This window comes from Natrinema sp. CBA1119 (assembly GCF_002572525.1).
GTDB lineage: Archaea > Halobacteriota > Halobacteria > Halobacteriales > Natrialbaceae > Natrinema.
The window spans coordinates 2,087,781-2,145,289 of record NZ_PDBS01000001.1 but is presented as its reverse complement, the minus strand read 5'-3'; the positions used below and the strand labels follow the sequence as shown (position 1 = coordinate 2,145,289).

The window sequence follows — 57,509 nt, the reverse complement described above, 5'->3', positions numbered from 1 at the left end:
CCAGCGCGTCGGCCTCGAGAAACATGGCCGCGTCGCGCTCGACGGGGATGATCGTATGGTGGGGCTCGCCGACAATGGGGACGAAGTAGTCGACGATGAGGTTGCTCCAGTACCAGACGGCGGCGACGGCGACGGCCCACACCGGAAAGTCGCTGATCCGGTAGAGGACGAAGGCCTGCACGACCATCGCGAGGTGACTCCAGAAGAGGAACTGGTACATCACCGGAGAGAGATACGCGTAGGAATCCGCGAACGCGAGCAGCGTGTAGGGCGTCCACAGCCCCAGCACGATATTGCCGAAGAAGGCCAGCGCGGTGAGCCACGGCTGTTCGCGACCCAGCTTCCAGCAGGCGATCGCCAGCGCGATGAACAGCGTCGCGAGCGGACTGTCCGGAACCCACGGCCACAGCACGGCTGCGGTCCCGGCGAACTGCCCCGAGTAGTACCAGAAGCCGAAGGCCGTCCCCGCGAGGTTGATCGCCACGACGAGCCACGCAAATTGCAATCCGAGGTCCTCGAGCGTGCGCGGAACGGGCGCAAGATACGCCGGAAGGGACATATCGTCGTCGCGCTCGCGATCCGACAATCGGCCGCTCGAGGTCGACGCAGTCATTGTCCGGCGCGACGGACGGAGTCCGCAAAACAGTAGCGGTCCTCGTCGCCGACGGCCGCGATCCGTACTACTACGACCGATCCCGTCGTACCGTCAGCCATGACTACCGGCGACGGACGGACGCGACGACGGCTTTCGACCGGCCACGTGATTGAACTCCCGCTCGAGCTATCGTTCGCGATGGGCGGCATGACGGTCCCTGCGCGTCGCAGTCGACTCGAGGCGGTTCTCCCGGAGGGACTTTCGTCGCTCGCGATGGCACCCGGCGTCGGCTGCGTCGCGCTCGTCGGGATCCAGTACCACCGGGTCGGTGGCGGAGATCGAGACGAGACGGGGCTCGAGCCCTACGACGAATTCGCCGTCATCATCCCAGCGGTCCACGGGAGCCGAGCGGACCTCCCCCTCGCACAGCTTGCGGACGGCGAAATCGGCGGCTACGTGCACTGGCTCCCGGTTACAACCGACCCCTCGGTCGCGCTCGGCCGCGAGTGCTGGGGGTATCCGAAGGAACGGGCCGACATCACGGTGACCGACGGCCCGGACGGGATTCGAGCCGTCGTCGACGGCGGCCGCTACGACGAGCGCGAGACCGTTCGACTCGAGGTCGCCCGACCCCGACGCAGTCCTCGAGCGCGCGACTGGACGATGGCCAGTTTCACGCGGAAAGACGGCGATCTCCTGCGGACGACGGCCCGGATCGAGGGCGAGGTGGCGATCGGGATCGGGCCGTCGGTCGGCACGCGCCTCGAGGTCGCGGGGGCGCTGGCGCGGGAACTCGGACTGTGGCGACGGCCGATCACCCGACTGTACGGCTCGGACGTCCGAGCGCGTCTGTTCGAGGGAGAACGGGTCCCCGAGTGACGCGCTCGACCGGGAGTCGTCCCGAACCGGTTGGACCGGCATCCGGCGATCGACTTCGGTCCAGCAGCCGATCCGGTCCCAACGAACACGCGTAAGTGCGGTGACTCCGAAGCGGGTAGTATGGCCGAGGAAACCGATCTCGAGGAACTTAGACGCGGCACCGATCTCGTCAAGCGCGGCTTCGCCCGGATGCAAAAGGGTGGCGTCATCATGGACGTCGTCGACCCCGAACAGGCCCGCATCGCCGAGGAGGCCGGCGCCGTCGCGGTGATGGCCCTGGAAGCAGTCCCCGCGGATATCCGCAAGCGCGGCGGCGTCGCGCGGATGGCGGATCCCGGTGACGTCGAGGAGATCGTCAACTCGGTCTCGATTCCCGTCATGGGGAAGGCCCGTATCGGCCACACGAAGGAGGCCCAGATCCTCGAGACCGTCGGCGTGGACATGATCGACGAGAGCGAGGTGCTCACCCCGGCGGACGACGCCTACCACATCGACAAGCGCGACTTTACCGCGCCGTTCGTCTGCGGCGCGCGCGACCTCGGCGAGGCACTGCGCCGGATCGACGAGGGCGCGGCGATGATCCGAACGAAAGGCGAGGCCGGCACCGGCGACGTCAATCAGGCCGTCCACCACCAGCGGACGATCAAGGGCGCGATCCGCAAACTCGAGGGCATGAGCCACGAGGAACGGGAAGCGTTCGCCCGCGAGATCGAAGCGCCGGCGGAGCTGGTCCACGAGACCGCCGAGATGGGGCGACTTCCGGTCGTCAACTTCGCGGCTGGCGGGATCGCGACCCCCGCGGACGCGGCGCTCATGATGCACCACGAGTGCGACGGTATCTTCGTGGGCAGCGGCATCTTCGGCGCGGAGAACCCGCCCGAGATGGCAGACGCGATCGTTCAGGCGACGAACAACTGGGACGAGCCCGAGACGCTCGCCGAGATCTCGAAGCACCTCGGCAAGGGGATGAAAGGGGATGCGAACGTCGATCTCCCCGAGGAAGAGAAAATGCAGGGCCGGGGCGTCTAACGAGCACAATGAGAGTCGAGTAGTGGATAACGGTCGTCTCTACGACTGACGCTCTATTTTACGGTGTGGTCGCGACTATCGGAACCGTCTACGCTCTATACGCGGGGTTCGTCACCGCCAGAAAAACGAGGTACGTCACCAGCGAACCGACCGGAAACGAGAGGACGATCGACGGGGCGACTCGAGCACCCACAACAACTCCTGCGAGCGCGACGACGAGCGTCACGCCCTGAACGACGGGACGCTCCCAGTATCGGCGGACGGCGTCGGGATCTCGAGCGGCGATTCCCTCGAACGCGAGCGTGGCAATGGCCCCGGCTACGAGGAACGGTACCGAAAACACCGCGTCGACCAGTAGGTGTGCGACGGCAGTCACGAAAAGAACGACGAGCGTCAGCATGGCGTCGGCTCGAGCACCCATCTACGAGTCGTCCCGGTACAGCGTCGCCCCCTCGCTGATCGCGGTCTGATAGGCCCGACTCTCGACGCCGGCCGCGTCGAAGGCGTCGACCATCGCCGACGCGATCGCCCGCTGATCCCGGCGGTGACAGACCGCCAGAATCCCGGGGCCGGCACCGCTGACCGTCACGCCGGTCGCGCCCGCCTCGAGGGCGGCCTCGCGAACGGCCTCATAGCCCGTGATGAGCTTGGTCCGTTCGGGCGTGACGATATCGTCGTTCATCCCTCGGCCGACGAGTTCGGGGTCGTCTCGCGTCATGCCGACGGTCAGCGTCGCCGCATTGCCGACCGTGGTGACGACCTCGTCCATGGTTGCCGACTCGGGGACGACGCCGCGCGCGTCTCGCGTCGAGACGGATATTTCGGGGAGACAGGCGACGACGGGGACGGACGCGTCGACCTGCGTGACGCCGTCGTCGGTGACGACGGTGAAGCCGCCGAGGAGAGAGGGCGCGACGTTGTCCGCGTGCGCCTCGCCGGAGACGACGGCTTCGCCCTTGGCGGCGACGCTGACGAGGTCCTCGCGGGTGCGACCGCGGTCGTAGAGGGCGTTGAGCGCGACGGCGGCGGCAGCCGCGCTCGCGGCCGACGAGCCTAACCCCGAGGAGGGGCGGACACCTTTGTCGATCCGAATGCGGGCCGGAGCGTCCAGGGCCTCGGCGACCGCACCGACGGTGTTCTTGGCCGGATCTTCAGGGATGTACTTGCTGCCGGCTCCGGTAACCGTAATCGTCGTCTCCGGGGCGCGTTCGACCCGAACGATGTCGGCGGGCGTTCCGAGAGCGAGGCCGAAGACGTCGAAGCCACTCCCGAGGTTCGCACTCGTCGCTGGTGCCCGCACGGTAAGCATGCCGATTCCTTCCGAGACGGCAGTCAAAAAGGTAGCGAACGAGACCGACGCCGATTACTCGTCGTCTTCGTCGCTCGCCGTGCCGAACGTGAACACGTCGTCGCTTTCGGTCGACTCGTCATCGTCGTCCGCGGTCTCGGCCGCGTCGTCGTCGGCCGGCGATCCGTCGGCAGTCGTCGATTCGTCTGGTTCGGTGTCACCGTCGTCCCCGGCGGTCGATCCCTGCTCGAGGTCGGTAGCCGAGTCGCCCGCCGGTTCGAATCCGGCGCTCGCGTCGACATCGTCATCTCCGGACTCTGCCGTCGTGTCGCGCTCGTCCTCGAGTGGCGTACTCGCGTCACTATCGGCCGCAAGGGGATCTGGGGCCTCCGTCTCCTCTGCGAGCGGATCGGCCGTCTCCGTGGCATCTGCAAGTGGATCCGCCGTCTCCTCCGCGAGCGGATCGGGCGAATCGGGCGAGCCATCGGTCGCGTCCGACGCGGCGATGTCGGTCGCACCGTCGTCACGCTCTCCGATCCCGAGGATCTCTTCCGCACCGATCTCGCCGGCATCGCCGTCGCGTTGCCCGTCCGCGGCTGACTCGTCGTCGGCCGCCTGCTCAGGCTCGGTACCCGCTGGCTCGACCGGGTCGTCGTCCGGATCGCTCTCGAGTGCGTCCGTGGCCAACTGGTCTCCATCGGTTGGCTCGGCGGCCGAATCGGTCGGATCGGCGTCTGAATCGGTCGGCTCGGACTCGAGCGTCTCGTCCGCGCCGTCGTCGAACGTGAGGAGGTCGTCCGAGTCGGGGTCGGGGTCGCTCGGATCGTCGGCCGTATCGAACGTGATCCCTCGGTTGTCGTCGTCCGGTTCGTCGGTCGCTTCGCTGTCGACCTCGAACGTCGAGTCGGTCGCCGCCAGCTCCGCGTCGGTCTCGACCATCGACTCGAGGTCCACGTCGTCGCGGTCGACCCCGGTGTCGAATCGGTCGAGCGCTTCGGAGAGCTGTGCGGCCTGCTGGGAGAGGTTCGAAGCGGACTGCGTGACCTCGGTCAGTGCGGTGGTCTGCTCTTCGGCGGCGGCGGCGACGTTTTCGGCTTCAGAGGTAGTCTCCTCCGAGATCGTCGCGGCGTCGTCGACCATCGCGACGACCTCCTGGGTCGAGGCGGCCTGCTCTTCGGTCGCCGCGGAAATCTCCTGGACCCCCACGTTGGTCTGCTGTGCGAGGTCTGCGATCTCCTCGAGCGCGTGAACGGCCTCCTCGACCTGTTCACTTGCGTCCTCGATGTCGTCGCTCGTGCCTTCGACCTCAACGGCGGACTGCTCGGTTCGCTCTCGAATCGCCTCGAGCCGATCTTCTGCCTCGTCGGCCGCCTCGGCGACGTCCTCGGAGAGCGCCTTGACCTCCTTTGCGACGACGGAGAACCCTTCGTCGTCGCTGCCGCCCGCGGATCGGGAGGCCTCGATGTTGGCGTTCAGCGCCAGCATGTTGGTCTGGCGTGCGATCTCCGAAATCGTGTTGATGAGTTCGTCGATCTGCTGGACTTCCTCCTCGAGTCGGCGGATTTCAGCGACGGCGCTGCCGGCTTCGCCCTCGATCTCGTCCATCGCGGTGATCGCCGCCTGTGCGGCTTCCTGTCCGTCTCGGCCGGTGTCGACGGTCCGTTCGGCGATGTCGGCCACTTCGTTCGAGGAGGCGGCGATCTCCTCGGTCGTCGTCGAGAGCCCGCTCATCTCCTGGTTGACCGACTGTAACGACTCGTTCTGACGATCCGCACCGTCCGAAATTTCCTGAATCGAGCCGGTGACCTGTTGGGACGCGGAGCGAACTTCCTCGCTCGAGGCGGTCACCTGCTCGGAGGCGGTCGCGACGTCGGTCGCGAACCGGTTGAGCTCGGCGACGGTCTGCTCGATCTCCTCGAGCATCTCGTTGAAGTCCGCGGCGATCTCGGCCATCGCCTCGTTCTCGCCGTCGGCCTCCATCCGGGCGGTCAGGTCGCCGTCTGCGGCTGCTTCCATCACGTCGCTGTATTCGGCGGCCTTCTCCTCGAGGTGACCGTTGATCTCCTGGACGCGCTCGCGTTCGCGTTCGGCCTCCTCGCGGGCGGCTTCGGCTTCTTCAATCTGCTCGCGCAACGCGACGCGCATCGAGTCGAAGCCGTCGTAGAGCCGGCCGATGTTGTCGATCCGCTTGGTCTCGAGGTCGACATCGAGATTACCCTCTTCCATCTGACCGGCCTTGTCGGTGAGTCGGTCGATCGAGACGGCGGTGTTCCGACCGAGGACCGCACCGACCATGCCGATCAGGAGGACGCCGAGGACCGTCGCAGAGAGACCGTACTGGTTGATCGAGGTGACGTACCCGAGCGCCTGGCTGGACGGTTCGTGGGTCACGACGACCCAGTCCGTCCCGAGCACGCGCGCGGAACTGGTGACATACTCGTTCTCGTCGAAGTCGTAGGCAGTAGTCTCGAGCGAGCCGAAGTCGAAGTCGGTGCCCGAGACCTGTCGCGTAGATGCGCCCTCGGTTCGCGCGTCGCTTAGAACGGCGCTGTCGCCGCCGTACGCGAGTCCGAGCGTTTCGTGGTTTTCACCGTACCCCTGATTGTCGAGCATAACCTCGTCGTCGCTATCGACGACCATCGTCGTGACGCCCTCGTCCTGTTGCAACTGGTTCGCGTACGCCTCGATGTTGGCCGTGTAGACGACCGAGCGGTTCTCGCGTTCAGCGGAGTGTTGCACGTAGGTGATGACGGCGGTCGTCTTGCCGAATTCTCCGGCGGCAGTGTAGGTGTCCGAGACCCACGGAACGCTTTCCGTCGCGCTCCCGTAGGCCTCGGTGGGAACGTTTTCGAACTGACTCACTGACGTGTCGCCGCTTCCGTCGGTACTCGCGTTCACCGAATCGCTGGTCGACGCGAGCACCGTGTCGTTGGCGGTATCGACGTAGGAAATCTCGAACGTGTCGGTATCGAGGTGTTCCTTCCAGTCGAGGAATCGATTTTCGATCGCCGCCGGATCGTCGCTGGCGACGACATCCGATCTGGTGATCGTTTCGATCGTATGTTCGTTCTGTTCGTTCCACATCTGCAGGCTCTGGGCCTCCTGACTGGCGGATGCCGCGTGATCAGTCTGGACACGATCTTCCACCTGGTTCGTGATCCCTGCGGTCGCACCGTATCCGATCAGGCCGACCGACAGCCCGAGAATGAGCAACGCGATCCCGAACTTGACCGCGTACCTGCGTCGGATAGCTTTCGGCACCAGCCGTCGAGCGAAATCCATGGATAGGACAGGCGTGAGTTCGTCAGTACATAAATTGTGATCCGCGGTTATCGGAGGTGATAATTGGTTCGAGGCGGGCAAACGTTCCCTCACCACTTCATTTCCGTAATGATCTCATGAATTCTGTAAATTACTGGCAGTATATTCAACGTGTTCCGCATAGGCCGTTGGTTCGGGTATTTTCCTCCGAAAGGAACTCACCGTTCGACAGGAAGGGTAAGTAGTATTGTAAATAGTAACTGATAGTCTTCGAAATTGTTAAGAAACAGAGGTCGAAACGACTGGTCAACATGGACGACTTTACCCGCAACGGTGGGTCGGCGGGGCCACCCACTACCCGACGCGGCGGTCTCGACCGCAGACGGGTGCTCAAAACGACGGCTGCCGGCGCAACGACGCTATCGTTTGCAGGGTGCCTCGGGACGGTAGGATCGATCACCGGTGGGAGCGGCAGTGAGGACCCCATCACGATCGGAACGCTGGCACCGAATCCGGATAGTAATTACATCGGTCGAGGAATGGCCCGCGGCGCGCAGGTCGCAGTTAACGAAATCAACGATGACGGAGGACTGCTCGGCCGCGATGTCGAACTGGCCGTCGGCGACACGAACTCGAGTCCGCTCGAGGCGCGCCGCCAGTATCAGCGGCTCATTCTTGAGGACGAAGCAGATTTCACTGTCGGTGTCTTCGATAGTCCGTCCCTCGAGACGGTCATCGAGGATATCGCCGAACAGCAGACGATCCACCTGACGAGTGGAGCGTCGACCCCTGCGGTCAGTCAGAAGGTCAACGAAAACTACGACCGGTACAAGTACCATTTCCGCGTCGGCCCGACCAACTCGTACGACCTCGGCAAAGACCTCGTCAACTTTCTGGACGACAACGCCGCAAACATCGGCTGGAATTCCATCGCTGTGCTGGTCGAAGATTACCCGTGGTCGCAGGGTCCCTGGGAGATCCTGCAGGACCGACTCGGCGGCGTCGGCGTCGAGGTTACGATGAAACGGCGCTATCCGCCGGCGTCTGACGACTTCTCGTCGCTCTACGACGAGGCCGAAGCGGCTGGCGCGGACGCGGCGTTTATCGGAACCGCACACACGGGGACGGACGCCCTACTCGACTGGGCGTATCCGAACCGTCCGGAGGTGCCGCCCGAGCCGCGACCGTTCGCGTTCGGCGGCATTCACGTTCCGATGCAGTTGCCCACCTACTACGAGCAGACCGACGGTCTCTGTCGCTACGGTGTCGCACAGATCAGTGCGACCGCAAATAGCGAGGCCGGCCCCCTGACACAGCAGTTCGTGAGTCGGTATCGGGACACGTACGACGCGACTCCCGTCTACACCGGGTACACGACGTACGAAGCGGTCAAGCTCTACAAGCACGTCATCGAACAGGCTGGAACGTTGGATACCGAGACGCTGATCGGAGCGCTCGAAGACGCCAGCTTCGGCGGCGCAACGGGGACGATCCAATTCTACGACAAGGATCACCAGTACGCCCACGACCTCGAGCCAACCGACGACGGTGCCATCTATATGCAGTGGCAGGAAAACGACGAGGGCGAAGGGGTGCAGGAGGTTATCTGGCCCGAGAACCACCAGACCGCGGAGTACCAGACGCCACACTGGCTATAGCGACTCGTCTCTCCGTTAAATCTCGTTTCTCGAGAATCACAGCGACAGTGGGAGCGATCTCACTCGTCGTCAATCGTTTGTGTTTGCCTCGTGGGCGTTATCGGTCGCTACGAACAGACCGCTACCGACCAGCAGCGCACCGGCGAACAGGCCGCCGACACCCGCGAACGCGGCGATCATTACGAAAAACGCTGTCCGATAGAACCCGCCGAGGACGAACCCGCCGAGGGCGTGGCCCGCCATCGTAATTGCCGCGATCGACCGATCGTTCGCGTTCAGCGCCATCAATCGCTGCTCGAACCGGCGTACTCGCACACGTAGCGCCGTGGGAACCGGCGGCAGTCAGCCGTCCGCAGGGACCCTAGACGATGAACTCCCGTTCGAGATCCGCCGGCAGGATCACGTCGATCTCGCCGGCGGACTCGTACTCGTGGATCGTCTCGATCGTCGCCTCGAAGTCGGCAAGCGACTCGCCCTCGAGCCGATGGAAAAACAGCGAGGTGATCCCCGGCGTCGACGCCGTGCGTTCGATCGCGGTCCCCGCTTCCTCGGCGCTCGGTTCGCCGATCCGCGGCGCGAGTCGGGCGTTCGAGACGAATCCCTGGGCCGGCGGACCGCCGCCGAAGGCGAGGTCGTGGTGCTCGTCGACGATCTCGAGCGTCGTCGCGTCGTACGCGCCGAACGGGTAGGCGAAGTAATCGGCACCCTCGTCGAGACCGCGCTCGCGCAGCCACCGCTGTCCGCCGCGGATCTCGGCGGCCTGCTCGTCGGCGCTGAGCTCGGGCAGGTCCTCGTGACTGGTGGTGTGGTTGGCGATACACCAGCCGGCGTCGTGGAGTTCGGAAACCTGGGCGGTCGAGAGTCGAGGGGCCCCGCCGACTTCACCGTCGTCGACGTAGCCGGTCGTGACGAACGAGACCGCGGGGTAACCGTACTGCTCGAGGATCGGGAGCGCTTCCGTGTAGTCGGTAACGTGGGCGTCGTCGAACTGAATCATCACCTTCCCCCGCTCCGGCCGCGGGACGACGTGGAGATCGTCGAACCAGACCGTTTCCGTCGCACCCTCTCCCGTCCAGACGAGCAGGTGAACCGTCTCGACCGCGCCCGGATCGAACCCGTCGGAAACCTCCTTGACGCCGAAGTTGTACCGCTCGAGCGGGAGCCCTCCTTTGATCCCGCGCCGGAAGTCGGCCCAGTTTCCGTCGATGTCGACCAGCCGCAGCACTGGCACGACGAGGCCCGACGACGCGACGGCGACGCCGGGCGCGGCGGCCGACCAGTCGAACGGCGACGAGAACTCACGGGTGAGCCTGGAACTCGCCTCGGCCGCCGGAACGTCGAAGCGCCCGCTCTGGGAGCCGACGACGGCCCGGTCGGAAGCCGGCGAGAGGGTCCCGCCGACGGCCTCCCACGCGCCCAGGTCCTCGAAGTCGTCGACGGTTTCGGCCGACTTCGACCCGTCGCTCGAGCCGTCGTCCGCACTGTCGGCCTCGTCCGTCGTCGAACCGTTCCCCGCCCGCCTCTCTCGGTCGCTCGAGATCGTCTCTAACTGCGTGCACCCCGCCAGTGGAAGCGACGCGGCCGCCGCGAGATACGTTCGTCGCTGCATTGGCGATGAAACGGTACAGTTTCATTCATTGTTACTATTTCATTACCGTCATACTCAGCAGAGTAATCGATCCATGTGCCAATGGGAGGCACGTTGTGAGTGGCTCTATCTCTTATTTTCGTTCTCGAACAGAATGACCCCCTATAGTAGCCACTAAAACGATTTACTCGTCCGTCTTGGCGACCTCTGAAACATCGACATCGTTGGGCTCGTCCTGCCCGCCCACGACGAGTTCACCGTCGTCCGTCTCGACGTAGACATCGTCGGCGAAACCGCTCTCGGCGTGGGGGTGCTCGGGATCTTCGAGGCGCTCGGGCGTCGCGGGTGCTTCGGGAATGCCCTCGGGCGGGGCGAACTGGCCCAGCGGCTCGTCGATCGTCACGTCCCACCGGTCGAAGAACTCGCGGTAGCGGTCGTAGTGGGCCTCGAGTTCGTCCGCGGGGAACTCCATCATCTCCGTCCAGCCGTGATTGTAAAAGTCGAAGTTGGCCTGAATGTGCGTGATCTCGCGGGCCTCGGCCTCGGAGTAGCCCTCCTGGAGCGCCCGCAGGTAGGCGTCCATCGTCGCGTCGAAGAGCCCCTCGAGGTGAGCCCGCCGCTCCTCGGCGCGGTCGGGATCCGCTTTCCCGGTGAAGATCTTGGTGTGGAGTTTGACCAGCCCCGCGTTGGCGACCGAGCGAATCCCCGGCGTCTCGAGGGATTTCCGATAGGCGAAGTGTTTCGCGTTCTGGCGGAGTTTCATGCTGTCGCGTTCGGACGGGATGGTAAAGAACGGTTCGGACGACACTGTTCGAGACGACCGTCCGGCGGAGCGTCGCCGCTCGAGGTCGCCCGCGTTTCCCGATTCGGTCGCTCCGTGAGAGGGAGTTGTTCGTCAGAGATACCAGCAATCCTTGCTCTTCAAATATGGTGTCCGAATAGGGGCCGAGGAGTTATTCTGGTAGTGGAATTCGCCACAGAGTTTACGTCCGTTGGATACTCCCGGCCGGTCTGGCAAAATAGACGAGATAGAAACCCCCTTTAACCCGCATTACGAACGTTCGGGATATGACTCAGTACGTCATCATCGGTGACGGGATCTCGGGTAGTTCGGCCGCCGAGACCCTCCGGGAGGAAGACCCGGACGCGAAGATTACCGTCATCACCGATGAGGGGGAGCCGCTGTATAATCGGATTCTTATCAAAGAACACGCGAAAGGCAAACTCCCGGAAGCCCCCATCTCGATCCACGACGAGGAGTGGTACGCGGACCGCGACATCGAACTCTCGCTGAACACGTACGTGACGAGCGTCGACACGGACGCGAACGTCGTTCACACGCACGACAGCGGCGAGATCCCCTACGACAAACTGCTCGTCGCGACCGGCGGGACGCCGACGCAGTTGCCCGTCGAAAACAGCGATGCCGACGGCGTCCATCACTTCTGGACGTTTCAGGACGCCCGCGCCATCCGCGAGCACGCCGAACGGGCAGACAGGGGCGTCATCGTCGGTGCCGGCCTGCTCGGTATCGACTTCGCGGCCGTCTGCGGGGCGCAGGGAATCGATGCTGACTTCCTGATGCGCGGCGACCGCTGGTGGCGGTACGCGCTCTCGGCCGACGGGGCCGAAATCATGCACGAGGGCATGCGCGGGGTCGGCGTCGACCCCGTCTTCGATAGCGGCGTCGATCACTTCGAGACGGACGACGACGGTCACGTCACTGCCGCCGTCGATCCCAACGGTGACCGCTACGAGTGCGACTTCGTTGGGGCCGCCATCGGGCTGACCTTCAACACCGAGTTCCTCCGCGGAGCCGACCTCGAGGAGGACAACGGGATCGTCGTCGACGAGTACATGCAGACGTCCGTCGACGATATCTACGCGGCTGGCGACCTCACCCGCTTCTACGACGTCTTGCTGGGCGAGCAGGCCCAGAACGGCTCGTGGGGCTCGGCCAAGGAACAGGGGCGAGTCGCGGCGATCAATATGGCCGCCGACGAGGAGTCCGAGGAGTTTCAGTGGGTCTCCTCGTACTCCATCACACACTTCGACTTCCCGTTCCTCTCCTTCGGTCACCCGACGCTGGGCGACGAACACGCCGAACGACGCTATAGCGACACCGAGTGGCGACGCGTCGCGTTCAAGGACGGCAAGATCGTCGGCGGCGTCCTCATCGGCGACCTCTCGCCCCAGAGCAAGTTCAAACAGTTGATGCGCGAACAGCGCGTCGTCGCCGATCAGGCCGACGTGCTCATGGAACCATCCGTCGACCTCGACGACCTCGCGCCGACACAGGAACAGTAACCCGTCGTCTCGAGGCCTCGTTTTCGTCGTACTCCCGTATTCGTCGCAATCGCTGTTCCCAGTGGTCTCGTCGTTCTCGTGGGACCTACCGTCGAGTACTCGTGATCGATCGCTCGGCGAGCGAGGGAAACGGTTAAGTTCACGTTCGTCATTCGGTACCAATGCACATGGCTGCCAGTACACTCCAATCTCGTTCGCTGACACTCGAGCGCGTCGAGTCCGTCGAACGGAACACGACCGTTCGGCACGTCGACCAACTCGACTCGGAGACGCTGGCGGCGTTTTATGGGGCTGTCACGGGCGACCGGGCCGTCCCGATCACAGCGACGGATCTCGAACCGGGAGAGGTCATCGTCTTCACGGACTACTACCGCGTCAAACGCGTCTGAACAGTCTCCGCATCGCGCCGGGTCCACCGAGTGCGACGCTACACGTATCGAAGTCGTTTTCCCGCGTGCCAGCGTTCGGACACGCATGAACGGCGACAGCGACATGACCCTGGCCTTCGAACTCGAGGCGCTCAAAGAGGTCGCCTCGCCCGAGCGCGTGTTCGAAGACGCAAGAGGCTGGACCGAGTACATCGGCGTCGTCTCGGAGAAGCCAACCTACGTCGTGACGAACTTCACGCGGAAGAACCGCATCCGACAGGACTTCTTCTCCGGCCCCCGCGGGAAAGCGGAGAGCCTCGAGGGCGTCAAAGACCAGTTCGACACCGACCGCTACGTCTACGTCGGTGCCGACGAGGCGGACGAGCAGTTAGCAGACGAAGTCGGCTGGGAGTATCTCGCCGTCGAGGACGCCGCCGAGGCGGCCGACTGGGTGCTGGCGACCCACGCCGAGGACGAAGAGGACGACGCGGAGCAGGTCCGCGACGACTGGCCCTGAGTCCGCACGAGCGAGCGCTTCCCGCGGTTCAACCATCGATCCGACGTGATCCGTTTTCTCGAGCGAAGGTGACCGTCCGTCGACGAACTCCGTCGACGAACTCCGGCGACGGAGAGCGGTGACGTTCGAAATCATGCTCGACGACGAGACGCTTCGATCCGGAATAGACATTTCACAGACAGTTAGTCTCGAACCAGCTGACGGTTGATTATCTCGATATCGCTAGTGAGGGGGTGCTGACTCAAACATATTTGAGTAGTTCCACTGCCAATATATATTGAAAACGACAATACTTATCATAACTGCCGGGGATTACTTGTGCATGCGTCACATCCTACTGACACTGTACGAGACGACGATATCCCGGAGGATCAAGCATGGCGGCGATTGAACTCGAGGGGTTGACGAAGCGCTTCGGCGACGTCGTCGCCGTCGATGGTCTCGACCTCACCGTCGAAGAGGGCGAGATTTTCGGCTTTCTGGGGCCGAACGGCGCCGGCAAGTCGACGACGATTGACATTCTACTGGATTTCATCCGGCCGACCGGCGGGACCGCGACCGTGCTCGGCCACGACGCCCAGTCGGAGGGCCTGGCCGTCCGAAATCGGACCGGTGTGCTTCCGGACGCCTATCACGTCTACGATCGGCTCACCGGCCGTCAGCACGTCGAGTTCGCCATCGAGATGAAGGGCGTCGACGACGATCCCGAGGCGCTGCTCGAGCGGGTTCGGGTCGCCGACGCGGCCGACCGGAAAGCGGGCGGCTACTCGAAGGGGATGCGCCAGCGGCTGGTGCTGGCCATGGCGCTGGTCGGCGATCCCGATCTGCTCGTCCTCGACGAGCCCTCGACCGGCCTCGATCCGAACGGGGCCCGCGAGATGCGCGAGATCATCCGCGAGGAGAACGAGCGCGGGACGACCGTCTTCTTCTCGAGCCACATCATGGAACAGGTCGAGGCGGTCTGCGATCGCGTGGCGATCATCGATCAGGGCCGGCTCGTCGCCGTCGACACGATCGACGGGCTCCGTGACTCGACGGAAACCGGGGAGACGCTGTACGTCTACGTCTCGGACCTCGACGAGGGAGTTCTCGATCGCGTCCGGACGCTCGAGGGCGTCGGAACGGCGGCGATCGACGAGGGTCGCCTGCGGGTGACCGTCGACGGCGTCTCGAAGTTCGCCGTCCTGCACGCCATCGACGAGGTGGCCTCCGTCCAAGACTTCTCGGTCGTCGAATCGTCGCTCGAGGACCTGTTCGTCCGCTACACGAACGAGAGCCAGGAGGTAGAAGCGTGACCTGGTTTACCGTCGCGAAGAAGGACTTCCGCGACGCCGTCCAGTCGCGGGCACTGTGGGCGCTCGTGGCCGTCTTCGTGGTGTTCTCGCTCGCTTCGACGTACGCGTACGTCCAGGTTCCCGAAATGTTCGGTTCACCCGCCGGGGCCACGTTCGGGGGCTACTCTTCTTTACGCTCGGCATCACCGGGCTGTTCGTCCCGCTGGCGGCGATCGTCGTCTGCTACAAGTCCCTCGCCGGCGAGCGCGAACTCGGGAGCATCAAGTTACTGCTCTCCCTGCCGACCACTCGAGGCCAGGCCTTTGCCGGGAAGGTCGTCGGTCGAGCGGCCGTCCTCGTGTTCGGACTCGGCGTCGGGCTCGTCGTCGGCCTCGGCTTTGGCTCCGCGTTGCTCGGCGAACTCGAGGTCGTCGCGCTGGTGCTATTCGTCCTCGCCACGCTGTTCTTCGCCGCCGCCTACGCGTCGATCGTCGTCGGCATCTCGGCGACGACCGGCTCGACGTCGCGTGCGACGACGCTGGCACTCGGGTTCTTCCTCGTCTTCGAACTGCTGTGGGACGTGGTTCCGATGGGGATACTCTACGTCGTCGAGGGATTCTCGTTTCCGTCGACGATTCCGGACTGGGTGTTCCTCGTCTCGCAGTTCTCGCCGTCCTCGGCGTATCTCTCGACGATCGTCGCGCTGTTGCCCGACCTCGCGGCGTCGGTCGGCGCGGATCCGGCGCAGACGGGAGCTGGCGTCGAAGTGACGGCCGCCGACGCCGAGCCGTTCTACGCGAGCCCCGAAGTCGGTATCGTCGTCCTGTTCCTATGGTTCGTCGTGCCGTTCGCCGTCGGCTACTACCGGTTCAACGCGGCCGATCTCTAATCGATATTTTTCCCTTGTTCAGGACAGGGAAACCGGGTATCACTCCAGACTTGCCATCCGGCGTGCGGTGGCGCGCGCTGTGCCGCGGTGAATGCAAATGAACCGCGGTCCAAACCCGTGCGAGGGATGAGTGAGCGCCGGAAGGCGCGAGCGAATCGGCTGGGGAGGGTGTGGCCGTTCCCTGTTGCCACGATAGCAGGACGCTCTTTTCCTTTCACGTTTCCTCGAATGTCTCATTCGAACAGATATCTAGCGGAGCGACCGAACGGGCCAGGATCGAGACTCGAGCAATGGATGCAAATCACACGCTAATCAACAAGTCGCCACTGCCTGCCGTCTCGCACCGAACGCCCCCCAGCAATAGCCCGAGTCGTCGCCCTTATGCCCGACCCACACGAAGCGGCCCCAATGGCAGACGCCCCCGTTCCGAGTGCCGGTGACGACGGGCTCGAGCTTCCCTGCGGGGAAACCGTCGACCCCCACGAGATCGATCTGGGCATGCGCGAGTACAGCTGTCCCTGCGGCGATACCCATGCCGTCGTGACGGACGTCCATCCGCCCTCGCGCTTTGTCCCCGAGTCGCTCGTAGCCGTCCTCGAGGAGACGATCGACACCGACGACGAGTTCGAGTCGTTCGGGACGCCACACCTGCTGGGGATCGTCCTCGAGGAGTTCCCCGAGAAAGTGGCCGTCCACGACGCGAGCGACGACGGTGCCGTCGGCTACACGCTGTTGTGGCTGAGCGACTTCGACGCGCGGCGGCTCCACGAGGTCGTCGTCGAACTCATCGTCGAACTCATGGAACACGCCGTCAGTCACGCCGACGACGACGCCGCGATCACCGAGTTCGAGTCCCAGATGCTCGAGTTCGACGTGGGCGAGTTCGTCGACCAGTACCGGCGACAGCGCGAGTTCGAGAGCGAGCACGACCAGCCCCTCTAGTTACTCCGCGAGCGAACGGCCAGCCGAAGCCCGCCGGCCGCATCCGCCCCGACTGCGATCAACCAGCCGCGGGCCTCGACGACCTCGGTGAGTATCGCCAGCCCGAATTCGGTTCCCGCCGCGGCGATACTGTACCCCGACTCGAGGATCGACCCTCGCTCGGCGGGCCCGGGTCATCGTTCGCGATCACGGACGCGGGCGGCCTCGAGCATCACTTTCGCCGTCAGCTGAGGACGAGAGAGGTTCACACGCAGTCGGTAGAATCGGCCGCTGGTCTGGGGAATCGATGTGTCTCGGGACGAGTAGGGCAGCCTGGGTTCGAATTTCGAAAAGGCATTTCGAGATTCGTACTGTATCGTGGGGCTTATTACGATGTGCGAACTCCACTCCGACAAGACAAATGAGTACGGACACCGCCGCAGACGGCGAGACGGGGGACGGACGCACGATCCTGTTGATCGGGAGCGGCCCGATCCAGATCGGACAGGCCGCCGAGTTCGACTACTCCGGCGCACAGGCCTGCCGGGCGCTTCGAGAGGAAGGTGCCCGCGTCGTCCTCGTCAACTCGAATCCCGCGACGATCATGACGGATCCGGAGATGGCCGACGAGGTCTACATCGAGCCGATCACGACCGACGCCATCGCTGAGATCATCCGCAAGGAGCGACCCGACGGCGTCATCGCCGGCCTGGGCGGCCAGACCGGGCTGAACGTCACCGCCGAACTCGCAGAGGAGGGCGTCCTCGAAAAGTACGACGTCGAGATTATGGGCACGCCGCTCGACACGATCTACGCGACGGAGGACCGCGACCTCTTCCGCCAGCGCATGGAGAAGATCGGCCAGCCGGTTCCCGCCTCGACCACGATTTCGCTCGAGGAGGGCGAGGAAGTCACGGAACTGACCGAAGCGGACCTGAAAGAGCGCGTCCAGGCCGCCGTCGACGAGGTCGGCGGACTGCCGGTCATCGCCCGGACGACCTACACGCTCGGCGGCTCGGGCTCCGGCGTCGTCGGCGAGATGGACGAACTCCTCCGCCGTGTCCGCAAGGGACTGCGTCTCTCCCGGAACAGCGAGGTCCTCATCACCGAGTCGATCGCCGGCTGGGTCGAGTACGAGTACGAAGTGATGCGCGACGCCGACGACTCGTGTATCATCATCTGTAACATGGAGAATATTGACCCGATGGGGATCCACACGGGCGAGTCGACGGTCGTCACGCCCTCCCAGATCGTCCCCGACAAGGGGCACCAGGAGATGCGCACCGCCGCGCTCGACGTCATCCGCGAACTCGGTATCCAGGGTGGGTGTAACATCCAGTTCGCCTGGCGCGACGACGGCACCCCCGGCGGCGAATACAGAGTGGTGGAGGTCAACCCGCGCGTCTCGCGCTCCTCCGCACTCGCCTCCAAGGCGACTGGCTATCCGATCGCCCGCGTGACCGCAAAGGTCGCGCTGGGCAAGCGCCTTCACGAAATCACGAACGAGATTACGGGCGAGACCACCGCCGCTTTCGAACCCGCGATCGACTACGTGGTAACGAAGGTCCCTCGCTGGCCCATCGACAAGTTCGACGACGTCGACTTCGAGCTGACGACGGCGATGAAATCGACCGGCGAGGCGATGGCCATCGGCCGCACCTTCGAGGAGAGCCTGTTGAAGGCGTTGCGCTCTTCCGAGTACGAACCAGACGTCGACTGGGCCGAACTCAGCGACGCGGAACTCGAGGAGCAGTACCTCGAGCGCCCGTCGCCGGACCGTCCCTACGCGATGTTCGAGGCCTTCGAGCGCGGATATACCGTCGAGGAGGTTCAGGAGCTGACGGGCATTTTCGAGTGGTATACCGAGCGCTACAAACGCATCGCGGACTCGACGCTCGCCGCCCAGGAGGGCGACTTCACCGAGGCCGCGATCGCCGGCCACACCAACGCAACCATCGCCTCGGCCGCTGGCGCGGAGGTCGACACCGTCGAGACGGACGTCCCCGGCCGCACCTACAAGCAGGTCGACACCTGCGCGGGTGAGTTCGAAGCCGAGACACCGTACTACTACTCGGCGCGCAAGTCCGAGTTCGAGTCCGGTCCGCTGCTCGGCGACGCCGCGGCGGGCGAGCTCGAGGTCGACCGCGACATCGAGAGCGTGATCGTCGTCGGCGGCGGCCCGATCCGCATCGGGCAGGGCGTCGAGTTCGACTACTGTTCGGTCCACGCGGTCCGCGCGCTGCGCGAACTCGGCATCGACGCCTACGTCGTCAACAACAACCCCGAGACCGTCTCGACCGACTACGACACCTCCGACGGGCTGTTCTTCGAACCGATCACCGCCGAGGAGGTCGCCGACGTCGCAGAGGCGACCGGTGCCGATGGCGTGATGGTCCAGTTCGGCGGCCAGACGTCAGTCAACATCGGCGAACCCCTCGAGGACGAACTCGAGCGCCGCGGCCTCGACTGCGAGGTCATGGGAACCTCCGTCGAGGCGATGGACTTGGCAGAGGACCGCGACCGCTTCAACGCCCTGATGGACGAACTGGGCATCGCCCAGCCCGATGGCGGCACCGCCTTCTCGAAGGAGGAGGCGCTCGAACTCGCCCACGACATCGGCTACCCCGTCCTCGTCCGTCCCTCCTACGTGCTGGGCGGTCGCGCGATGGACGTCGTCTACAACGATGACGAACTCGAGACCTACATCGAGGAGGCCGTCCGCGTCAGCCCCGAAAAACCGATCCTGGTCGACGACTTCCTCCAGGACGCGATCGAACTCGACGTGGACGCGGTCTCCGACGGTCGCAACGTCGTCATCGGCGGCATCATGGAACACGTCGAGACCGCGGGCGTCCACTCGGGCGACTCCGCGTGTATGATCCCGCCGCGCTCGCTCGACGAGGAGACGCTCGAGCGCGTCCGCGAGGTCACCGAGGACATCGCCGAGGCGCTGAAGACCAAGGGCCTGCTGAACGTCCAGCTCGCGGTTCGCGACGGGGAGGTCTACGTCCTCGAGGCGAATCCGCGCTCCTCGCGTACCGTCCCGTTCGTCTCGAAGGCGACTGGCGTCCCGATCGCCAAACTCGCCGCGAAGGTCATGGCCGGCGAGACCCTCGCGAGTCTCGAGGTCGACGAACAGGTTCCCGATCACACCTCGATCAAGGAGGTCGTCCTGCCCTTCGACCGCCTGCCGGGCTCGGACCCACGCCTCGGCCCGGAAATGAAGTCCACGGGCGAGGTCATGGGGACCGCCAGCGAGTTCGGGACGGCCTACTGGAAGGCCCAGCAGGCCGCCGGCAACGCCGTCAGCGAGGGGACCGCCGTGGTTGACCTCGACGTCGACGGCTTCGAGAACCACTTCAACGTCGCGGAGTTCGACGACGTACCGGCGGCCATCCGCGAGAGCAAGGTCGACTTCGTCGTCAGCCGCGACCGCGACTCCCTCGAGATGGCCGTCGAGGAGGAGATTCCGTATCTGTCGACCGAAGCCAGTGCGAAAGCGTACGTCGAAGCGCTCGACAAGTTCGATGGGGAACTCGAGGTCGAATCGGTGTCCGACCGCCCGAAGCGCGCGGCCGACTGGGGCCACGCGGAGTAATACGATCCGTTGTACCGGTTTTCCGGAGCAACCGCGAACCGTCCTGTGGTTGCTCCGGAACTGACTGACAGCAGTCCGTATACGGTCGGCTCGAGTTCGGTGATCTCGCCGATCAGTCGTCGGTTTCTTCTATAAGTATTTTCACCATCGGACAACCGTCGTCCGTTCACGCGAGACGAAGACGTGGTAACGCCGGTGTCACGTAGTGATCTCGCCGTCCGCAAAGACACATATAGCGCTCTCTCGAAAATAACATGTAACTATGACTGGATCCACTCTCCTTCCGGATACGGCTCGGATCGGCCGTACCGCGTTGCTCGTCACTGATCTCGATGGGATGATCGATTTCTATCGAGACGTCGTCGGCCTCTCGGTTCTCACGCGGCGTGAGACGACGGCGACGCTCGGCGTCGGCGAAACACCGCTGCTCGTCTTGGATCGAGACGAGAGCGCATCGCCCAGGGACCACGACCAGGCGGGACTCTTCCACAACGCGTTCAAGGTCCCAACGCGGACCGCGCTCGGTGCCGCACTCGAGCGGATCCGCGAGCGCGGGCAGCTAGACGGCGCGTCCGACCACTACGTGAGCGAAGCGCTGTACTGCACCGATCCAGAGGACAACGGCATCGAAATCTATACCGACCAGCCGCGAGCGGAGTGGCCGCGTGCGAGCGACGGGACGATACGGATCGGAACGGCCCCGCTCGATCTCGAGGACGTCGCCGCCCAGTCGGACGGAAGCGCGGACGCTCCCGCCGGAACGACCGTCGGACACGTCCACCTGGAAGTGTGCTCGATCGACGCGACGCGGGAGTTCTACGTCGAGACGCTGGGATTGACCGTACAGACGGAGGCGCAATCGGCGCTGTTCCTCGCGGCCGGGGACTACCATCACCACCTCGGGACGAACGCGTGGAACGGCCGGTCGCAACCGGCGGGCGGTCGCGGACTCGCGTGGTTCGAGTTCGTCGTCCCGGACGACGAGACGCTCGCGACCGTTCGCCGCCGTCTCAACGACGCCAATGTCGCGGTCGGCAACCGAACCGACGGCCTCGAACTCACGGATCCGGACGGGATTTCGATCCGAATTCGGGCAGCATAGCGTCAAATAAAGAGATCGATCCAACAGGTCGCAATCCGAGACAGTGTGCTCACTCGAGCGCGTACCAGTCGAAGCGCTCTACTGCATAGTGATAGGCGACGACCGGCGCGAGCAGTCCCGCGATCAAGACGATCCAGGAACCGACGGTGATGGCGCGGGCGGAGATCGAAACGTCGGGAAGCGGCGTCCACGCGGAAACCGACGAGACGACGCCGGCGATCAGTTCGGGGGCCTCGAGATACAACACGACGGCGGAGACGGCGGGTAGCGCGATCGCGAGCGTGTAGACGACGAACGCCGTCTTGCTCGGCATCACCGCCTCGCGCTTGTTGGTGAGTTTGACGCTGCCAAAGCGGGGGAACGCCGAGCCGACCCCGGCGGCCAGCGCCGGCGTGACGACCGCGCCGACGACGGTACCGGCGGTCAGCGCGGCGGTGTGCTCGAGCGAGAGCGGGCTGACGATTCCGAATGCGAGCGACACGAGGAGGGCGAGCGGAACGGCGACGAGCGCACCGGCGAGCATGCGGCCGCGGATCGCCTGCCGGCCGGTGAGCGTCGACGTGACGACGGCGGGCAAGGCCGGTCCGAGGTCGCCAAGCGGGTTGAGCGTGAACAGGACGCCGGCCGCCCAGACCACGTACAGACAGAACATGACGGCCATGAACGAGGGGACCGTGCCGCTCTCGATGATCTGCTGGATGAAGCCGAGTGCGCCGAGCAGCGGGTAGCCGGCGTACGCCAATCGGATCGGTGCTCGCTTCGTCCGCCGAATCGCCGTCACCGCCACCGTGCGGACCGGTCGCGAGACGGTTCCCGGGAGGAGGCCGGCGAGTCGGTCGGACGACGTCTCTTCATCGATCTCCTCGTCGTTGGTGCGAGCCGGATCCGCAAACCAGTGGCGCTGTGCGGAGGGGACGCCGGCGACGAAAGCGACGCCGACGAGGACGGCAGATCCGGCGACCGCACCGGCGATGCCGACCGTCGACGGATCGATACCGGGGACCCCGACCAGCAGCAGGTGGCCGGGCCACCCGAGCGGGCTGGTCTGTAACGTCGTGAACAGCGACCACATAACCGTGTTCAGTCCGCCGGTCGCGATCGCGCCGAAGTAGACGACCCAGAACGCGGCAAAGAGGAGCGTTCGATACCGAGCGACCGGCTCGTAGACGGTAATCAGATGGCGCACCCAGATGCCGACGACGAATCCGACGGGGATGGCGGTGACCAGGAGGAGGGCGACCAGCAACGGCGCGACGAGTACCGGAAGTACCGTCCCCGCGCCGGACGCGAACGCGGCGGCGAAAAGCACCGCGAAGGGTAGCAGAACGCTCGCATAGAGTGCGGTTTCCGCGGCGACGATGCCGACGACGGTGTTCCGGACCGCCGTCGACAACAGGAGAAAGGCCGGTTCGTCGACGTCGGCGACGGTCGTCACGGTCCGCATGATCGACATCACCACCAGGAACACCCACAGGACCGCAACGCCGCCGGTCACGTACTCGGTCACCGTTACGGCGGTGTCCGCGGTGAGGGATGCGGCGGCAGCCTGCTCGCCCAGTTCCGGCAACAAGAATAGTCCGACGGCCGTCATCGGGCCGAGCACGACCAGCGCGACCACTGCTACCATGAGCAGTTTCGTCCGACTGCCGACGACCGCCCGGACGGTCCGTCGGAGCTCGGTTCCGGCGACGGTAGCGGACGCGTGAGCCATCAGGACCCACCTCGACTCGAGCGGTCGAAAGACGAAATGGCAGCGTGCATAGTCGAATCCGCGTCGTGCTGCCAGTAAACCCTTTGGATTTCTGTCATCCAATTCCGTCGGTCGGCTCGGTCGAGTCGTTGTCCCGCATCGGAGGCCATCGAGTCGGACGCTCTCGCGCCCGCCACAGCGGTCGTCGACGGCGATCGAACATGACATACCTTTAATTATACGCCGACGAAAGGACGCGTATGAGCCCTGTCGACGCCCTCGCCATCGAAACCGACGGACTGACGAAACGGTACGGCGAGACGACCGCCGTCTCCGACCTGACGATGGACGTCGAGCGGGGAACCGTCTACGGGTTTCTCGGTCCGAACGGCGCGGGGAAGACGACCACGATGCGGATACTGACGACGCTGACGAAACCGACAGCAGGGACGGCCCGCGTCGCCGGCCACTCGATCGGAGAGCGCGAGTCCGTTACCCCACACATCGGCTACCTCCCCGAGGACCCCCGGTCTACGACGAACTCACCGGTCGGGAACAACTCGAGTACGCCGCCGGCCTCCGCGATATGCCCGACGCGGAGGCGAGCGAGCGCATCGAGTCGCTACTCGAGCGCTTCGACCTGCTCGAGGACGCGAACAAGCGCATCGAGGACTACTCGAAGGGGATGCGCCAGAAGGTCGGCGTCATCCAGGCGGTGTTGCACGAACCCGAGGTCGCCTTCCTCGACGAACCGACCAGCGGACTCGATCCGCGCGCGGCCCGGACCATGCGGGACACGATCGCCGATCTCGCCGATCGAGAGATGACGATTTTCCTCTCGACGCACATCCTTCCCGTGGTCGACGAACTCGCCGACGAGATCGGCGTCCTCCACGACGGGAAACTCGTCGCCGAGGGCGATCCCGAGACGCTCAAGACCCGCGCCGAGACCGGCGACGCCCGAAGTCTCGAGGACGCGTTCCTCGAGATCACCCGCGACCCCGGCGAGGAGGGACTTCCGAGGGAGCAGGCTGCCGAGTGACGCACACCGACGAAACCGCACGAGATAGGTGTAGAGTAACGCAGCTTCGCTCTGTGCTGTTCGATTCCCGTACGTTTTAGTGAATGGGTATCGTACTGTCGTTTGGTGGTGAGAATCGATGACGCAGAGAGACATCGCTGGAATCGATTGGATCGCTCGATTCGCCGATCGCTTCTCGACGATCGACCGATACGATCTCCTGCTCGGCCTGATTCCGGCCGCGTTCGGCGTCGCCGGCCTCGCCGGGCGCATCCTCGATCTCCCCCTCGAGGCGACCCTGCTCTGCGGCGTCGCCGTCGCCTCGCTCGCCCTGTTCGACGGGCTGTTCGTCCGCCCGCCAAACGGGCTGCAGGGCGCGTGAGTCTCGTTCGTCGCGTCCGGATAGCTCGCGACCGAGCGGTCGGTAACTCTCGGGAGACAGCCCTGCCGCACCCGGACTTTCGATAGCGACGCGTATTTTCGTTCGACGAATTACGGGTCGAAGACCCCGCGCTCGAGCCCCTCCCGGACGGGCTCGTGCTCGGCGTCGGTCGGCGGCGGACTCGTGACGAGCAGCGCCTCGAGTCGGCCGTCCTCGTCCGCTCGGACGCCCCGGTCGACGTTCGCCTCGACGACGACTACGTCGTCGGGACCGACCGCGTGTTCCGTCTCGCCCTCGCGGACGACGCCGGTGCCGGATCGGACGCAGATCGTCACGTCGCTGCCGGGGGCGTGAACCGGAATGAACTGCCCCGGTTCGAAGTAACCGAGGACGACCTTCATCCGGTCGCTCCGGAAGACGGGTTCGGTACTGAATCGATGCTCGTCGTACGTCCGTGCGGTGTCGAAGTCAGTTGCTGGCATTGTTGCTCTCCGCCGAGTGGCGGTTCGGGGACACGTCCGTCCGTATCCGAGACGACGCGTTCGGCCGGGGTCGGTCTTCCCCCGAACATATCGGTCTACCGACGGCCGTCGACGTAAGTCCCAAGCGGCCACCGGACCGCTACTGGAACGGAATATTCTAAAACGATCGGGCTCTCTGATTCCAATATGGAGTATCACGAGGCGGCGGACTTCCTTTTCGATCTGCGGCGGTTCCGCCCGAAGCCGGGCACCGAGTCGACGGCCCGGCTGCTGGCCCACCTCGAGAACCCCCACGAAACCGTCGATTTCGTTCAGGTCGCCGGTTCCAACGGGAAAGGGAGCACGGCTCGAATGCTCGAGCGGGCCCTGCGGGAGGCAGGCCACTCCGTCGGCCTCTACACCTCGCCACACCTCGAGGACCTCCGCGAGCGTGTTCGCGTCGACGGCCGAAAGATCCCACAGTCGGCCGTCTGCGAGTACGTCGAGGCGGTTCACGAGTACGCCACCGAACGAGCCGCCGACGGCGAGTCCCCCACCTTCTTCGAGGCGATGACCGCGATGGCGCTGTGGCACTTCGGCCGCGAAGACATCGATATCGCCGTCCTCGAGGTCGGCATCGGCGGCAAGTACGACGCCACCAGCGTCGTCGATCCCGTCGCGAGCGCGGTCACGAGCGTGACCCTAGAACACACGGGGATCCTCGGCGATACCGTCGAGGAGATCGCCCGCGACAAAGCCCACGTCGTCCCCGAAAACGCACCGCTCGTGACGGGCGTCACCGGGAGCCCGCTCGAGGCGGTTCGCGACGTCGCCGGCGACGTCGTGACCGTCGGCACGGAGCCGTCGGGCGACGCGAGCGACGGCGACGATTGCAGACCGGATGTCCGCGTCGCCTACGGCGGCCGGACGAACCACACGGAAGCCGCCGTCTCGATCGACGACGGCGACTGGGACCTCGAGACGCGAATCCCGCTGCTGGGCGAACACCAGGCCAAAAACGCCGGCATCGCCGCCGCCCTCGCCCGCCAGGTCACCGACGTCTCCGACGCCGACCTCGAGCGCGGGCTGCGAAGCGCCCACTGGCCGGGCCGGTTCGAGGTGATGGATACCGGACCGCTGGTCGTACTGGACGGTGCGCACAATCCGGGGGCCTGCGAGGGACTTGCGAAAACGCTCGAGACGTACGAGTACGACGACCTCCACGTCGTCTTCGGTGCGATGCACGACAAGGACCACCGCGCGATGGCCGCCGCGCTGCCCACGCTCGACACCGTCGTCGCGACCGAACCGATGCTCGATCGCGCCGAAGACCGAGCGGTCCTCGCGGACGTGTTCGCCGACGCCGGTGCCCGAACGGTCAGAACCGAGACAGCGGTTCAGGACGCCCTCGCGACCGCTCTCGAGGCCGCTGGGCCCGACGACTGCGTGCTCGTCACCGGCTCGCTGTTCGCGGTCGCGGAGGCCCGTTCTCAGTGGACCCGGACCGACGTTCCCAAACGCGTCCGGAACCTCGCCGACGCCCGCGACGCGCTCGAGGGGGCGAACGTCGCCCCGGGCGAGGTCGAGCGACTGGACGGTGACGCCGTCCACCGGGTCGTCAGGACGGCGCTGCGGGACGGACAGGCGACCGTTCTCAAGGAGGAACTCCTCCGACTCGGGGGAGAGTGTGCCCTCTCCGGGCTCGAGCGGGACGACGAGGCCGTCAACGCCGTGCTGATGGGGACGCTCGCTCAGTTCGAGGCGCTCGTCGAGGCGCTCGAGGAGCGCCCCCAGCCACACGGGCTGGCCGACATCGTGCGGGAACTTCGGGACACTCTCGCGCTCGAGGCCGACGCCGATATCGGTGCCGAGAGTGCGACAGCCAACACCGGGGACGGTGACGAATCGACGCAGCCGCCAAGCCGGACGGCAGGACGGTCCCGTTGGTCCGGCCGCTCGGACACCGACGCGAGCGAGTATCCCTGGGCCGACCGAACGGCCGTGATGGGTATCCTGAACGTCACCCCCGACAGCTTTCACGACGGCGGCGAGTACGACGCCCTCGAGGACGCCGTCGCTCGAGCCGAAGCGATGATCGACGCCGACGCGGACGTGATCGACATCGGCGGAGAGTCCACCCGGCCGGGTGCGGATCCCGTCTCGGTCGAGGAGGAACTAGACCGGGTCGTCCCCGTCATCGAGCGGATCGCCGACCTCGACGCGCACATCTCGGTCGATACCCGACGGGCCACGGTCGCCGACGCGGCGCTCGAGGCCGGTGCGGACATCATCAACGACGTCTCCGGGCTCGAGGATCCCGAGATGCGCTTCGTCGCCGCCGAGCACGACGCGGGGCTCGTCGTGATGCACAGCATCGACGCGCCGGTCGTGCCCGACCACGACATCGAGTACGACGACGTGGTCGCGGACGTGATCGATCACCTCTCCGAGCGGGTGTTGCTGGCCGAGAAGGCGGGGCTCGACCGATCGCAGATCATCGTCGATCCCGGCATCGGTTTCGGCAAGTCCGCCGCCGAGAACTTCGAACTCCTCGACCGGATCGACGAGTTCCACGCGCTCGGCTGTCCGGTGTTGTTCGGCCACTCCCACAAGTCCATGTTCGCACGGATCGGCCGCGACCGCGACGAGCGACTCGAGGCGACCGTCGCTGCCACGGCGCTGGCGTCCGACCGCGGGGCCGACATCGTTCGCGTCCACGACGTCCGCGAGAACGTCGCCGCCGTCCGGACGGCGCTGGCGGCGCGCGATCCGCAGCGATTCGAGTGGGACTCGTAATCGGCGCGCAGCGAGTCGTACTCGGCCATCGACTCCCAGCGACGGCGCGACCGTGGCAGAGAAGACGCAATAATTGGTTGAAGCGTCGATACAATTTATCAGAGAGGAACTCCGAGACGAGACCATGAGTCTGGGCCAGACCGTCTGGGACGAACTGGAGGAGCGATACGGCTCCGATCTCCGCGTCGTGATCCGGTATCACCCGTCGGAGTTCGAGACGTGTATGCGGGAGGATATTCGGGGGCAGTACACCGAAGCGGAGGTACGGGAAATCGTCGACGACGCCATCATCGAACAGTTGAGTCTCGACCGAAAAGAACAGGCGATCAAGACGGGGGACCTCCACGGTGTCGTCCAGATCTTCGATACCGCCTGGGTGCTGTTCTGGCCCGATACCCTCCACACCAAATCCGGGTTCATCGTCTCCCTCCAGCGAGCGCAGTCGTCGATCGAGATGGATAGCATCGACGACGTCGATCGATTTCTGAACGAAGAAATCTCCCCATCGATATCGTGAGTCCGTTCGCGGACCCGACAGCGTCGTACCTGCGGTTCCGAGTTCGACTCAGTCGTCACCCACTCCATCGGTCTCGGGCGTGTACTCGTCCGGTCCACAGCCCAGCGACCGGTGCGGACAGTGCCGACAGTGCTCGCCCGGCGTCGTCTCCGCGAACGACGGCTCGTCGACCGACTCGAGCGTCTCCCGGACCGCCTCCCACGGCGGGAGATCAGCGGGCTCGAGGAGGTCCACGCGGGGACCGTCGTCCCCGTCGAGGTCGCCAACGTAGACGTAGCCCGCCGCCGCGATCGGTTCGTCGAACCGGTCCGCGCAGGCACGGCGGTAGAGCGACAGCTGAACGGCGTCGTCGGGAGCGATCCGCTCGGCGGTGGCCTTGTAGTCGAGGACGGCGAGGCCGCCGTCGGGCAGCCGCCGGATCGAGTCGACGTAGCCGACCACGTCACCCGTCACGCCGGCGACGTCCTCGAGCGAGAAGGGGAGCTCCGCGGCCAGCGGTTCCCACTCGGCGATCGGCCGGTCGAATTTCGGGACACCCGCCTCGAAGTACCGATCGACGCAGGCGAGGACGGCCTCGCGGTGCTCGAGCAGGTTCCGCGCGGTGAGCTGTCTAACGGCGGCGTCGCGCCACGCCTCGCGGGTTCGGTACTCGCGGTGGAATGCCTCCTCGGCGACGTCGTGGAAGACGGTGCCGACGAGCCGCGACGCCGAGTCGTCGGCCGCTGCGGGCGGTCCGCCGTTCGTCTCGGTCGGCGAGATTACCTCGCCGCCGGCCTCCGACGAACCCGCATCACCGATTTCGGCTGCCGCGAGCGGATCGTCGAACGCACGAACCGCGTGATCGAGGTAGTGTTTCCGGGGGCAGGTCTCGTGGGTGTCCATCGCGGAGTAGCTGTGTCGCATCGCGACCGGCAGTTCGGTCGCCGACGCGAGCGTCTCGACCGGGAAGCGGACGGTGTCGGTCGTCAGCGCGGACGGCCGGCGACCGCTGGGCACGCGGAGCTGCGACCCCTCGTCTGACCCGTCTTCACCGAGGTTTCCACCATAGCTGGCCGCGTCGGCTGCCGGCAACAGCGTGCCATCGCGGAGCTGTCGGCCCAATCGATGGACGGTCTCGATCGCCGCTCGAGTCTCGAGCGGTTCGACGGGTCGGTCGTCGTAGTCGGCGTAGTACGTGATCGTTCCGGGACTCTCGCCGGCCGAGGCAGCGATCTCGTCGGTTCGGTCGACCACGGTTTCGGGGTAGGTCTCTCGGACTCGCTCGAAACTCTCGGTCAGCGACGACCAGAGATCCATCCGCTGGCCGGTCACCGACCACTCGATGTCGCTCGCGAGACAGGCCTCGGCCGTCGAGGCGGCGAGTTCGTCCTCGTCGCCGTCGTACTCGTACTCGGAGCCGAACAGGAACAGGTGGTTCTCGGCTCGGGTGAGCGCGACGTGGAGGACGCGCCACTCCTCGCCGACCCGCTCGGCGGCGAGGTCGGCGAGCAGGGGCGAATCGACGTCGGCGTCGAGCGCCGCGGCCAGCAGCCGATATCGGGCCCGCTCGACGTAGTCGCCGTCGACGCACCACTCCTCGTCCGTGAGGTAGGGGGCGAGGACGGTGTCGAACTCGAGGCCCTTGGCCTGGTGAACCGTCATCACGTCGACGCTGTCCGCGGACCGGCTCCCGCGAGTTCGATCGCTCCCGCCGCCGCGAAGCGTCGCGGCGAGCGCGTCGACGAACTCGGTCGACAGCGACTGGACGACCCCGTCGGAGTCGTAGGCCTCGACGAATCGCTCGATGCGATCGAACGCCGCCCGCTCCTCGCTCGTACAGAACCACTCGATCCGAGTGAGTTCCCGGAACCGGCGGACGAACCCGGAGAGCGGATAGATATCTCGGAACCGCTCGAGTTCCTCGAGGTGCTCTCGGACCCGCTCGATTCGATCGGGGTGCTCGAGCTCGAGCGCTTCGATATCGGCGTCCATCACGGCGTCGGACAGCGATCCGTCTCGCCGTTGCAGCGTCGCCAGGTCGGCCGCCGTGAGCCGGTACCGGTAGAGGAGCACGCGCCGGAGGTGGGCGTCCGCGTCCGGCTCGACCAGGACACGGAGGTACGACAGCACCGTCTCGATGCCGGGCGAGACCTCGCCACGGGGCGAGCCCGAGATCTCGTAGGGGATCCGCAGCTCCCGGAGCTCGTCCGCGACCGCCTGCGCGTGGCGGTTGGTCCGGACGATGACCGCGAGATCGCCCAGCGAGCGCCGGGGGACGTTCGCGGCCTCGCCGTTGAGCAGCCGAGAGACCGTCGTCGCGACCTGTTCGGGCGTCGACTGGGGAACCCGATCGCTCTCGACTTTGACGACGCGGTCCGGAGGTTCGTCCTCGTCGTAGGTGCCGGGCGTCCGGCCGTCCTCCCGGAGCGTCTTCGAGGACTGGGGCCCGTACTCGCAGGCGTTGGTCAGGTCCAGAATTTCTTGGCGGGAGCGGAAGTTGAGCTCGAGTTCGATCGCCTCGTGGTCGTCGTAGGCGTCGGCCAGCCGGTCGAGTCCCTCGCGGTCGGTGCCCCGCCAGCCGTAGATCGCCTGATCCTTGTCGCCGATCGCGAGCAGGTCCGGCCGGTCCGGGCCGTCCGTGAGTTCGGTGAGGAGGGAAAACTGAGTCGCGTCGGTGTCCTGAAACTCGTCGCAGTAGACCTGCGTCCACTGGCCGGTGATTTCGTCGGCAATTGCCGTGTCGTCCAGTAAGCCAGTAGCCGTCCGAACCAGCTCGTCGAAGTCCAGCACCCGCTCGGTCTCGAGGGCGTCGTGATACTCCGCGTAGACATCGGCGTAGTGGCGGGCCAGCCGGAGGAACTCGACGTAGTGTTTCAGGCGACCGAAGGGGGTCTGTTCGATCCGGCTCGTGGCCGTCCCCCAGATCCGGTTACCGAACAGCGCCCGCGGCAGGTGTTTCGTCGTCGTGTCGTCCAGCGAGAGCGCCTCGATCGTGTTCGTCACGCACTGCTGGAGCACCCGAAGGTAGCGATCGACGTCGCGAACGAAGTCGTCGTCGCGGAAGGCCGCCGGCGCTTCCGCGATCTTCTCCCGGCAATACGAGACGAGTTTGCCGTAGTCGATCAGCGACTCCCGGGCCGCCTCGCAATGCTCGTCCCGATTGAAGTAGCGAAGCGCCTCGTTGTCGAAGGACAGCTCCTCGCCGGCGGTCCGCTCAAGCCAGAGGACGAACTCGTTGCACAGCTCGAGGGTGCGCACCGGCGGCAGTCCCGACTGCAGTTGCTCGGGCGTGATGTTCTCCTGGCTCATCGCCTGAATGAACCGGTCGACCGCGTCCGTGAGATCGGTCGGCGAGCCGTCGTTGCGCCCCGAAGCGGCCGCGAAACCGTAGTCGTTTTCGGCGAGCAGCCGACCGATGAGTCGCCGTCGCGTGCGCTCGGTGACGACGTCGAACTCGGGCGAGTAGCCCAGGTAGTAGGCGTACTCGCGGACGAGCCGGTAACAGAAGGAGTGGTAGGTGTAGACGTCGATCGCCGCCGCGGTGTCGGGCTCGAGTCGCTCGGAGACCGCCGCGCGGATGCTCGCGGCGGCCTCGTTCGCGAAGGTCAACACGAGCACGTCGTCGGGATCGACATCGCCCCGTTCGATGGCGCGCTCGATCCGGACGAGCATCGTCGTCGTCTTCCCGGTGCCGGCCCCCGCGTCGACGGAGGTACAAGCCGCGCGGCTGTCGATGACCGCCTCCTGGTTACCCCTGGGCTCGAGGGCTGCGGCGGACGCGAGGCCGGAGATAGCCGCAGTCTCGAGATCGTCCTCAGTCGGACCGGCCCCCGGATCGAGGGCCCGTTCTTCACCGCCGCCCTTCGGTGATTCGTTATCCATCGAAGCGCACCTCCGCCGCGATGTACTCCTGACAGCAGACGGTGTACTCACAGTCCGGACAGGAGTTGTCCGCGATCCGGTCCCACCGATCGGACGGATCGAACGGTCCCGATAGCAGGCTTGTAGCGACCGCTGCGAGTCGATCGTCGACGGTCCCGTTTCGATGCTCGTGAGTCATTCCGAAGGTATGGTGATCGACGTAGACATCAGTTAGATCGACGATCTCGAGATTCGTTTCGACCGTCTCGCGGACCCAGTTCACCGCCGTTCCCGACCGATCGGCCAGCGGGATCTGGACGTATCGGCAGGTTCGGTCGCCGAGTTCGAGCCGGTCGCGGAGGTCGCGGAGCCCGTCAAGGACGACGGCGGTCTCGAAGAGCGCGCCGACGGGATCCGGTTCGAACGTCGCCGATTCGGTGTCGAAGTGCTCGGTAAAGAGATCCTCGACGTCGCCCGCCCAGTCGGATCGGTAGCGCAGGAGGCCCAGGGGTGCGAGCGTCGGGACGAACCGGACGCCGACGATCGACGAGCCGTCGCCGTAGACGTAGTCCACCGCGGTGTCGATCGTCACCGCGTCCGAGTCGGCCGTCCGCGTCGATAGCTCGATCGTACTCGAGAGCGGGAGCCCCGGTCCGATCAGTTCACCGCGGGCGGCCTCGGCGTCCAGTCGCGCGATCCCCGTGGCGTGGTCGACCCCGACGCGCTCGAGGTACGCCGAAAGCGTCGCCTCGAGCACCCGCCGTTCGTGACGGCGCTGGGCGACGGAGTGAAAGCGCTCGTCGTACTCGTTCCAGCGAGCCGAGAGTCGATCCCGGGCGGCGCTCTCGAGTGGCTCCCGTTCCGTCTCGCCGCTTCGGAGCGCGTCGCAGAGAGCGCTTCGCAGGAGGGAAACGCGGTCTTCGACGGTGCGGTCGTCGTCGCTGCCCTCGAGGCCATGGACGTGTGCGAACTCATATCGGCGAGGGCAGTGCAGGGTGGTCCGGAGGCCGTCGACCGACAGCGAGGGAGGGGCTGTCGCGGTGTCGGCGTCGTCGGTGTTGGCGGCGGGGTTGGCGTCATCGTCGGCGTCGGAGTCAGCATCGGCGGTGGCGTCGGTATCAGTCATTTCGGACCACCTCGCCCGCGGCGAACTCGAACTGCGAGCGGACCGCTTCGGCAAGTTCGGGGTCGATCTCTCCCTCCTCGAGCACCACCGCGATCTCCTCGAACAGCGCCTCGGTCTCGCCGAGATCGGCCTCGCCGCCGGTGCTGACCTCCCGGAGCACGCGCTCGAGTTCGCCGCGGGGCTGGGCGAGCAGCGCCTCGAGGGCGTTCGTCTCGCCGTGGATCGCCGCGTCGGCGGCGGCGTCGACGTCCTCGAGTTCGAGTCCGGGCGTCGCGTCGATCAGTTGCAGGTAGCGCGACTCGTCGTAGCTCCGGCGCAGGCCGCCGGCGCCGCGCTCGTAGGAACAGCAGTAGAGGGCGCGGTCGGCGGCACGGGCGCCGAGCGCGAGCCGCCGCCGGGACCGCTGGGCGTGGTAGGTCTCGAACGGGTCGCCGACATCAGCTGCGTCCGCAGAACGCTTTGCGTTCCGCTGGGCTGCGGAAGACGACGCTGTCGTCCTCCGACCGTCGACCGTCGCGAACGTGTTTGCGATCGACTCGAGGGACGGATTCGTCACCGCGGGATAGGCCGGCATTTCCCGGAGCCACGCCGTCGGGAACAGCTGTGTGAGGAACTGCTCACCCGGGTAGGTCTCGTCGATCAGGTCGAGCAGGAAGACCGCCTCGCGCGAGTCGTACTTCAGGTCGCCGACGGCGCAGACGGTCACGCCGCCGGTCGGCGGCCGCGTCTCGACCGCGTGGACGTAGGGCGCGTCGTACCGGATCGTCCGCCGGAGCATCCGGCGCAGGCCCTGCCAGTCCGGCCCGACGAGGTCCGTCTCCTCGACGAAGTCGGCGATCTCCAGGACGCGACGGACCCCCTCGTACTGCTCCCGGGCGTCGACCCACGCCTCCTCGCGAGCGATCCGCCCCTTGAGGTCGGTGCGGCGGATCCATCGCTCGAGCGAGTGACGAACGCTCACACCGGCGGTTTCCGCGAGCAAATCTGGCGAAAATCCGGGTACTCGAGCGCGGAGGCGGTCCAGCGAGACCGCTCGTGGATCGCTCGCGTCCCGCGTCGGCTCGGCGGGGTCGATCCGCTCGAGCCCGTTGCCGTCGCGCTCCCGTTCGCACTGGCAGGTGACGACCGCGTAGAGCTCGTTCACCGCGGGATCCTCCGCGAGCGAGGGGGTACCGATCGTCGCGGTCGGGACGCCGGCGTCGCGGAGCCGCCGCCTGGTCTCGGGGACCCGTTCGATCCGCGGAACGGCGACGGCGAACTCGTCGTAGGACCAGCCGTGGCGGTCGCGAAGCGACTGGATCTCGGTCGCGACCGCCCGGAGCTGCTCGCGGACGGTTCCGGTACGGATGCGTCGCGCTCGGCCTCTCGAGTCCGTCTCTGCCGGGTCCGCGTCCGCCGAGTCTGCGTCCGGTGGCCCCGCTCCGTCGCCGACGGCGGCAGATCGAACCGGAGAGTCGCCCGTGGCGAGAAATCGCGCGATCGGCTGGTGTGGCGGCTCGGTGTCGGTATCCCCATCACGCACTGTTTCGGGCTCGAGCGTCTCGACCGCGAGTCCCGCGTCGGTCGCGATCTCGTCGATGCGGCCCGGTTCGACGCGCGTCCGTTCGACGCTGGCGTGTCGTTCGCCGACACAGACGAGATCCGCATTGCGTGTAAGCGCCGCGAGGTACCGCCGATCGAGTCGGCGATACTCCTCGAACTCGACGGCGAGAACGGCGTCGAACGAGCCGGTGACTCGCGTCCGGAGTCCGTCCGCGTTCGCCTCGAGTCGCTCGACGGCCTGCGGGATCACGTCGGCCCGTTCGACGTACCCCCGGTCGTCGATCTCGGTGTGAAATCGGTCGTTCATCGCGTACAGAAAGGCGAGACAGTCGTGGGGATCGTCGAGGTCGTCGAGTCGGATACGTTGGCGAGTCGCCTCGAGCAGCAGTTGCCCGACATCGCGTGCGAAGCTCTCGTGGGCGGCGGCGCGCTGGAGATAGTCGGGGACCGATCGGCTCGCGCCGTCGATCACCAGCGAGATGAGCTCGATCCGCTCCTCGTACTCGAGGCGGGACAGCGTCGGATCGTACTCCTCGATGGTCTTCGAGGCGTGTTCCGGGAGCGACTCGACGCGGGGAGAATGGGGACCGCCGTCTGCCTCCCAAAGGTCGACATCGGCGAGCGCCTCGGTCAGGGACTCGAGCCCCGCCGGATGCCGCTTCAGGACCAGGACGTTTCGAGGCCCGTACTCGGCGGCGAGCGTCGCGTACTCCGCAGCGATCGCTGCGAGCACGTCGGTACTGGGCCCGGGTGCGGGAAGGAGCGTACACGATCCATCGAGAGTGGGCGACGCGGGGGCCATCAGTCGGTACGTCACCGAGTATGACGGAGTTCCTATTTAAATTACGGCATCAGCGCGGCGGCGGGCTTCACGACAGCGTCGCGACGACGCTTCTCACCCGCCCGTTCGGCCGGATCGAACGTGCGATCGCTTCGCTGTGGGTATCGCCGCTGCGATTCCGATCGTCGTCCGCCGCTCCGGGTCCGCCCGAATCCGCTCCGACAATCATTATAGTGAGTACCGAGTACTGTCCCGCATGGACGATATTTTCGTCGCTCGAGTCATGTCCACGTCGGTACGGACGGTGGCTCCGGACACGCTCGTCGAGGATGCTGCCAACACGATGCTCGACAACGGAATCGGGTCGGTCGTCGTCGTCGACGACGAAAACCAGCTCGAGGGGATCCTGACGACCACGGACTTCGTGCGAATCGTCGCCGAGCGCCAGCCGAAGGATCGGACGCCGGTCTCGGAGTACATGAGCACGGGCGTCGTCACGGCGTCGGCCCAGGACAGTATCCGCGACGCCGCGGACGTGATGGTCGAGCACGACTTCCACCACATCCCCGTCGTCGACGAGGAGGAAGGCGTCATCGGCATGGTCACGACGACGGACCTGGCGGGGTACGTCTCGCGCGTGCAGTCGCCCAGTCCGGAGTGATCGGCCGACCCGTTCCGAACAGGTGGATTCGATATCGGTGGCTCGAGGGAGCAGCGCCTCGGGACCGACGGGATCGGCCCGGGCCGGTCGAGTCCGGACCGAACTGCCAGTTTTCGGCTGAACGGAACCCAGTAACCGACTAGTTGTCGGCGGTACCGGGAGTGCTCCCGGCTTCTTCGTGGGTGTGTAGCAACGACATCTCCTCGCGGAGATCGACCCCGTTGGTGGCCGCCGATCGGACCCGATAGCGGTACCCGAGCGAGGCGACGATCAGGAGGACGAACATGACGAGCAGCGCCGAGGGCGCACTCGCCGCGACGAGCAGCATGAACACGAAGGAAACGACGACGTTCCCCACAGCGACCGCCTTGAGCACCGGCAACGGGAGCTTGTAGATCGAGTCAGCGTAGCGCCGCGGGAACACCGACGGGAGGTTCCACAGTGCGACGCCGCCGATCATAAAGGAGAGGAAGATGCCGGTGACGATGAGGACGACCAGCCAGTCGAGGAACGCGGGGCCGGTCAGCTCGTCGAAGACGTCGACGAACGGCGCCGCGATCAGGGGCGGAACGCCCATGAAGATCACCGCTCGGTGAGGGGTGTCGAATCGGTCGTGGATCCCCGCGAAGAACCCGGGGAGCAGTTTGTCGCGCGAGGCGCGCATGACCGTCCGCGAGTAGGACGTGTACAGCGTGTTGATGGTCGTCGCGGCCGCGATCAGCGCCGCGACGGCGATGAACGCGATCGCCGCGTCCGGCAGCGTGCCGAACTCACCCGCGACGGCCGCGAGCGCGCCGTCGACCGCCTCGCCGTCCTCGCCAACGGCCGCCCGCCACGAGGCCCCGCCGACGAGCGCGACGACGATACCGACCGAGAGCACCGCGACGAACGACATCCCGATCGCGAGCACGCGCGGGATGTTCTTGACGGGATTCTCGAGTTCCTCGCCGATCTCGATGATCATCGCGAATCCCTGGTAGGGGATGTACAGTAACACGATCGCGAGGAAGAACGGTGCCAGCCCCTCTTCGAACGGTTCGCCCTCCCCCGCGGGGAACATCGGATCGAAGTTGCCGACATCGAACGACAGGAGTCCGCCGACGATGAACGTCAGCATACCGGCGATCAACACGGCGACGAGTCCGATCTGGACCCGCGCGGCTATCTGGATGCCGACGTAGTTGAGCAGCAAGAACAGGGCGAGAATCCCGACCACCGCGACCACGGTGTTGACACCCAGTCCGACCCCGACGACCTCGAGGAGGAAGGGCAGGTACTGGGCGAAGCCGAGCGCGGCGAACAGCAGGTAGGCCCAGACGGCGACCACCGGGAGCATAATGTTGAGAAAGCCCCAGTAGGGGCCGACCAGGCGCGAGCCGTAGACGTAGGCACCCCCCGCGACGGGGATCGCCCCGCCGAGTTGTAACAGTTGCAACACGCCGAGCGCCATCGGAACGATCGAGACGAGGATGGCGATCGTCACGCTCGGGCCGGCCGCCGCGGCCATCTGCGTGGGAACGAGGAAGATGCTCATTCCCAGCGCCGTCCCGATCAGTAACGCGATCGCCGCCCCAGGCCCCACCGTTTCGCGAATCAACTTGAAGTCATCCGTCGCCACGTTGTATCACGAATTGTCGTGATACTCAGCCCCTTATTAATGTACTACTTCTGATCCAGTAATACTAATCAGTAACATAAAAATAATATAATGAGATGCAGCAGTCATTGTATGAGATGTGGCAAGCATTGTACTAGTCCCGCGAACGGCCCCGCTCCGTCCGGATAGCGAGAGGGGAGGCGGAACCGAAGATTCCGTCCGCTATCGAGGGACTGAGTCGGCGTCGTCGCCCGCCTCGAGGTCAGTGTCGTCACTCGCCTCGAGATCGGTGTCGGCCGAAGTATTATCTTCGGCGATCCAGCGGACGATTTCGTCGAGTCGATCCCGGAGCGTCCGGGCTTCCGCCGGCGTCAGCTCGATGTCCGCGTGACCCGTTCCGTGGTCGCCCGCCATCGCGTCGATACTGAGAACGACGCGGTTCCCGTCCGTCGATTCGGGCCGTACCGACACGTCGGCTCGATCCGGATAGTCCCGCGGCGGACCGATCTCGAGGTCGGTTTCGCCGCGCGTAACGCCCACCCGGACGCGCTCGGAGTGCTCGAGATCGAACGAGTCCGTCCGATCCTCCTCGCCCGGCGTCGGCTTCTCTCGAGGTGTGGGTTCCTCTGGCATATGTAGTCGTTGTTCGGCCGCTCCCTTGGCTGTACTCCCGGCCGGTTCCATCCGCGGCCGGTTTCATCCGCGGCCGATTTCGTCCTCGGCCGGATCCATCAGGGTACCAGCGAACGGACGCGAGACGCGAGTAGTAACGGGAATTAGTTCGAGGAGCGCGGGACAAAGGGGCCAAAATCGGCAGTCCGTGCAGCGATCGTGGCGATCCGAAGCGCGTAGCTCAACAGGACCATGAACGGGAGGAAGACGAGCACGACGCCGCCGGCGGCGATCGCCAACAGGAGCCACGGACTCGAGATCGCGTCGGCCAGCCGCGAGTACGAGAGCACGAGCAAGCCCCCGCCGACCAGCGTCGGAAACCCGACGTACAGGAGCATCCGCGAGAGGACGGCGAGTTCGTGCTGGACGTACAGCGTCTTGAACGTCTGCCGAGCGATCGCGAGGAAGCCGAGCAGTTCGATCAGTTCCTCGAGCGGTTCCGTCTCGTCGAAGGCATCGCCCCACTCGTCTCGGAAGGTCCGCGCTGCGTGGTAGTAATTTCCCTGGTGGTGGCCCAGTACCGCCGACAGCGCCTCGAACGTGCCGAATTCGGCGTCTTCGAGCGCGTCGGAAACCGTTTCGCCGTCCGACTCGAGGGCGGCGATGAACCGCTCGAGTTCCGCCCGCTTGTCGGGGTCGGCGTCGTTCGCGAGCGCGTCGGGCAGTTGCCGGGCACGATCGACGGTCGCGGTGACGATTCGATTCAGGAAGGCGGCCGGCGACGCCGGACTGACGCCCGAGTTCGTCACTTCCTCGACGTCTCGCTGGAAGTCGGTCATCCCCTCGAACCGAGCCCTGAGATCCGGCGTCCAGCCCAGTTCCTGGGACAGCACCAGCTGGTTGATCGCCAGGACGATCGTGATAAAGGGGAGCGTCCCGCCGACGAGCGACCCGTAGAGCGTGACCACGGTTCCCGCGTCGTTCACCGGAAACAGGTCGCCGAGAAACAGCGCGACGACGGCGACGTACAGCCCGAACGACAGCGCGCCGGCGATCACCAGCCGGTCGCCGTCGAGCAGCGCCCAACGCTTGATCGGCGACTCGGTCACCGTTTCGTAGGTCAACTGGCTCTCCTCACCGTCGGCGGTCGTCGACAGCGACCGATCGCGCGCGCTCATGCCGGCACCGACAACGGCGTCGCTGAAAAGCGCCGGTACGGCATTGCGACCAGTGCTCCCGCGAGCGAGAGAGCGCACCCGATCCGGCACCGGGTGCGAGCGCTCGAGCGGTCACTGTTACCGTCCGTCGGTATCAGTCGACGACGAACGTCTCGTCGTCGATGGACGCGCCGCCGACCCAGCACTCGCGGGCGAACCACGCGAAGTAACCGACTACGCCGACCGTGAGAACGGCCTCGAGCGGGCCGAGACCGGTGATGGTCTCGCCTGCGAGGAGGCCCGCGACGCTGACCGCGGCCCACCCGACTGCCAGCAACGCGATGGCGATCGCGGCGACGCGAGGCCAGTCGAGGGTGGTCGACCCGATCGACACCCGTTCTCGGCGTCCGGCGACGACCATCGCACTACCGACGACGACGAGCCACGAGACGAGCAGGAGTAGCGAGGGGGTCGTCGGCACGCCCAACACGGCGACGAAACTGGCGGCCAGGAGGAGCGTCGCGACGCCGCCGCCGGTGAGCCCGCGACGAATAATCGCCTTTCGCCTGTTCATGCGACGATAGTCGTCGGCTCCCGCCGTTAACGATTCGGATCGCACCGGTACCGGCCGACGGGTTTTGCCGTCGCCTCGAGACGCGATTCGGCCCGCCGATCAGTCGTCGTCCAGCGGCGCGCTCACTGGTTCGACGCGCTCGCCGCGCGGCCCGTCGAGATCCACTTTCGGCAGCAGGTCCCGCAGATAGCGACCGGTGTGGGAGTCCTCGAGGCGAGCCACGTCCTCCGGCGTGCCGGTCGCGACGATTTCGCCGCCGTTCTCGCCCCCCTCCGGGCCGAGATCGATGACGTGGTCCGCGTTCTTCACGAGGTCGAGTTCGTGCTCGATGACGGCGATGGTGTTGCCGTTGTCGGTCAGCCGGTGGAGCACGTCGATGAGTTTGCGCTCGTCCGCCGAGTGGAGGCCGGTCGTCGGCTCGTCCAGCAGGTACAGGGTCTCGCCCGAGTCCTTCTTCCCCAACTCTTCGGCGAGCTTGACCCGTTGGGCCTCGCCGCCCGAGAGGGTGGTGGAGGGCTGACCGAGCGTCATGTAGCCGAGGCCGACGTCCTGCAGCAGTTCGAGTCGCCGGCGGATCTGGGAGTTGGACTCGAAGAAGTCGGCGGCCTCCTCGACTTCCATCTCGAGGACATCGGCGATGGTCTTGCCCTTGTAGGTGACATCCAGCGTGGCGTCGTTGTAGCGCGCGCCGTCGCACTCCTCGCAGGGGACGTAGACGTCGCTCAGGAAGTTCATCTCGATCTTCACCGTCCCCTGCCCACCGCACTCCTCGCAGCGGCCGCCCTTGACGTTGAAGGAGAAGCGTCCCTTCTCGTAGCCCCGCTGTTTCGAGAGCGACGTCGAGGCGAACAGCTCCCGGACGTAGTCGAAGACGCTGGTGTACGTCGCGGGATTGGAGCGCGGCGTGCGGCCGATTGGCGACTGGTCGATCAGGCGCACGGTTTCGATCTCCTCGAGCCCCTCGAGGGCGTCGTGCTCCCCGGGAATCACGCTCGTGTTGTCGTTCATCTGGCGAGCGAGCCCCTTGTAGAACACGTCGTGCATCAGGGTGGACTTCCCGGAGCCCGAAACGCCGGTAATGGCGGTGAAGCACCCCAGCGGGATGTCTACGTCGAGATCCTTGAGATTGTGCTGGCGCGCGCCGCGGATCGTCAGCGCACCGTCGGGATCCCGGCGCTCGTCGGGAACTGGAATCTGGCGCTTGCCCGAGAGATAGTCGCCGGTAATCGATCCTTCGGTCGCTTTGACCTCCTCGACGTCGCCGTTGGCGACGACCTCGCCGCCGCGCTTGCCGGGGCCGGGCCCCATGTCGATGACGGCGTCCGCCCGCCGCATCGTCTCCTCGTCGTGTTCGACCACGAGCAGGGTGTTGCCGAGGTCGCGCAGTTCCTCAAGCGTGTCCAGCAGCCGGTCGTTGTCCCGCTGGTGGAGCCCGATCGAGGGCTCGTCGAGGACGTAGAGGACGCCGACGAGTCCGGAGCCGATCTGCGTGGCCAGCCGGATGCGCTGGCTCTCACCGCCGGAGAGCGTCGAGGCCTCGCGGTCGAGCGTGATGTAGTCGAGGCCGACCTCGCACATGAACCCGAGCCGCGCCCGGATCTCCTTGAGGATCTCCTCGGCGATCACCTTCTCGCGCTCGGTGAGGTCGGCTTCCATCGACTCGAAGTGCTCGCGGGCGTCGCCGATGCTCATCGCGTTGATCTCGGTGATCGAACTGTCGTCGACCAGCACGGCGCGACTCGCGGGCTTCAGCCGGGTGCCGTCGCAGGCCGGACACGCCGTGGCCGACATGTAGTCCTCGATGTGCTCCCGCGTCGAGTCGGAGTCGGTCTCGAGGTACCGGCGCTCGAGGTTGGGGATGACGCCCTCGAAGCGCTTTTTCTTCCGGCGGGTGCCGTTTTTCGTGCGCCGCTTGAACAGCACCTCGCCGTCCGTCCCGTAGAGGAACGCCTGCTGGATATCCTTCTCGAGGTCCGCGAAGGGCGTCGACAGCGAGACGTCGAAGTGCTCCGCGACGGCGTCGAGGCGGGTCTGGTAGTACGACCGGTTGTAGCTCCAGGGCTCGAAGACGTGCTTGAGCGGCTTGGACTCGTCTTGCAGGACGAGGTCCTCGTCGATCTCCTTGGTCTCGCCCAGGCCCTCGCACTCGGGACAGGCGCCGTGGGGCGAGTTGAAGGAGAACGAACGGGTCTCGATCTCGGGGATGTCGATCCCGCAGTGCGTGCAGGCGAGGTCCTTCGAGAACTCGACGACGAAGCGGTCGTTCTCCTCGGTCTCCTCGCCGAGCGCGCCGGTCCGGCGAGCCTCCTCGCCGAGATCGGCGGCGACTTCCGCGGACGCCTCCGGCAGGATCACTTTCAGGACGCCCTCGGCCTCGTCGAGCGCCGTCTCGACGCTGTCGATGATGCGCGGGCGGTCCTCGGCGCTGACTTTCACGCGGTCGACGATCACGTCGACGGTGTGGTCGAAGTTCTCGTCGAGGTCGGGATCGGCCGTCGTGAGATCGTACTCCTCGCCGTCGATCTCGACGCGGGCGTACCCCTCCGCGACGAGTTCCTCGAAGAGGTCCTCGAAGGCCCCCTTCTGGTCGCGAACGACCGGTGCCGCGAGTTTGAGCTTGGTTCCCTCGGGCAACTCGAGGATGCGCTCGACCATGTTCTGGGCCGACTGTTCGCCGACCTCGCGACCGCAGTCGGGACAGTGGGGGGTGCCGACGCGGGCGTAGAGCAGTCGCAGGTAGTCGTGGAGTTCCGTGACCGTCCCCACCGTCGAACGGGGGTTGTTCGCGGCGTTCTTCTGATCGATCGAGATGGCCGGCGAGAGCCCCTCGACGGTCTCGACCTGTGGCTTGTCCATCTGCCCGAGGAAGTTTCGAGCATAGGCCGAGAGACTCTCGATGTATCGGCGCTGCCCTTCGGCGTAGACCGTCTCGAACGCGAGCGATGACTTGCCCGAGCCCGAGAGACCGGTGACGACGGTAAAGGCCTCTCGAGGGATCGAGACATCGATATCCTTGAGGTTGTGTTCCTCCGCACCGCGTACTTCGATGGTGTCCTTGCTCATCGTTCGATCGCAGAGCGGGACTGTCTGTCCTGTCGGGACGGTTCCAGATTCATTGTATCTGAGTCAGTGGCCGGAAGGACTTAACGAGTCTGAAAGCACAATGCCGTGCTACTAATTAGCAAGCAGTGTTCGAACGTCTCGGAAGCATTGTCAATCGACCGCAATCAGCAGACGATCCGTAACGGGAACCGGGTCTCGATTCTCTCCTATTTTTATGAACACTGAGCCAGAAGGGGACGTATGGACGACGTCGACTTCGACGAACTCGTGGCTGCGGTAACGCTTCGCGAGGAAAACCAGGCGATCAAGAGCTATCAGAACACGGTGGCGATCTCTTGCCCGGCCTGTGGCACCCAGTTCGACGACCTCATCGTCTGCAAGGAAAACCCGACGAGCCTCAACCTCTCGAAACAGCTGGATTTGTGCGTGGGATCGGCGGACGATCAGGCGGTTATCTTCACGCACAAGAAATAGCGTTCAGCCCCGCTAAACCACCTCTTCAGCTATCTTCTTATAAGTCACTGCACACCTGATCGTACGACTGCGCAGCGATCAGTGTGTAAATCGTCTCAGTGGCTACTATAGCGGAGAGCAACGTGATCAATCGTCTCCGAACTCCGTCTGTTTCGCGTCTTGGGCCCCGTGATACCGAGTCGACTGTCCACCTCCGAATCCGGAATCACTGTGCGCCGGTCTCGAGTCCGGAATCGGGCTACCGGGACCAAAGTGACTTCGGCCGGCAGCCCCAAGGGGACCTATGAGCGACGACGCCGCGGACGCGCTCGCGGTCGACGAGTTCGTCGAGTACTGCCGGACCCAGGCCGGCCTGCTCTCGGGACGCGTCGAGACGATGGGCGAAGAGGCCGACGAACTGCTCGACGAGATCGACCGCGAGATGGCCGAAATCCGATCGCGGCTCGAGACCCTCCCGGACGAGGTGCCCGCGACCGAAACGCCGTCGACCGCGGACGTCCCGGCGACGAGCGAGGTCGACGTCGCGGCGATCGAGGAGTTACAGGAGAAACTCGAGGAGAAGCAACTCCTCGTGGAGGCCAAACAGGCCCGAATGCAGGCGTTTCAGGAGCTGGCCGCTGGCTATACCGAGTTGGCCGAGGATCTCCCTTCCGAGGCGGCGAACGGGCAAGAGGCCCTGACCAGTATCGTCGAGTTCGAGGCCGACGTAGACGCGCCGGCGTACTTCGACGAGCGGGAAACGATGGTCGAAGCAGCGGCTTCATCCGCCGATTCGGAGACCGAATAGTGGATCGATAGCGCGGACACGGAGTAGATCGATCGCCGTGCTACTGCTCGTTCGTGACTAGTCATACGTGATACCCACCCGAACGTTCATTTGTCATCGTATTGTGATGGCAACACATGACAATCGACTACAGCGAGCGCGAGAAATCGTACGAACTCTATCGAAAGGGCAAGCGAGAGGGGACGTGGGATCCCGACGACTACGACCTCGAGGGGGACCGGGCCGACTGGAAGCGATTCTCCGAGGCCGAACAACATCGGTTCCTTGCGACGTGCTCGGGGTTTTACGACGGCGAAGAGGACGTCACGCGGACGCTCGCGCCGTACATGATGGCGCTGGACGCGCTGCCGAACGACGAGATGCCGTTCGACACCGTACAAGAGGAGATGTTTCTGGCCCAGCAGGTCTACGAGGAAGCCAAACACACCGACCTCTTCAGCCGCTACTTCGAGGAGGTCTTCGGCACGCAGGAGACGGCACCGTACCGCGAGGGCGGCTATCAGGAGCAGGGGTACAGCACGGACGATCTCTACGATACTGCGGACGACCTGCTGGCGGCGATCAACGGCGGTGACCGAACCGAACTCGTCTACGCGCTCGGCGAGGCCTACCTGAACTACATGGGGATCGTCGAGGCGCAACTCGCCCGCGGCGGCTACCTCAGCTTCGACCAGATGATTGAACTGAAAGCCGAAGAGATGGGCCGGGACGTCGTCCTCGAGTCGTTCCAGACGGCTATCGGGAAGGTCCGTCAGGACGAGACCCGACACATCGAGAACGGGCGCTGGGTCATGAAACAACTGGCCGAGGCCGAACCGGACATCGTCGCGGACGTCTACGAGCCGCGCATCGAGGAGTACGTCGACAATCGATTGCTAGCGGGTCCCCTCTACGACGAACAGCCGTTCGAGGGCTACGACCAGCGCAAGATCGGCAAACAGGTTGTCCAGTACCTGCAGGACACGATCGACTACATCGGTGCCGATCGATTCGAGCGGTACGGCGACGTTCGAGCCGTCCTCGAGGAACGGCAGGCCGCCAACTGAACCGGAGCCGACGGCCGTCAGAACTCGGACTCGAGCGCCTCGAGCAGCGCGTCCACGTCGGCTCGGCTGTTGAACGCGTGGATGGACGCGCGAATCGCGTCCGGATTCGGGAGGGACCTGACGACGATTTCTCGATCGGCGAGTCGCTCGACGGTCCGCTCGGGGTCGTCGACGGCGATCGTCACCAGTCCGGACTCGTAGGAGCGCGGACTCAGTAGTCGGTCGTCCGGAACACCCTCCTTGAGCCGATCGGTGAGGCGTTCGATTCGCCGTTGGATCGTCTCGAGCCCGATCTCCTCAAGGATCGCGATCGCTTCGGTCAGCCCGGCGTGGGGAGCCGGACTCGCGGTCCCGACCTCGAACCGCCGCGCGCCCGCCGCGTACCGATAGTCGGTCGCGTTCGCATCCTCGACGCTCCGGTAGCCGATCGCTGCGGGGACGAGATCCCCCTCGACGCCGCCGCGGACGAACAGAAAGCCGGCACCGAAGGGGGCGAGCAGCCACTTGTGACCCGCGGCGACGACGAAGTCGGCACCCCACTCGCGGACGTCGACCGGAACCTGCCCGGGCGACTGAACGGCGTCGACCAGCACCAGCGCGCCGGCGTCGTGAGCGACTTCGACGATCGCTTCGACCGGGAGCCGCGTCCCGTGGGTCCAGGTGAGCGAGCTCACGCAGAACAGCGTCGCGTCTTCGGCCGCTGCCCTCACCGCCTCGAGACCGCCGTCGAGCCGTCCGCCCTCTGTCTCGAGCGTGCGAACCTCGACGCCGTCCTCGCGCTCGAGGCGCTGCCACGGCAGGATCCCCGCGGAGTGCTCGAGATCGGTTCGAACGACGACGTCGTCTTCGTTCCAGTTCAACGCGCCCGCGACGCGGTTGATCCCGTCGGTCGTGCTCTGCGTGAGCGCGATCTCGTCCAGCGACGCTCCGAGCAGGTCGGCGACGGCCGCTCGCGCCTCGTCGTAGACTTCGAACGCTGCGGGATACATCCCCGCCGCCGCGGGGGCCTCGTACTCGTGGTGCTCGAGCGCCGATTCGGCCGCCTCGACGACTCGGCGGGGGCTCGGCCCACCGGCACCCCAGTTGCAGTAGACGGACGACTCGAGGGCCGGCATCATCTCGCGCAGATCGGTCGGTTCCATAGGTCGACTGTGGATCGCCGTCGGGTTCGTTCTGGCGGTCGCTCTCGAGTCGCGGACCGCATGCCGTCGCTGAACGAGGAACGAGCGTTCGAAACCCGCTTTTTCCGCTCCGTTCGGCGGGAGGGGTACTTAACTGCCCACGATATACGGGGTTTCCGCGATCAGATTACTATCCGTCGGGAACCGTCGTTATGGTTGATCATATGTCCACCACTATATCCAAGTAGGACAATGACCGCAACTCAACTCAACCGGCGGCAGATGGTGCAGGCAATCGGAGCGACCGGCGCGCTGGCAGTGGCCGGCTGTCTCGGTAGCGACACGGAGGGGAACGGTGCGGAAAACAGCGAACCTGCGGATGAGGACGGACTGGAGGCGGCGAAAGCGGTCGACATCGACCGGATCGCGCGTGATCCGACGGACGTTCCGGCCCCGGTCGACTGGAACGAGCCCCGCACGCACGACGTGACGCTCCAGACCGAGCGAGTGACCGCGGAGATCGAACCGGGCGTCACCTTCGACTACATGACCTTCGAGGGGCAGGTGCCGGGGCCGATGATTCGGGTCCGTCAGGGTGACACGGTCAACCTCACCTTCGACGTTCCCGAGGACATGAACACGGCGATGCACAACGTCGACTTCCACGCGGTCTACGGGCCGGGCGGCGGTGCTGACGCGACGACTATCGCCCCGATGATGACCCGACCCAGATCAAATTCCGCGCGGAGTACCCCGGCGTGTTCATCTACCACTGTGCGGTCCCGGCCATGGACTACCACATCAGTAGCGGCATGTTCGGCTCGATCCTCGTCGAACCCGAGGACGGCCTGCCCGAGGTCGACAACGAGTTCTACCTCGGCCAGCACGAGATCTACACCGCCGGCGAGGTCGGCGAGGAAGGCCACCACGCGTTCGATCACGACGCGATGATGCGCGAAGAGCCCACCTACGTCGTCTTCAACGGTCAGGCCTACGGCTTCACCGCCGACGGCGTCGGCCCCATGCAGGCCAACACCGGCGAGACCGCCCGGGTCTACTTCGCCAACGGCGGTCCGAACCTGCTGAGCTCGTTCCACCCGATCGGCAACGTCTGGAGCAACCTCTACCGCGATGGCGACCTGCTGAGCGAACCCGCTAACAACGTCGAAACGACCCCCGTCCCGCCGGGCACCACCACCGCCGGCGAGATGGAGTTCCCCGTCCCCGGCCCGGTCAAACTCGTCGACCACGCCCTCTCGCGGGTCGTTCACCGCGGCGCCCTCGGCGTCGTCAACGTCCAGGGCGAGGAGAACCCCGACGTCTACGACGAGGATCCGTGATCGAGAGCAGTCCCACTGACGAGTTCCCCTTTTCTTTCGTTCCCAGTTCCGTCTCGAAGACGATCTATCGATCGAGGACGACGAGCCGTTCGTGAGCCCGTGGCTCGAGGCGACACACCAGCCTCCCCGTGACTTCCTGAACGGCGGTAACCGAGGGTATCCTTATGCCGGTTCAGTGGGCAGGTACAGGCATTCATGCTCACCTCGCGTTCATCGATCACGTTCGATGCCGGCGATCCGGCGACGACGGTCGCGTTCGGCCGACTGTTCGCGTATCTCGCGATCGGAATCGCCGCGGTGATACTCCTGTACTACGCGATCGTCTACGTCAGAGAAGTCCTCGCGGTCGAGGCGCGCGCCGAACAGTGGTATCTCACGATCGGAATCGGGGCGGCGATCGTCTACGCCGTCGCTGGCGTCGCCTCGATACTGCTGGAGCCCGCGTGGATCCGCCGGTTCGTCGACGGCGCAGTCCTCTTTTTCATCCTCTTTCTGGCGCTGGCGATCCGCGCCATGTATCACGATCAGCCGGCCGCGGGCGATCGTACCCGTCTGTTACCCGCGTGGGCGGACTACGTCGTCGTCGCCGGCTTCATCGCCGCCTGGTGGGGGACTTTCCTCGTCGAGGGATCCTCGACGCGGCTGGTCGTCGCCGTGGGCTGGATCGTCACCTCCGCGTGGGCGGTGCTCTACGGCGTTCGCGCTGTCAGCGTCCACGAGGGGACGACGTTCGCCGCGCTGACCCGACACCTACTGCCGGCGATCGTCTGCGTCGCCGCGGTCGTCTTCATCGACCTCGTGACGAGCTATCTGAACGGGTACGGCGCGCTCGCCGACGCCGCGTGGATCGTTGGAACGACGCTGGTCGCCGCCTTCCTCTTCAACACCGCCGTCGCGATCCGCCAGCAGGGCGGCGAACTCGAGCGGCTCTACGACTGGACGACCTGGCGCGAACAGTCGTTCGACGACCGCTCCGCCGAGTAGGCCCCGCCGCTCGGGGTCGACCGGTCACTCGAGGGAGAGGACCTACAGTTCACCGCGCAGGACGACCTCGTTGTCGACCCGCTCGAGCATATCCTCGGTAACGACGTAGTCCTCGTCGTCCTCGCCCTCCCAGCCGACCGACGCGAATACCTGTTCTGCCACGCTGGGGTTGGGATCGACGGCGGCCCTGCTCCCGTCGACTTTGGCGACGATCCCGAGTTCCTTGCCTTCGACGTCGACGACGGTCTTTCCAACGTCATCCTCAGTCAGCGGTGCTGTCATATCCGTCGCTACGAGGACCACCCGGGTAAGTGAACGGCCGTCCCGTGCCGGTTCAGCGATTCGTCTGCCGGCCCGATCGGGTGCGTAAAATATTACTTGCGTATGTCGGCCAGAGAAAGCTGCCCGTGCGCCCCGGGACTAGTTGACGCCGGTCGTCGATACTCCGATCGACACAACCCCACCACACTACTACCCATGACACAGACACTCGAGATCAGCGACGATCTGAAGGAGCGACTCGACAACCACTGCGAGGACGGCCAATCGAACGAGGAACTCATCGAGGAACTGGTGTCGATGTACGAGACCGAGGGGGCCTTCCTGCAGGAGGGGTATTCGGAGTGAGGCAACGAGCCGCGTTGCCAACCCGTTTTTCGATGCGACCAGCCGACGAACGGCCTCCCACAGCGTGTGAGTGATGATGGCACTCAAGTAGGTCGTCCCCGTACGATGCAGTATGCACCTGTTAGTCGCCCTCGAGGACTCGGAGCCGGGGTGGGCGGCACTCGAGTTCGCATGTACGGAACACGCCGACGACGAGATCACGGTCATCCACGCCGTCGACCCGACGGACAGCGGCTACGGTGAGGTCGCACACCTCGGGCCGGAGGCGCTGCTCGAGCGCCAGCGCGAGGAGGCGGAAGAACTGCTCGCGGACGCCGAAGCTCGCGCGGCCGATCACGGCTGTTCGATCGACACGGCGGTCGTCGTCGGGCAACCGGCGGACGCCATCGTCGACTACGCGACGGAGAACGCGATCGACCTGATCGTCGTCGGCAGCCACGGCCGGACCGGCTTCTCGAGGGTCCTGCTCGGCAGCGTCGCGGAACGGGTCGCTCGACAGGCCCCCGTGCCCGTGACGATCGTTCGATAAGAGTGGGGGTCGTTCACTTGCCCAGTGAATGGAACAATGGGTTCTGATGGGGTTATAGGAGACGAAGCGTCCTTCTATCATGGCAACAGGGAATCTCCACACCCTCCCCAGCCGATTCGCTCACTAGCGTTCGCTCATCCACCGTCAGAGCAGGCTCTGACGAGCCTTCGCTCACGGAGTTCGCGAAGACCTCACACGGCTTTACGCCGCGGTTCGTCAGTGACTCACCGCGGCCCAGCGCGCGCCACTGCAGACGGTTGCCCAGTCTCTGCGATACGTAGCTCATCGCTACTGAACGATCGATCTAGGAATTCTCGTTAGAACCGGAAAATAGCGAAACTACCGGACAAACAGGGAACATCGAACCGGACCCGGTCCGAGTCGGTCCTCAGTGATCGTGGTCGTGGTCGTGATCGTGGGAGTGGTCGCTCGGCTCACCGCCGTCACTGGCCGCATCGAGGTCCCCGCCGGCAACGAGCGCGTCGTGGTCGCCGCCCATCATGTCCATGTTCTTCAGGGTGTCGCGCTCCTCGAACTCCTCGACGGCGTCGAGGAGGTCCTCCTGTGTCAGCGTCGTGCGGTCCTCGGTCAGTGCCTCGAGGACGGCCTCCCGGAGCACCATTCGGAGGTCGCTCCCGGTCAGCCCCTCGGTGACCTCGGCGATGAGGTGGGGATCGAACTCGTCGATGTCCATCGTTCGAGTAATGAGACCGAGGATGTCCGCCCGCATGCCGGAGTCGGGCTTCGGGAAGTTGATGATCTCGTCGAAGCGCCGCCAGGCGGCGTCATCCAACTGGTCGGGGTGATTGGTCGCCCCGATGAGCAAGACGTCGTCGTCGATGAGCGAGATGTTATCGATGCTCTTGAGGAGCGTGTTGACCGCGCGCTTGAGCGCGGCGTGTTCGTCGCTGCGGCGGGTTTTGGCGACGAAGTCGAACTCGTCGATGAAGAGGATACACGGCGAGAGCCGTTTGGCGACCTCGAAGGTCTTGTCGACGTTTTTGGCCGTCTCACCGAGATACTGCGAGGTGATCATCGAGAGCTTGACCTCGACGAAGGGGAGATCCATGTCCCGGGCCAGCGCCTGCGCCGTCGAGGTCTTCCCGGTCCCCGGCGGGCCGACGAACAGCAGTTTACCGATCTCGCGCAGGCCGATATCCGCGAGGTAGTCTCGGTGTTCGATCGCCTTCGAGATCTTGTCGAGTTCGTTCTCCTGATCCCGGGTGAGGACGAGGTCGTCGAGCGTGATCTCGACCTCCTCGGGGGCGCGGACTTCCACGAGGTCGAGCATCTCCTCGTCGTCGTCCTCGTTGAAGTACTCGTCGAGGAGCCCGTCGATCCAGACCCGATCGGCCTGAATCGGCCGGTTTCGATCGCGAGCTTCCTCGTGGGTGACGTCGACATCGTACGTCTCGTGCTCCGCGAAGTGTTTCGCCAGCGTCGGGTTCTCGAGCAGCCGCTCATCATCGACGCGTTCGACGAACCACTCCTCGGCCATGTCCCGCTGGGCGAGGGTGATCGTGCCGGAGAACTCATCGCGCTCGGTGAACATCAGATCGGCGACGGCGTCCCACGGCTGGCCGACGCCGGTCGCCTCGCGAGCCGTGCTTGTCGTCACCGACAGCGGGCGACTGATTCCGGCGGGTTTCCGGGAGCTTCCACCGCTCCCACCGCTCCCGTCGTCACTCTCGCTCTCGTCGTCGACGCCGCCGGTCCAGTAGACGCGGCGAAACGACGGCGGGAGATCGTTCTCGTCTAACGTCCGGTCGTCCGAATACACGCTCGTCGTGAGCAGAAACTCCACGACATCGAGCGCCGCATCACTCATTCCGTGAACGTACTCACTACACGTTCTTAACAGCGTCGTCACGCGCAACGTATGCGACACAGTTCCACCCGAAACGGTCCGCGGCCGCGTTTCGAACCCGGAAATCAGCACAACCGTTTTCGTGTATCGGCTCACAATCACCCGTATGAACGTGTTGCTGGGTCTCGGCGGCAGCGACGAGTCGGTGAAGACGCTCCGGCAGACCATCGAACGAACCCAGGATGTCGGCGACGACCTCACCGTCGTCATCGTCGACAAGCCCGAGTCGAAACGCTCGCAAGACGAGACGTACCAGATGGCCGTCGACCGCCTTGAGGACGTGGGACTCGACGAGATTCCAGTCGAAAAACTCGAGGGGGATCCCGGGAGCGCACTCGTCAACTACGCCGAACAAGGCGAGTTCGATCAGCTGGTCATCGGCGGCGGTACCCTGAGCCCGATGGGGAAGATCCAGCTCGGCCCGATCACGGAATTCGTCCTGTTGAACGCCCCAACGACGGTCAAGCTGGTGCGATAACCATGGTCGGAACGCGACAGTATCCGGACGAACCGTCCGGTCCGTTCCCCTCGCCGCCGACGACCGTCGAGGACCGCGAGGGTCGCTCGATCGAGGTCCGCGCACCAGAGGAGTTCGCGACCGAGGCGCTCGACGACGTCGTCGACATGTACCTCGAGTTCGATCCCTCCGATCGGGCCCAGGGGATTCCGCCGACCGGCGAGGATCGCATCCGCAACTGGCTCGAGACGATCGGCGAAGACAGCATCAACGTCGTCGCCCGCCACGACGGCGACGCGATCGGCCACGCGATGCTCGTCCCCGACTCCGACGACCCGGCGGCGATCGAGCGGAAAAGTGAGATCGAGTGGGAGCTGGCGATATTCGTCCTGCAGGCCTACCAGCGGGCCGGCATCGGCACGCTCTTGCTCGAGAACCTGCTGGGCCACGCCAGCGACATCGGGATCAGTCGCGTCTGGCTGACCGTCGAACGATGGAACAATCCGGCGATCGCCCTCTACGAACGGGTCGGCTTCGAAGCGACCGGGACCGAGAGCTTCGAACAGGAGATGGCGATCCTGCTCGAGGGAGCGGACTGAGACGAATCGCTGTCGGACTGAGACGGACTGCCGCCAGTCGGTTTCGGCGCGCTCGCAAGACGGTCGCAGTCGCGGCGGGAACCCGGTACAGCAGTCCGTCTGCGGACCGCTCGATCGCCGAGCCGTCCGGCTACACCGAGAGGACCGGCTGGCTCGCGTAGGAGAGGACGTATTCGGCCGCCTTCTCGAGGACTTCCGCCTCGGCTCTGGTCACCGGTTCGCGTGGGAGCACGATGAAGTCGGCGTCGATGTCGTCGGCGGTGTCGAGGACGACGTTGCCGGGATGGAGCGTCTTCCGCGTCTGCGAGAAGCCGTCGTCGACGGACGTGGTGATCGGAACACCGGCGTCCTCGGCGATGTCCTCGATGTCATCGAAGAACCCCTGCGTATTCTCTGCGACATCGGTTTCGTCGACCGTTCCGACATCTAATCCCCGAACGACGCCCCGTCCGAGAACGAACAGCGCGTGCACGGCTGCGTCGTAGCGGTCGGCGACGGCGATGGCGTACTCGACGGCGGTGGCAGACTCGTCGCTGCCGTCGACCGGCGCGAGAACGGTGTCGACGGTAAACGGCTCGCTGGCGTCCATACGCGGCAGTGGGTGTTCCGTCACAAAAAAGCCACCCCACCGACTGCCGCCTCGATCCTCCCACGAGAGACCCGGATCCCACCGACTGTCCCCCGATTCCCCGAAGCTACCTCGATCGATCGCGTTTGCGACGCAGGCAAACGGGACGGCTCACCTCGCTCGGACGAACTCGCTGCCCGAACAGGGACGTTTAAGCGACCGCGAGCGCAATCCATCGACATGTTCGACACGGTCGTGGTCGCCACCGACGGCTCCGAGAGCGTGAAACGGGCCGTCGACATCGCGCTCGATCTCGCGGACCGCTTCGGGGCCGACGTCCACGCCCTCTCGGTGGTCGACGCCAGCGAGGTCGACGCCTCGCCCCAGCAGCTCCGGGACGAGCTCCGAACCGCCCTCGAGACGACCGCCGACGCCGCGATCGCCACGGTCGAGGAGCGAGCCGAGGGAGCAGTGACGACCGAGATCCGCGAGGGGCGTCCCGCCATCGAGATCTGCGAGTACGCCCGCGAGGTCGACGCTGACGTGGTCGCGACCGGGACCCGCGGTCGCCACGGCGAGAACCGCCTCCTGCTCGGCAGCGTCGCCGAGCGGATCGTCCGGACCTCGCCCGTCCCCGTACTGACGGTGCGCCAACTCGAGCCGACGGGCGACGATGAAGATGACGATGCCGCAAGCGAGGAGGTATCCGCAGACGCCTGATCCGATCGACGGCAGTCGCTGGCCCGCCCACTCGCGATATCGGCGGTTACTTCCCCGCCGGTCACGCACCACGTACCATGTACGACGAACTCATTCAGAGCGGCGATCTGTCGCTCGCCCGGAAATCCGTGCTGCCGGGAACCGGCTTCTTCCTGCCCGATACGCTCGAGGAGGACCTCGAGGACCAGCAGACCGCAGCCGCACTCGAGGGCGCCGAGGTCGCGGTCATCGCGGACCCGGACGCCGACGGGCTGGCCTGCGTCGCGCTCATCCGGGAGGCCTACGGCGACGTGCAGAACGTGCCGGAACCCGACGGGGATGCGGCCGAAGATGATGACGACGGGGACCAGCCGGAACCGGTCGCCGACGCGACCGACGACGCCGACGAACAGAATGTCGCCATCGAGGCGGCCGACGCCGAGGAGCCGCTCGAGGAGCCCGAACCGACGCCCCACGAAGTCGCGCTCATCCCAGCGAGCCCCCACAACGTTGAGGACGCGCTGGCTCGCGTCGCCGAGTTCGGCGACGAGGGGATCGATATCTCCGTCTGCGACCTCGCGCCGGATCGCTACGAGTACGTCGAGGAGGAACTCGCCGCGGCACTCGAGACCGCCGACGGCGTCTCGTGGTACGACCACCACCAGTGGGGCGACGACGTGGCGCAAGCGGTCCGCGATGCCGGCGTCGACCTCGTGGTCGGCGACTCCGACGAGGAGTGCAGCGCCGACGTGGTCTACCGCTCGCTCGAGTACGAGTTCGATGCGATGTACGAGGAACTGGCGGCCGTCACTCGAGATCACGACCTCTGGCTGCGCGAAGACCCGCGCAGCGACGACCTCGCGGATTACGCCTACTGGACTGATCCCGCGGAGTACGTCGAGGTCGTCCGCGAGTACGGCGTCGACCTGCCCGAGTGGGTCACGGACTACATCGCCGAGCGCCGCGTCGAGAAGGAGGCGCTCATCGATCAGGCGGTCGGTCGAGCCGAACTGCGAGAAATCGGCGGCTACACGGTCGGTATCACCTACGGCCGCTGTTCGCAAAACGAGGTCGCCGAGGCGATGCGCGAGCAGGGAGCCGACGCCTCGGTGATCGTCAAACCCGCCGGCTCAGCCTCCATTCGGGGCACCGACGAGTTCGAACTGTGCCACGAGGTCGCGGGGAAGGTCAACGGCGGCGGCCATCCGAAGGCCGCGGGCTGCAAGCCCGACATCTACGACGATATGCTGGACTACGCGAACCACTGGACGACCCGCGGTGCCGTGACGAAACGCGTCATCCTCGACGCGTTCCGAGACGTCGTCGCGGAAGCGGACGAGGCGGCCGACGGCGACACGGACGCGAGCGAGGACTGATCGGCTCGAGGATCCGCCCGACTCGTTTTTGTCCCTATCACTGAATTCACGACCGTCAGTGAACGGTCAGTAGAGGGAAACCGCGTCTCACTCCAGACTGGCCACCCGGCATGCGGTGGCGCGCGCTGTGTCGCGGCGAACTGCGAGGCCTGAACGAAGTGAAGGCCTCGATATTGTGAGCGGTGACCGCAGGGAACCGCGAACCCATTGGTGAGCCGCGACCCGACGCTGCGCGAGGGATGAGTGAGCGAGCCTGCGAGCGAACGAATCGGCTGGGGAGGACGTGGCGATTCCCTGTTGCCACGCTAGCAGGACACTTCGTCTCACTCAGTCCTCTCAGAACCACTGTTCCATTCACAGAAGAGTGAGCAGCATTCACTCTGTGTTCCTCGGAATCCTTCTTCTGAAACCGATCACGGTCGAGCTAACCGTGGGGAACACTCGAGCAAACCAATTAAAATCACCCTCGCGATGCGAAGTACCGCATCACGAGCTGCAACACGTGAACGAAGACGCCGGCGACGGCGATGTAGACGCCGATCGTCTGGAGCGCGACCGACGCGCTGCGCTGGTCGCGCACCTTCCAGATCTCCCAGCCCAGCCGAAGCAGGAACCCGAGGAAGATGAGGACGAAACCCACGAGCAACACCGGCGCGACGAAGGTCCCGATCAGAATCGCGACGATGCCGCCGATGAACGCGTAGTTGGCGTAGGATCCCCAGTGCTCGAACGTCTTCGACCGCGCGTAGACGTAGGCAGAGATGACGGCCGTCAACAGGGCCACCACGACCGCCGTCACGACGAGGATCGTGAGTTGGCTCTCTCGAGGCGCGAAGCGAAGCACGCCGGCTCCGAAGACCCCGAAGGCCAATTGCAGAATGACCATCCCGACGAACGCGATTCCCATGTCCCCGCCCGTGACGCCACGCTCGGCGACTACCTGTCCGGCCATGATGGCTGCGCCGTAAGCGAGCGCACCGATGATCGGGAACGAGAACAGGTACTCGTTGACACTCGCGAGCGGCGTCACCACGAGGACGTACATCAACGCCACGTTGATCGCCATCAGAGCACTCGCACCGCCGATTACACGGGCTTCGCGACTCGAGAGACCGAACCCGCGGCCGGTCTCGTACGGGGTTTCGGTCGAACTCATTACGTCCCATTACGCCGCTGAGCCGCAAAAGACTGCGGCCTACTACTGACTATCCACGTCTGCCACGTCCGCAGTCCGCTCTCCGAAGTCGCTATCCGTCCGTCTCGCCCACATTCCATCGATCCGAGAACGCCGTTCCGCACGTACACTGGGCGTAGGCGTGGACGACGTCCCCCTCGGCGTAGATGCCGCCGACCTCCTCGTTTTGCGCCTCGGCGAACGCGAAGACGAACTTGATCTCGTGTTCCTCGTCGGCCGCTGCGTCGGGGCAGTGCCCGCCCGTCAGCTCGTCGTCGATCTCCCCCTCGTTGCTCATCGCGGACTTGGCGAACTCCATCGCACCCGTGCCGGTCGCCGCCTGGAAAGCGTTCCGCCCGCGCTCGCCGTCGATCACGATCAGGATACCGTCGTCGACGCGCTCGCCGAACTCCTCGAGGCGCTCGTCCGACACGTAGGAATCCGCCAGGAACAGCGCCACGTCCTCGAGTCGCTCGCCCGCCAGAAACGCCTCGCGTTGGTCACTCATGGCGTCGGATTCGCGCTCGAGGTGGAAAAAGGGCGGTATTCGGATTTTCGGCCGGGCTCGAGGGCGTCGGCTTGGGTTTCACTCGTCACTGGTGTGCGTCGATCCGCATAAAAAATGTACCGCCGCGGTACTCCCTGTGGTTTGCGAACGATTCGACGGGTCATAGGGTCGATTGTACGTTATTTCCGGGATGACCGCGACCGTCCGTGCGGTCATTCCAGAAAACCGGTACAATCGACCCTATGAGACCTCGAGATCC

At 65.4% G+C, this 57,509-nt stretch carries 49 protein-coding genes and 2 pseudogenes (2 of these 51 cut by a window edge); 27 read left to right on the top strand and 24 right to left on the bottom strand.

Features of this window, described 5'->3' with window-relative positions:
• Positions 1–613, bottom strand: partial view of a DUF1405 domain-containing protein gene (locus CP556_RS10490; protein WP_098725569.1) — the 5' portion only. Its footprint begins 101 nt before the window's first position; 613 of the gene's 714 nt are visible here — the first part of the coding sequence; its start codon is at positions 611–613; the stop codon falls past the left edge of the window.
• A gap of 99 nt (positions 614–712) precedes the next feature.
• On the opposite strand from CP556_RS10490, the gene CP556_RS10485 reads away from it, so the two are divergent.
• Positions 713–1,474: an acetoacetate decarboxylase family protein gene (locus tag CP556_RS10485; RefSeq protein WP_098725568.1), complete on the top strand. Its 762-nt coding sequence runs from the start codon at positions 713–715 to the stop codon at positions 1,472–1,474.
• Between the two features lie 120 nt (positions 1,475–1,594).
• Positions 1,595–2,503: a pyridoxal 5'-phosphate synthase lyase subunit PdxS gene (gene pdxS, locus CP556_RS10480; RefSeq protein ID WP_098725567.1), complete on the top strand. Its 909-nt coding sequence runs from the start codon at positions 1,595–1,597 to the stop codon at positions 2,501–2,503.
• An 88-nt stretch (positions 2,504–2,591) separates the two neighbouring features.
• Here the strand turns inward: pdxS and CP556_RS10475 are convergent, their stop codons facing one another.
• The 3 genes from CP556_RS10475 to CP556_RS10465 are packed head-to-tail and all read right to left on the bottom strand — an operon-like array spanning position 2,592 to position 7,073.
• The gene (locus CP556_RS10475) at positions 2,592–2,924 is read right to left on the bottom strand and encodes a hypothetical protein (protein WP_098725566.1); all 333 of its coding nucleotides are present in this window, start codon (positions 2,922–2,924) and stop codon (positions 2,592–2,594) included.
• On the bottom strand, positions 2,925–3,812 hold the full coding sequence (locus CP556_RS10470; protein ID WP_098725565.1) for a homoserine kinase: 888 nt from the start codon (positions 3,810–3,812) through the stop codon (positions 2,925–2,927).
• Positions 3,813–3,866: 54 nt separating this feature from the next.
• Positions 3,867–7,073: a methyl-accepting chemotaxis protein gene (locus CP556_RS10465; RefSeq protein ID WP_098725564.1), complete on the bottom strand. Its 3,207-nt coding sequence runs from the start codon at positions 7,071–7,073 to the stop codon at positions 3,867–3,869.
• A 290-nt stretch (positions 7,074–7,363) separates the two neighbouring features.
• Here CP556_RS10465 and CP556_RS10460 point away from each other — a divergent pair, with 290 nt between their 5' ends.
• Positions 7,364–8,710: an ABC transporter substrate-binding protein gene (locus tag CP556_RS10460; protein WP_098725563.1), complete on the top strand. Its 1,347-nt coding sequence runs from the start codon at positions 7,364–7,366 to the stop codon at positions 8,708–8,710.
• A gap of 69 nt (positions 8,711–8,779) precedes the next feature.
• On the opposite strand, the gene CP556_RS10455 is transcribed toward CP556_RS10460, so the two are convergent.
• From CP556_RS10455 to CP556_RS10445, 3 genes are all read right to left on the bottom strand, one after another.
• The gene (locus tag CP556_RS10455; RefSeq protein WP_255291443.1) at positions 8,780–8,995 is read right to left on the bottom strand and encodes a hypothetical protein; all 216 of its coding nucleotides are present in this window, start codon (positions 8,993–8,995) and stop codon (positions 8,780–8,782) included.
• Between the two features lie 76 nt (positions 8,996–9,071).
• The gene (locus CP556_RS10450) at positions 9,072–10,319 is read right to left on the bottom strand and encodes a polysaccharide deacetylase family protein (RefSeq protein ID WP_098725562.1); all 1,248 of its coding nucleotides are present in this window, start codon (positions 10,317–10,319) and stop codon (positions 9,072–9,074) included.
• A gap of 163 nt (positions 10,320–10,482) precedes the next feature.
• Positions 10,483–11,061 (bottom strand): DUF6149 family protein, encoded by a 579-nt coding sequence (locus CP556_RS10445; protein WP_098727362.1) that lies wholly within the window; start codon positions 11,059–11,061, stop codon positions 10,483–10,485.
• A 305-nt stretch (positions 11,062–11,366) separates the two neighbouring features.
• On the opposite strand from CP556_RS10445, the gene CP556_RS10440 reads away from it, so the two are divergent.
• From CP556_RS10440 to CP556_RS10405, 8 genes and pseudogenes are all read left to right on the top strand, one after another.
• Entirely contained in the window at positions 11,367–12,605 is a 1,239-nt protein-coding gene (locus CP556_RS10440) for an NAD(P)/FAD-dependent oxidoreductase (protein ID WP_098725561.1), read from the top strand.
• Between the two features lie 161 nt (positions 12,606–12,766).
• Complete coding sequence (locus CP556_RS10435; RefSeq protein WP_098725560.1) at positions 12,767–12,994, top strand: DUF7979 domain-containing protein; 228 nt, start codon at positions 12,767–12,769, stop codon at positions 12,992–12,994.
• An 85-nt stretch (positions 12,995–13,079) separates the two neighbouring features.
• Positions 13,080–13,490 (top strand): DUF7124 domain-containing protein, encoded by a 411-nt coding sequence (locus CP556_RS10430; protein ID WP_098725559.1) that lies wholly within the window; start codon positions 13,080–13,082, stop codon positions 13,488–13,490.
• A 377-nt stretch (positions 13,491–13,867) separates the two neighbouring features.
• Positions 13,868–14,785 (top strand): ABC transporter ATP-binding protein, encoded by a 918-nt coding sequence (locus CP556_RS10425; RefSeq protein WP_098725558.1) that lies wholly within the window; start codon positions 13,868–13,870, stop codon positions 14,783–14,785.
• A pseudogene (locus tag CP556_RS10420) lies at positions 14,782–15,653 on the top strand (ABC transporter permease subunit). Before CP556_RS10425 ends, CP556_RS10420 begins: the two are co-directional and overlap by 4 nt.
• Positions 15,654–16,061: 408 nt before the next feature.
• Complete coding sequence (locus CP556_RS10415; protein ID WP_098725557.1) at positions 16,062–16,595, top strand: DUF5815 family protein; 534 nt, start codon at positions 16,062–16,064, stop codon at positions 16,593–16,595.
• 400 nt (positions 16,596–16,995) lie between these two features.
• Positions 16,996–20,172, top strand: coding sequence for a carbamoyl-phosphate synthase large subunit (carB, locus tag CP556_RS10410; RefSeq protein ID WP_098725556.1), 3,177 nt, complete (start codon positions 16,996–16,998; stop codon positions 20,170–20,172).
• Positions 20,173–20,434: 262 nt separating this feature from the next.
• The gene (locus CP556_RS10405; protein WP_098725555.1) at positions 20,435–21,274 is read left to right on the top strand and encodes a VOC family protein; all 840 of its coding nucleotides are present in this window, start codon (positions 20,435–20,437) and stop codon (positions 21,272–21,274) included.
• Between the two features lie 49 nt (positions 21,275–21,323).
• Here the strand turns inward: CP556_RS10405 and CP556_RS10400 are convergent, their stop codons facing one another.
• The gene (locus CP556_RS10400) at positions 21,324–22,985 is read right to left on the bottom strand and encodes a hypothetical protein (RefSeq protein ID WP_098725554.1); all 1,662 of its coding nucleotides are present in this window, start codon (positions 22,983–22,985) and stop codon (positions 21,324–21,326) included.
• A gap of 91 nt (positions 22,986–23,076) precedes the next feature.
• On the opposite strand from CP556_RS10400, the gene CP556_RS10395 reads away from it, so the two are divergent.
• Together CP556_RS10395 and CP556_RS10390 are read left to right on the top strand one after the other, a co-directional pair.
• On the top strand, positions 23,077–24,006 hold the full coding sequence (locus CP556_RS10395; protein ID WP_343124886.1) for an ABC transporter ATP-binding protein: 930 nt from the start codon (positions 23,077–23,079) through the stop codon (positions 24,004–24,006).
• A gap of 118 nt (positions 24,007–24,124) precedes the next feature.
• On the top strand, positions 24,125–24,367 hold the full coding sequence (locus CP556_RS10390; protein ID WP_098725553.1) for a DUF8015 family protein: 243 nt from the start codon (positions 24,125–24,127) through the stop codon (positions 24,365–24,367).
• Between the two features lie 110 nt (positions 24,368–24,477).
• On the opposite strand, the gene CP556_RS10385 is transcribed toward CP556_RS10390, so the two are convergent.
• Positions 24,478–24,849 (bottom strand): cupin domain-containing protein, encoded by a 372-nt coding sequence (locus tag CP556_RS10385; protein WP_098725552.1) that lies wholly within the window; start codon positions 24,847–24,849, stop codon positions 24,478–24,480.
• A gap of 186 nt (positions 24,850–25,035) precedes the next feature.
• On the opposite strand from CP556_RS10385, the gene folP reads away from it, so the two are divergent.
• Both folP and CP556_RS10375 read left to right on the top strand, forming a co-directional pair.
• Entirely contained in the window at positions 25,036–27,624 is a 2,589-nt protein-coding gene (gene folP / locus CP556_RS10380; protein ID WP_098725551.1) for a dihydropteroate synthase, read from the top strand.
• A gap of 124 nt (positions 27,625–27,748) precedes the next feature.
• A complete protein-coding gene (locus CP556_RS10375; RefSeq protein ID WP_098725550.1) occupies positions 27,749–28,141 on the top strand; it encodes a DUF7522 family protein in 393 nt (130 codons plus the stop codon).
• A 48-nt stretch (positions 28,142–28,189) separates the two neighbouring features.
• Here CP556_RS10375 and CP556_RS10370 read toward each other — a convergent pair whose 3' ends face one another.
• Genes CP556_RS10370 through CP556_RS10360 form a run of 3 tightly spaced genes read right to left on the bottom strand, consistent with a single transcriptional unit; the run spans position 28,190 to position 35,451 of the window.
• The gene (locus tag CP556_RS10370) at positions 28,190–32,002 is read right to left on the bottom strand and encodes an ATP-dependent DNA helicase (protein WP_098725549.1); all 3,813 of its coding nucleotides are present in this window, start codon (positions 32,000–32,002) and stop codon (positions 28,190–28,192) included.
• On the bottom strand, positions 31,995–33,107 hold the full coding sequence (locus CP556_RS10365; RefSeq protein WP_255291442.1) for a PD-(D/E)XK nuclease family protein: 1,113 nt from the start codon (positions 33,105–33,107) through the stop codon (positions 31,995–31,997). Before CP556_RS10365 ends, CP556_RS10370 begins: the two co-directional genes overlap by 8 nt.
• Positions 33,100–35,451 carry a hypothetical protein gene (locus CP556_RS10360; protein ID WP_098725548.1) on the bottom strand — a complete coding sequence of 784 codons (2,352 nt, stop codon included), beginning with the start codon at positions 35,449–35,451 and terminating at the stop codon, positions 33,100–33,102. The genes CP556_RS10365 and CP556_RS10360 overlap by 8 nt, the downstream gene beginning before the upstream one ends.
• Before the next feature lie 235 nt (positions 35,452–35,686).
• On the opposite strand from CP556_RS10360, the gene CP556_RS10355 reads away from it, so the two are divergent.
• A complete protein-coding gene (locus CP556_RS10355; protein ID WP_098725547.1) occupies positions 35,687–36,091 on the top strand; it encodes a CBS domain-containing protein in 405 nt (134 codons plus the stop codon).
• A 139-nt stretch (positions 36,092–36,230) separates the two neighbouring features.
• Here CP556_RS10355 and CP556_RS10350 read toward each other — a convergent pair whose 3' ends face one another.
• From CP556_RS10350 to uvrA, 5 genes are all read right to left on the bottom strand, one after another.
• Positions 36,231–37,709 carry an APC family permease gene (locus tag CP556_RS10350; protein ID WP_098725546.1) on the bottom strand — a complete coding sequence of 493 codons (1,479 nt, stop codon included), beginning with the start codon at positions 37,707–37,709 and terminating at the stop codon, positions 36,231–36,233.
• 201 nt (positions 37,710–37,910) lie between these two features.
• The gene (locus tag CP556_RS10345; RefSeq protein ID WP_098725545.1) at positions 37,911–38,321 is read right to left on the bottom strand and encodes a hypothetical protein; all 411 of its coding nucleotides are present in this window, start codon (positions 38,319–38,321) and stop codon (positions 37,911–37,913) included.
• Between the two features lie 143 nt (positions 38,322–38,464).
• Complete coding sequence (locus CP556_RS10340) at positions 38,465–39,478, bottom strand: DUF7972 family membrane protein (protein ID WP_098725544.1); 1,014 nt, start codon at positions 39,476–39,478, stop codon at positions 38,465–38,467.
• A gap of 133 nt (positions 39,479–39,611) precedes the next feature.
• Complete coding sequence (locus tag CP556_RS10335) at positions 39,612–40,031, bottom strand: DUF7994 family protein (RefSeq protein WP_098725543.1); 420 nt, start codon at positions 40,029–40,031, stop codon at positions 39,612–39,614.
• A 99-nt stretch (positions 40,032–40,130) separates the two neighbouring features.
• Positions 40,131–43,094, bottom strand: a complete 2,964-nt coding sequence (gene uvrA / locus CP556_RS10330; RefSeq protein ID WP_098725542.1) for an excinuclease ABC subunit UvrA — start codon at positions 43,092–43,094, stop codon at positions 40,131–40,133.
• A 240-nt stretch (positions 43,095–43,334) separates the two neighbouring features.
• On the opposite strand from uvrA, the gene CP556_RS10325 reads away from it, so the two are divergent.
• The 3 genes from CP556_RS10325 (at position 43,335) to CP556_RS10315 (ending at position 45,401) form a co-directional block, all read left to right on the top strand.
• A complete protein-coding gene (locus CP556_RS10325; protein WP_098725541.1) occupies positions 43,335–43,568 on the top strand; it encodes a DUF7385 family protein in 234 nt (77 codons plus the stop codon).
• A gap of 283 nt (positions 43,569–43,851) precedes the next feature.
• Complete coding sequence (locus CP556_RS10320; RefSeq protein ID WP_098725540.1) at positions 43,852–44,355, top strand: hypothetical protein; 504 nt, start codon at positions 43,852–43,854, stop codon at positions 44,353–44,355.
• A gap of 116 nt (positions 44,356–44,471) precedes the next feature.
• Positions 44,472–45,401: a ferritin family protein gene (locus tag CP556_RS10315; protein WP_098725539.1), complete on the top strand. Its 930-nt coding sequence runs from the start codon at positions 44,472–44,474 to the stop codon at positions 45,399–45,401.
• Between the two features lie 17 nt (positions 45,402–45,418).
• Here the strand turns inward: CP556_RS10315 and CP556_RS10310 are convergent, their stop codons facing one another.
• Positions 45,419–46,543, bottom strand: coding sequence for an aminotransferase class V-fold PLP-dependent enzyme (locus tag CP556_RS10310; protein WP_098725538.1), 1,125 nt, complete (start codon positions 46,541–46,543; stop codon positions 45,419–45,421).
• 231 nt (positions 46,544–46,774) lie between these two features.
• On the opposite strand from CP556_RS10310, the pseudogene nirK reads away from it, so the two are divergent.
• Together nirK and CP556_RS10300 are read left to right on the top strand one after the other, a co-directional pair.
• Positions 46,775–47,862, top strand: a pseudogene (gene nirK, locus CP556_RS10305) (copper-containing nitrite reductase).
• A 195-nt stretch (positions 47,863–48,057) separates the two neighbouring features.
• Positions 48,058–48,846, top strand: coding sequence for a hypothetical protein (locus CP556_RS10300; protein ID WP_098725537.1), 789 nt, complete (start codon positions 48,058–48,060; stop codon positions 48,844–48,846).
• Between the two features lie 42 nt (positions 48,847–48,888).
• Here CP556_RS10300 and CP556_RS10295 read toward each other — a convergent pair whose 3' ends face one another.
• Positions 48,889–49,128, bottom strand: coding sequence for a hypothetical protein (locus CP556_RS10295; RefSeq protein WP_098727360.1), 240 nt, complete (start codon positions 49,126–49,128; stop codon positions 48,889–48,891).
• 195 nt (positions 49,129–49,323) lie between these two features.
• On the opposite strand from CP556_RS10295, the gene CP556_RS25935 reads away from it, so the two are divergent.
• On the top strand, positions 49,324–49,473 hold the full coding sequence (locus CP556_RS25935) for a DUF7557 family protein (RefSeq protein ID WP_176548167.1): 150 nt from the start codon (positions 49,324–49,326) through the stop codon (positions 49,471–49,473).
• Positions 49,474–49,585: 112 nt separating this feature from the next.
• Complete coding sequence (locus tag CP556_RS10290; protein WP_098725536.1) at positions 49,586–50,002, top strand: universal stress protein; 417 nt, start codon at positions 49,586–49,588, stop codon at positions 50,000–50,002.
• 388 nt (positions 50,003–50,390) lie between these two features.
• On the opposite strand, the gene CP556_RS10285 is transcribed toward CP556_RS10290, so the two are convergent.
• Positions 50,391–51,830, bottom strand: coding sequence for an ATP-binding protein (locus CP556_RS10285; protein ID WP_098725535.1), 1,440 nt, complete (start codon positions 51,828–51,830; stop codon positions 50,391–50,393).
• Between the two features lie 145 nt (positions 51,831–51,975).
• On the opposite strand from CP556_RS10285, the gene CP556_RS10280 reads away from it, so the two are divergent.
• Complete coding sequence (locus tag CP556_RS10280) at positions 51,976–52,347, top strand: universal stress protein (protein WP_098725534.1); 372 nt, start codon at positions 51,976–51,978, stop codon at positions 52,345–52,347.
• A 2-nt stretch (positions 52,348–52,349) separates the two neighbouring features.
• Entirely contained in the window at positions 52,350–52,925 is a 576-nt protein-coding gene (locus CP556_RS10275) for a GNAT family N-acetyltransferase (RefSeq protein WP_098725533.1), read from the top strand.
• Positions 52,926–53,055: 130 nt separating this feature from the next.
• Here CP556_RS10275 and CP556_RS10270 read toward each other — a convergent pair whose 3' ends face one another.
• The gene (locus tag CP556_RS10270) at positions 53,056–53,514 is read right to left on the bottom strand and encodes a universal stress protein (RefSeq protein WP_098725532.1); all 459 of its coding nucleotides are present in this window, start codon (positions 53,512–53,514) and stop codon (positions 53,056–53,058) included.
• Between the two features lie 219 nt (positions 53,515–53,733).
• Between CP556_RS10270 and CP556_RS10265 the strand changes: the two genes are divergently transcribed.
• Both CP556_RS10265 and CP556_RS10260 read left to right on the top strand, forming a co-directional pair.
• Complete coding sequence (locus CP556_RS10265; RefSeq protein WP_098725531.1) at positions 53,734–54,213, top strand: universal stress protein; 480 nt, start codon at positions 53,734–53,736, stop codon at positions 54,211–54,213.
• Between the two features lie 77 nt (positions 54,214–54,290).
• On the top strand, positions 54,291–55,568 hold the full coding sequence (locus CP556_RS10260; RefSeq protein WP_098725530.1) for a DHH family phosphoesterase: 1,278 nt from the start codon (positions 54,291–54,293) through the stop codon (positions 55,566–55,568).
• A 460-nt stretch (positions 55,569–56,028) separates the two neighbouring features.
• On the opposite strand, the gene CP556_RS10255 is transcribed toward CP556_RS10260, so the two are convergent.
• From CP556_RS10255 to CP556_RS10245, 3 genes are all read right to left on the bottom strand, one after another.
• The gene (locus CP556_RS10255; RefSeq protein ID WP_098725529.1) at positions 56,029–56,724 is read right to left on the bottom strand and encodes a hypothetical protein; all 696 of its coding nucleotides are present in this window, start codon (positions 56,722–56,724) and stop codon (positions 56,029–56,031) included.
• 91 nt (positions 56,725–56,815) lie between these two features.
• Positions 56,816–57,250 (bottom strand): DUF5807 family protein, encoded by a 435-nt coding sequence (locus tag CP556_RS10250; protein ID WP_098725528.1) that lies wholly within the window; start codon positions 57,248–57,250, stop codon positions 56,816–56,818.
• Positions 57,251–57,490: 240 nt separating this feature from the next.
• On the bottom strand, positions 57,491–57,509 hold the 3' end of the coding sequence (locus CP556_RS10245; RefSeq protein ID WP_098725527.1) for a DUF7500 family protein. Its footprint extends 431 nt past the window's final position; 19 of the gene's 450 nt are visible here — the last part of the coding sequence; its start codon lies beyond the right edge, outside the window; the stop codon is at positions 57,491–57,493.

Bases quoted from the DNA above. Each gene is read 5' to 3' on its own strand.
- CP556_RS10275 (WP_098725533.1), top strand. From the start codon at position 52,350: ATGGTCGGAACGCGACAGTATCCGGACGAACCGTCCGGTCCGTTCCCC.
- CP556_RS10405 (WP_098725555.1), top strand. From the start codon at position 20,435: ATGACTGGATCCACTCTCCTTCCGGATACGGCTCGGATCGGCCGTACC.
- CP556_RS10400 (WP_098725554.1), bottom strand. From the start codon at position 22,985: ATGGCTCACGCGTCCGCTACCGTCGCCGGAACCGAGCTCCGACGGACC.
- CP556_RS10430 (WP_098725559.1), top strand. From the start codon at position 13,080: ATGAACGGCGACAGCGACATGACCCTGGCCTTCGAACTCGAGGCGCTC.
- CP556_RS10290 (WP_098725536.1), top strand. From the start codon at position 49,586: ATGCACCTGTTAGTCGCCCTCGAGGACTCGGAGCCGGGGTGGGCGGCA.
- CP556_RS10310 (WP_098725538.1), bottom strand. From the start codon at position 46,543: ATGGAACCGACCGATCTGCGCGAGATGATGCCGGCCCTCGAGTCGTCC.
- CP556_RS10445 (WP_098727362.1), bottom strand. From the start codon at position 11,061: ATGAAACTCCGCCAGAACGCGAAACACTTCGCCTATCGGAAATCCCTC.
- CP556_RS10485 (WP_098725568.1), top strand. From the start codon at position 713: ATGACTACCGGCGACGGACGGACGCGACGACGGCTTTCGACCGGCCAC.
- CP556_RS10440 (WP_098725561.1), top strand. From the start codon at position 11,367: ATGACTCAGTACGTCATCATCGGTGACGGGATCTCGGGTAGTTCGGCC.
- folP (WP_098725551.1), top strand. From the start codon at position 25,036: ATGGAGTATCACGAGGCGGCGGACTTCCTTTTCGATCTGCGGCGGTTC.
- CP556_RS10450 (WP_098725562.1), bottom strand. From the start codon at position 10,319: ATGCAGCGACGAACGTATCTCGCGGCGGCCGCGTCGCTTCCACTGGCG.
- CP556_RS10325 (WP_098725541.1), top strand. From the start codon at position 43,335: ATGGACGACGTCGACTTCGACGAACTCGTGGCTGCGGTAACGCTTCGC.
- CP556_RS10285 (WP_098725535.1), bottom strand. From the start codon at position 51,830: ATGAGTGATGCGGCGCTCGATGTCGTGGAGTTTCTGCTCACGACGAGC.
- CP556_RS10300 (WP_098725537.1), top strand. From the start codon at position 48,058: ATGCTCACCTCGCGTTCATCGATCACGTTCGATGCCGGCGATCCGGCG.
- CP556_RS10475 (WP_098725566.1), bottom strand. From the start codon at position 2,924: ATGGGTGCTCGAGCCGACGCCATGCTGACGCTCGTCGTTCTTTTCGTG.
- CP556_RS10370 (WP_098725549.1), bottom strand. From the start codon at position 32,002: ATGGATAACGAATCACCGAAGGGCGGCGGTGAAGAACGGGCCCTCGAT.
- CP556_RS10390 (WP_098725553.1), top strand. From the start codon at position 24,125: ATGACGCAGAGAGACATCGCTGGAATCGATTGGATCGCTCGATTCGCC.
- CP556_RS10460 (WP_098725563.1), top strand. From the start codon at position 7,364: ATGGACGACTTTACCCGCAACGGTGGGTCGGCGGGGCCACCCACTACC.
- CP556_RS10465 (WP_098725564.1), bottom strand. From the start codon at position 7,073: ATGGATTTCGCTCGACGGCTGGTGCCGAAAGCTATCCGACGCAGGTAC.
- CP556_RS10470 (WP_098725565.1), bottom strand. From the start codon at position 3,812: ATGCTTACCGTGCGGGCACCAGCGACGAGTGCGAACCTCGGGAGTGGC.
- CP556_RS10375 (WP_098725550.1), top strand. From the start codon at position 27,749: ATGAGTCTGGGCCAGACCGTCTGGGACGAACTGGAGGAGCGATACGGC.
- CP556_RS10425 (WP_098725558.1), top strand. From the start codon at position 13,868: ATGGCGGCGATTGAACTCGAGGGGTTGACGAAGCGCTTCGGCGACGTC.
- CP556_RS25935 (WP_176548167.1), top strand. From the start codon at position 49,324: ATGACACAGACACTCGAGATCAGCGACGATCTGAAGGAGCGACTCGAC.
- CP556_RS10415 (WP_098725557.1), top strand. From the start codon at position 16,062: ATGGCAGACGCCCCCGTTCCGAGTGCCGGTGACGACGGGCTCGAGCTT.
- CP556_RS10355 (WP_098725547.1), top strand. From the start codon at position 35,687: ATGGACGATATTTTCGTCGCTCGAGTCATGTCCACGTCGGTACGGACG.
- CP556_RS10280 (WP_098725534.1), top strand. From the start codon at position 51,976: ATGAACGTGTTGCTGGGTCTCGGCGGCAGCGACGAGTCGGTGAAGACG.
- CP556_RS10335 (WP_098725543.1), bottom strand. From the start codon at position 40,031: ATGAACAGGCGAAAGGCGATTATTCGTCGCGGGCTCACCGGCGGCGGC.
- CP556_RS10250 (WP_098725528.1), bottom strand. From the start codon at position 57,250: ATGAGTGACCAACGCGAGGCGTTTCTGGCGGGCGAGCGACTCGAGGAC.
- uvrA (WP_098725542.1), bottom strand. From the start codon at position 43,094: ATGAGCAAGGACACCATCGAAGTACGCGGTGCGGAGGAACACAACCTC.
- CP556_RS10385 (WP_098725552.1), bottom strand. From the start codon at position 24,849: ATGCCAGCAACTGACTTCGACACCGCACGGACGTACGACGAGCATCGA.
- carB (WP_098725556.1), top strand. From the start codon at position 16,996: ATGAGTACGGACACCGCCGCAGACGGCGAGACGGGGGACGGACGCACG.
- CP556_RS10315 (WP_098725539.1), top strand. From the start codon at position 44,472: ATGACAATCGACTACAGCGAGCGCGAGAAATCGTACGAACTCTATCGA.
- CP556_RS10360 (WP_098725548.1), bottom strand. From the start codon at position 35,451: ATGGCCCCCGCGTCGCCCACTCTCGATGGATCGTGTACGCTCCTTCCC.
- CP556_RS10435 (WP_098725560.1), top strand. From the start codon at position 12,767: ATGCACATGGCTGCCAGTACACTCCAATCTCGTTCGCTGACACTCGAG.
- CP556_RS10270 (WP_098725532.1), bottom strand. From the start codon at position 53,514: ATGGACGCCAGCGAGCCGTTTACCGTCGACACCGTTCTCGCGCCGGTC.
- CP556_RS10320 (WP_098725540.1), top strand. From the start codon at position 43,852: ATGAGCGACGACGCCGCGGACGCGCTCGCGGTCGACGAGTTCGTCGAG.
- pdxS (WP_098725567.1), top strand. From the start codon at position 1,595: ATGGCCGAGGAAACCGATCTCGAGGAACTTAGACGCGGCACCGATCTC.
- CP556_RS10345 (WP_098725545.1), bottom strand. From the start codon at position 38,321: ATGCCAGAGGAACCCACACCTCGAGAGAAGCCGACGCCGGGCGAGGAG.
- CP556_RS10295 (WP_098727360.1), bottom strand. From the start codon at position 49,128: ATGACAGCACCGCTGACTGAGGATGACGTTGGAAAGACCGTCGTCGAC.
- CP556_RS10340 (WP_098725544.1), bottom strand. From the start codon at position 39,478: ATGAGCGCGCGCGATCGGTCGCTGTCGACGACCGCCGACGGTGAGGAG.
- CP556_RS10455 (WP_255291443.1), bottom strand. From the start codon at position 8,995: ATGGCGCTGAACGCGAACGATCGGTCGATCGCGGCAATTACGATGGCG.
- CP556_RS10365 (WP_255291442.1), bottom strand. From the start codon at position 33,107: ATGACTGATACCGACGCCACCGCCGATGCTGACTCCGACGCCGACGAT.
- CP556_RS10255 (WP_098725529.1), bottom strand. From the start codon at position 56,724: ATGAGTTCGACCGAAACCCCGTACGAGACCGGCCGCGGGTTCGGTCTC.
- CP556_RS10260 (WP_098725530.1), top strand. From the start codon at position 54,291: ATGTACGACGAACTCATTCAGAGCGGCGATCTGTCGCTCGCCCGGAAA.
- CP556_RS10265 (WP_098725531.1), top strand. From the start codon at position 53,734: ATGTTCGACACGGTCGTGGTCGCCACCGACGGCTCCGAGAGCGTGAAA.